This window comes from Pseudomonas sp. UM16, from assembly GCF_050312595.1.
Classification (GTDB): domain Bacteria; phylum Pseudomonadota; class Gammaproteobacteria; order Pseudomonadales; family Pseudomonadaceae; genus Aquipseudomonas.
Map to the genome: position 1 here is coordinate 114,219 of NZ_JBNPJT010000003.1, position 57,671 is coordinate 171,889.

The 57,671-nt window shown below is 60.3% G+C and carries 44 protein-coding genes and 3 pseudogenes (2 of these 47 cut by a window edge); 12 read left to right on the forward strand and 35 right to left on the reverse strand.

Annotated features, from left to right (window positions below):
* The 5 genes from ACQRAX_RS04305 to ACQRAX_RS04325 form a co-directional block, all read right to left on the reverse strand.
* On the reverse strand, positions 1-777 hold the 5' portion of the coding sequence (locus tag ACQRAX_RS04305; RefSeq protein WP_412039278.1) for an acyl-CoA dehydrogenase family protein. The gene continues 408 nt to the left of window position 1, outside the view; 777 of the gene's 1,185 nt are visible here — the first part of the coding sequence; its start codon is at positions 775-777; the stop codon falls past the left edge of the window.
* A gap of 27 nt (positions 778-804) precedes the next feature.
* Complete coding sequence (locus ACQRAX_RS04310; protein ID WP_280043476.1) at positions 805-1,374, reverse strand: DUF2889 domain-containing protein; 570 nt, start codon at positions 1,372-1,374, stop codon at positions 805-807.
* Between the two features lie 85 nt (positions 1,375-1,459).
* Positions 1,460-2,290: an SDR family NAD(P)-dependent oxidoreductase gene (locus ACQRAX_RS04315; RefSeq protein ID WP_412039277.1), complete on the reverse strand. Its 831-nt coding sequence runs from the start codon at positions 2,288-2,290 to the stop codon at positions 1,460-1,462.
* Positions 2,291-2,322: 32 nt separating this feature from the next.
* Positions 2,323-3,510, reverse strand: a complete 1,188-nt coding sequence (locus ACQRAX_RS04320) for a lipid-transfer protein (protein ID WP_412039276.1) — start codon at positions 3,508-3,510, stop codon at positions 2,323-2,325.
* A gap of 37 nt (positions 3,511-3,547) precedes the next feature.
* Positions 3,548-4,621, reverse strand: a complete 1,074-nt coding sequence (locus ACQRAX_RS04325) for an acyl-CoA dehydrogenase family protein (protein WP_412039275.1) — start codon at positions 4,619-4,621, stop codon at positions 3,548-3,550.
* 306 nt (positions 4,622-4,927) lie between these two features.
* On the opposite strand from ACQRAX_RS04325, the gene ACQRAX_RS04330 reads away from it, so the two are divergent.
* The gene (locus tag ACQRAX_RS04330; protein ID WP_412039274.1) at positions 4,928-7,606 is read left to right on the forward strand and encodes a LuxR C-terminal-related transcriptional regulator; all 2,679 of its coding nucleotides are present in this window, start codon (positions 4,928-4,930) and stop codon (positions 7,604-7,606) included.
* 116 nt (positions 7,607-7,722) lie between these two features.
* On the opposite strand, the gene ACQRAX_RS04335 is transcribed toward ACQRAX_RS04330, so the two are convergent.
* The 7 genes from ACQRAX_RS04335 to ACQRAX_RS04365 form a co-directional block, all read right to left on the reverse strand.
* Complete coding sequence (locus tag ACQRAX_RS04335; protein WP_412039273.1) at positions 7,723-9,051, reverse strand: MFS transporter; 1,329 nt, start codon at positions 9,049-9,051, stop codon at positions 7,723-7,725.
* A gap of 60 nt (positions 9,052-9,111) precedes the next feature.
* Positions 9,112-10,071 carry an electron transfer flavoprotein subunit alpha/FixB family protein gene (locus tag ACQRAX_RS04340; RefSeq protein ID WP_412039272.1) on the reverse strand — a complete coding sequence of 320 codons (960 nt, stop codon included), beginning with the start codon at positions 10,069-10,071 and terminating at the stop codon, positions 9,112-9,114.
* Positions 10,071-10,820, reverse strand: coding sequence for an electron transfer flavoprotein subunit beta/FixA family protein (locus tag ACQRAX_RS04345; protein ID WP_412039271.1), 750 nt, complete (start codon positions 10,818-10,820; stop codon positions 10,071-10,073). Before ACQRAX_RS04345 ends, ACQRAX_RS04340 begins: the two co-directional genes overlap by 1 nt.
* A gap of 27 nt (positions 10,821-10,847) precedes the next feature.
* Positions 10,848-11,990, reverse strand: coding sequence for an acyl-CoA dehydrogenase family protein (locus tag ACQRAX_RS04350; RefSeq protein ID WP_412039270.1), 1,143 nt, complete (start codon positions 11,988-11,990; stop codon positions 10,848-10,850).
* Between the two features lie 10 nt (positions 11,991-12,000).
* Positions 12,001-13,197: an acyl-CoA dehydrogenase family protein gene (locus tag ACQRAX_RS04355; RefSeq protein ID WP_412039269.1), complete on the reverse strand. Its 1,197-nt coding sequence runs from the start codon at positions 13,195-13,197 to the stop codon at positions 12,001-12,003.
* A 98-nt stretch (positions 13,198-13,295) separates the two neighbouring features.
* Positions 13,296-14,381, reverse strand: coding sequence for a Zn-dependent alcohol dehydrogenase (locus ACQRAX_RS04360; protein ID WP_412039268.1), 1,086 nt, complete (start codon positions 14,379-14,381; stop codon positions 13,296-13,298).
* Positions 14,382-14,427: 46 nt separating this feature from the next.
* A complete protein-coding gene (locus ACQRAX_RS04365) occupies positions 14,428-15,840 on the reverse strand; it encodes a coniferyl aldehyde dehydrogenase (protein WP_412039267.1) in 1,413 nt (470 codons plus the stop codon).
* A gap of 231 nt (positions 15,841-16,071) precedes the next feature.
* Between ACQRAX_RS04365 and ACQRAX_RS04370 the strand changes: the two genes are divergently transcribed.
* Positions 16,072-18,672 (forward strand): LuxR C-terminal-related transcriptional regulator, encoded by a 2,601-nt coding sequence (locus tag ACQRAX_RS04370; RefSeq protein ID WP_412039266.1) that lies wholly within the window; start codon positions 16,072-16,074, stop codon positions 18,670-18,672.
* Between the two features lie 8 nt (positions 18,673-18,680).
* Here the strand turns inward: ACQRAX_RS04370 and ACQRAX_RS04375 are convergent, their stop codons facing one another.
* Both ACQRAX_RS04375 and ACQRAX_RS04380 read right to left on the reverse strand, forming a co-directional pair.
* A complete protein-coding gene (locus ACQRAX_RS04375; RefSeq protein ID WP_412039265.1) occupies positions 18,681-19,319 on the reverse strand; it encodes a TetR/AcrR family transcriptional regulator in 639 nt (212 codons plus the stop codon).
* Between the two features lie 11 nt (positions 19,320-19,330).
* Positions 19,331-20,116 carry an enoyl-CoA hydratase/isomerase family protein gene (locus tag ACQRAX_RS04380; protein ID WP_412039264.1) on the reverse strand — a complete coding sequence of 262 codons (786 nt, stop codon included), beginning with the start codon at positions 20,114-20,116 and terminating at the stop codon, positions 19,331-19,333.
* A gap of 141 nt (positions 20,117-20,257) precedes the next feature.
* Here ACQRAX_RS04380 and ACQRAX_RS04385 point away from each other — a divergent pair, with 141 nt between their 5' ends.
* The 5 genes from ACQRAX_RS04385 to ACQRAX_RS04405 all read left to right on the forward strand — a co-directional run bounded on the left by ACQRAX_RS04385 (position 20,258) and on the right by ACQRAX_RS04405 (position 24,719).
* Positions 20,258-21,400, forward strand: a complete 1,143-nt coding sequence (locus tag ACQRAX_RS04385) for an acyl-CoA dehydrogenase family protein (protein WP_412039263.1) — start codon at positions 20,258-20,260, stop codon at positions 21,398-21,400.
* 8 nt (positions 21,401-21,408) lie between these two features.
* Positions 21,409-22,563 carry an acyl-CoA dehydrogenase family protein gene (locus ACQRAX_RS04390; protein ID WP_412039262.1) on the forward strand — a complete coding sequence of 385 codons (1,155 nt, stop codon included), beginning with the start codon at positions 21,409-21,411 and terminating at the stop codon, positions 22,561-22,563.
* Positions 22,550-23,482: an NAD(P)H-dependent flavin oxidoreductase gene (locus tag ACQRAX_RS04395; RefSeq protein WP_412039261.1), complete on the forward strand. Its 933-nt coding sequence runs from the start codon at positions 22,550-22,552 to the stop codon at positions 23,480-23,482. Before ACQRAX_RS04390 ends, ACQRAX_RS04395 begins: the two co-directional genes overlap by 14 nt.
* 68 nt (positions 23,483-23,550) lie before the next feature.
* Entirely contained in the window at positions 23,551-24,342 is a 792-nt protein-coding gene (locus ACQRAX_RS04400) for an alpha/beta fold hydrolase (RefSeq protein WP_412039260.1), read from the forward strand.
* A gap of 152 nt (positions 24,343-24,494) precedes the next feature.
* Positions 24,495-24,719: a DUF4287 domain-containing protein gene (locus tag ACQRAX_RS04405; protein WP_412039259.1), complete on the forward strand. Its 225-nt coding sequence runs from the start codon at positions 24,495-24,497 to the stop codon at positions 24,717-24,719.
* A gap of 164 nt (positions 24,720-24,883) precedes the next feature.
* Here the strand turns inward: ACQRAX_RS04405 and ACQRAX_RS04410 are convergent, their stop codons facing one another.
* Positions 24,884-25,309 (reverse strand): DUF2628 domain-containing protein, encoded by a 426-nt coding sequence (locus tag ACQRAX_RS04410; protein ID WP_412039258.1) that lies wholly within the window; start codon positions 25,307-25,309, stop codon positions 24,884-24,886.
* 242 nt (positions 25,310-25,551) lie between these two features.
* On the opposite strand from ACQRAX_RS04410, the pseudogene ACQRAX_RS04415 reads away from it, so the two are divergent.
* Positions 25,552-25,770, forward strand: a pseudogene (locus tag ACQRAX_RS04415) (VOC family protein); the annotation flags it as partial.
* On the opposite strand, the gene ACQRAX_RS04420 reads toward ACQRAX_RS04415, so the two are convergent.
* From ACQRAX_RS04420 to ACQRAX_RS04435, 4 genes are all read right to left on the reverse strand, one after another.
* The gene (locus ACQRAX_RS04420; RefSeq protein ID WP_412039257.1) at positions 25,767-26,831 is read right to left on the reverse strand and encodes a lipocalin-like domain-containing protein; all 1,065 of its coding nucleotides are present in this window, start codon (positions 26,829-26,831) and stop codon (positions 25,767-25,769) included. The pseudogene ACQRAX_RS04415 and the gene ACQRAX_RS04420 overlap by 4 nt on opposite strands.
* Complete coding sequence (locus ACQRAX_RS04425; RefSeq protein ID WP_412039256.1) at positions 26,821-29,283, reverse strand: ABC transporter permease; 2,463 nt, start codon at positions 29,281-29,283, stop codon at positions 26,821-26,823. The genes ACQRAX_RS04420 and ACQRAX_RS04425 overlap by 11 nt, the downstream gene beginning before the upstream one ends.
* Positions 29,283-29,948, reverse strand: coding sequence for an ABC transporter ATP-binding protein (locus tag ACQRAX_RS04430; protein WP_412039255.1), 666 nt, complete (start codon positions 29,946-29,948; stop codon positions 29,283-29,285). The genes ACQRAX_RS04425 and ACQRAX_RS04430 overlap by 1 nt, the downstream gene beginning before the upstream one ends.
* Positions 29,949-30,101: 153 nt before the next feature.
* Positions 30,102-30,410 carry a metallothionein gene (locus ACQRAX_RS04435; RefSeq protein ID WP_427867726.1) on the reverse strand — a complete coding sequence of 103 codons (309 nt, stop codon included), beginning with the start codon at positions 30,408-30,410 and terminating at the stop codon, positions 30,102-30,104.
* A 35-nt stretch (positions 30,411-30,445) separates the two neighbouring features.
* Here ACQRAX_RS04435 and ACQRAX_RS04440 point away from each other — a divergent pair, with 35 nt between their 5' ends.
* On the forward strand, positions 30,446-31,060 hold the full coding sequence (locus ACQRAX_RS04440; RefSeq protein ID WP_412039253.1) for a Yip1 family protein: 615 nt from the start codon (positions 30,446-30,448) through the stop codon (positions 31,058-31,060).
* Positions 31,061-31,131: 71 nt separating this feature from the next.
* Here the strand turns inward: ACQRAX_RS04440 and ACQRAX_RS04445 are convergent, their stop codons facing one another.
* Positions 31,132-31,839 (reverse strand): TraX family protein, encoded by a 708-nt coding sequence (locus ACQRAX_RS04445; RefSeq protein ID WP_412039252.1) that lies wholly within the window; start codon positions 31,837-31,839, stop codon positions 31,132-31,134.
* A gap of 172 nt (positions 31,840-32,011) precedes the next feature.
* On the opposite strand from ACQRAX_RS04445, the gene ACQRAX_RS04450 reads away from it, so the two are divergent.
* The gene (locus ACQRAX_RS04450) at positions 32,012-33,910 is read left to right on the forward strand and encodes a diguanylate cyclase domain-containing protein (RefSeq protein WP_412039251.1); all 1,899 of its coding nucleotides are present in this window, start codon (positions 32,012-32,014) and stop codon (positions 33,908-33,910) included.
* Positions 33,911-33,922: 12 nt separating this feature from the next.
* Here the strand turns inward: ACQRAX_RS04450 and ACQRAX_RS04455 are convergent, their stop codons facing one another.
* The 12 genes and pseudogenes from ACQRAX_RS04455 to ACQRAX_RS04510 form a co-directional block, all read right to left on the reverse strand.
* Entirely contained in the window at positions 33,923-36,382 is a 2,460-nt protein-coding gene (locus tag ACQRAX_RS04455) for a fused MFS/spermidine synthase (RefSeq protein ID WP_412039379.1), read from the reverse strand.
* A gap of 160 nt (positions 36,383-36,542) precedes the next feature.
* Positions 36,543-38,108, reverse strand: a complete 1,566-nt coding sequence (locus tag ACQRAX_RS04460) for an arylsulfatase (protein ID WP_412039250.1) — start codon at positions 38,106-38,108, stop codon at positions 36,543-36,545.
* A 99-nt stretch (positions 38,109-38,207) separates the two neighbouring features.
* A complete protein-coding gene (locus ACQRAX_RS04465; protein ID WP_412039249.1) occupies positions 38,208-39,209 on the reverse strand; it encodes an HAD family hydrolase in 1,002 nt (333 codons plus the stop codon).
* 29 nt (positions 39,210-39,238) lie between these two features.
* Positions 39,239-40,555: a hypothetical protein gene (locus ACQRAX_RS04470; protein ID WP_412039248.1), complete on the reverse strand. Its 1,317-nt coding sequence runs from the start codon at positions 40,553-40,555 to the stop codon at positions 39,239-39,241.
* Positions 40,556-40,756: 201 nt separating this feature from the next.
* Positions 40,757-40,855: pseudogene (locus ACQRAX_RS04475) on the reverse strand (hypothetical protein); the annotation flags it as partial.
* 743 nt (positions 40,856-41,598) lie between these two features.
* Positions 41,599-42,147, reverse strand: a pseudogene (locus ACQRAX_RS04480) (VWA domain-containing protein); the annotation flags it as partial.
* Positions 42,148-42,150: 3 nt separating this feature from the next.
* Positions 42,151-43,152, reverse strand: a complete 1,002-nt coding sequence (locus tag ACQRAX_RS04485) for a vWA domain-containing protein (RefSeq protein WP_412039247.1) — start codon at positions 43,150-43,152, stop codon at positions 42,151-42,153.
* On the reverse strand, positions 43,139-43,645 hold the full coding sequence (locus ACQRAX_RS04490) for a DUF4381 domain-containing protein (RefSeq protein ID WP_412039246.1): 507 nt from the start codon (positions 43,643-43,645) through the stop codon (positions 43,139-43,141). The genes ACQRAX_RS04485 and ACQRAX_RS04490 overlap by 14 nt, the downstream gene beginning before the upstream one ends.
* Positions 43,642-44,601 carry a DUF58 domain-containing protein gene (locus tag ACQRAX_RS04495; protein ID WP_412039245.1) on the reverse strand — a complete coding sequence of 320 codons (960 nt, stop codon included), beginning with the start codon at positions 44,599-44,601 and terminating at the stop codon, positions 43,642-43,644. The genes ACQRAX_RS04490 and ACQRAX_RS04495 overlap by 4 nt, the downstream gene beginning before the upstream one ends.
* Before the next feature lie 4 nt (positions 44,602-44,605).
* Positions 44,606-45,580, reverse strand: coding sequence for an AAA family ATPase (locus ACQRAX_RS04500; RefSeq protein WP_412039244.1), 975 nt, complete (start codon positions 45,578-45,580; stop codon positions 44,606-44,608).
* A 90-nt stretch (positions 45,581-45,670) separates the two neighbouring features.
* Positions 45,671-47,956, reverse strand: a complete 2,286-nt coding sequence (locus ACQRAX_RS04505) for a tetratricopeptide repeat protein (protein WP_412039243.1) — start codon at positions 47,954-47,956, stop codon at positions 45,671-45,673.
* Between the two features lie 238 nt (positions 47,957-48,194).
* Positions 48,195-48,884, reverse strand: coding sequence for an autoinducer binding domain-containing protein (locus tag ACQRAX_RS04510; protein ID WP_412039242.1), 690 nt, complete (start codon positions 48,882-48,884; stop codon positions 48,195-48,197).
* Positions 48,885-49,323: 439 nt separating this feature from the next.
* Between ACQRAX_RS04510 and ACQRAX_RS04515 the strand changes: the two genes are divergently transcribed.
* Positions 49,324-49,632 carry a hypothetical protein gene (locus tag ACQRAX_RS04515; RefSeq protein ID WP_412039241.1) on the forward strand — a complete coding sequence of 103 codons (309 nt, stop codon included), beginning with the start codon at positions 49,324-49,326 and terminating at the stop codon, positions 49,630-49,632.
* A 79-nt stretch (positions 49,633-49,711) separates the two neighbouring features.
* On the opposite strand, the gene ACQRAX_RS04520 is transcribed toward ACQRAX_RS04515, so the two are convergent.
* The 3 genes from ACQRAX_RS04520 to ACQRAX_RS04530 form a co-directional block, all read right to left on the reverse strand.
* The gene (locus tag ACQRAX_RS04520; RefSeq protein ID WP_412039240.1) at positions 49,712-51,685 is read right to left on the reverse strand and encodes a BCCT family transporter; all 1,974 of its coding nucleotides are present in this window, start codon (positions 51,683-51,685) and stop codon (positions 49,712-49,714) included.
* Between the two features lie 132 nt (positions 51,686-51,817).
* Positions 51,818-53,500, reverse strand: coding sequence for an aspartate-alanine antiporter (gene aspT, locus ACQRAX_RS04525; RefSeq protein ID WP_412039239.1), 1,683 nt, complete (start codon positions 53,498-53,500; stop codon positions 51,818-51,820).
* Positions 53,497-55,125, reverse strand: coding sequence for a mechanosensitive ion channel family protein (locus tag ACQRAX_RS04530; RefSeq protein WP_412039238.1), 1,629 nt, complete (start codon positions 55,123-55,125; stop codon positions 53,497-53,499). The genes aspT and ACQRAX_RS04530 overlap by 4 nt, the downstream gene beginning before the upstream one ends.
* 324 nt (positions 55,126-55,449) lie before the next feature.
* Between ACQRAX_RS04530 and ACQRAX_RS04535 the strand changes: the two genes are divergently transcribed.
* A protein-coding gene (locus ACQRAX_RS04535; protein WP_412039237.1) for a VCBS domain-containing protein crosses the window boundary here: on the forward strand, positions 55,450-57,671 show its beginning. 9,280 nt of this gene lie beyond the right edge of the window; the window shows 2,222 of its 11,502 coding nt (coding positions 1-2,222); it begins with the start codon at positions 55,450-55,452; the stop codon falls past the right edge of the window.

Genomic DNA, 57,671 nt, shown 5'->3' on the forward strand with positions numbered 1-57,671 from the left:
TTCACCGGCCACCAGGATACGTTCGGCATTCATGCCATGCAGAATGTATTTGAAACCCTTACCCTCTTCACCAATCCGGTCGGCCACCGGTACCCGCAAGCCATCGATGAACACCTGGTTGGTGTCGATGGCCTTGCGACCCATTTTGTCGATTTCATGCACCTGGATGCAACTGCGGTCGAAATCGGTATAAAACAGGCTCAACCCTTCACTCTTGTTCTTCACCGCTTCCAGCGGCGTGGTGCGCGCCAGAATCAGCATCTTCTCGGCCACACTGGCGGTGGAGATGAAAGTCTTGACCCCGTGCAGCACATAATGGTCGCCGTCGCGCACGGCGCGGGTCGTGAGCTGGGTGGTATTGAGACCGGTGTTAGGCTCGGTAACCATAAAGCACGTGCGGTGCTCGCCAGCAATCAACGGTGGCAGCATGCGCAGTTTTTGCTCCTCGGAGCCGAACTCGACCACCGGGTTCAAACCGAAGATGTTCATGTGCACCGCCGAAGCTCCGCTCATGCCTGCGCCTGATTCGGCGATCGCTTGCATCATCACCGTCGCCTCACTGATACCCAGGCCAGAGCCACCGTAGGCTTCGGGAATACAGATGCCCAGCCAACCATCCCTGGCCAGGGCCTGGTGAAAGTCGTGGGGAAAGCCGCCGTGTTTGTCTTTTTCCAGCCAATAATCAGCGTCGAACCGTTCGCAGATCTTCAGGATCGCCTGGCGGATTTCTTGGTGCTCGGGCGACAGGCTTGCAGCAGTGGATTGCAATGGCAGCATAAATAGAGGCTCCACTAAGTAATAGGATCAGGCCTTCGGCAGCCCTTGGGGCCACAACAGCCGAACCGCGTCGCCGTCTTCGCGGTAGGCGTGGCAGGTGCCGATAACCCAGGGTCGCACCGCCACTTGCCGCTGCTGACCATTGGCCGCGCGCTGGCTGGCGTGCGCCCGATAGGTGGAAAATAGGGTTTGCATGGCGGTGGTGGCCATGCGTTCAAGCAATTCAGTCAGGTGCGTACAGCCCTGCGCGCCGCCGACAATGTCCTTCATTTTGCGTTTGAAACCCGCAGCGATCTTTACCCCTTGCAGACGCGAATAGGCGCTACTGATCTCGGCACAAAACGGACTGGCGCCCACGGCTGTGGTAGCGACGATGTGCTGAATAACCATGTCGGCATCAATGGTCATGACCAGGCGCATGTCGTGAATGGTGCCGCCCTCGCCCACCGAGTGGAACGGCAGGTCGGTGGGCGCGTTGGTCAGGTCTTGCAGCCGCCCTTCGATATCAAAGAGGCCGTCGCTACGCTGGTAGCCCTGGCAGAAAATCTCACGGGTATGCAGCAAGGTACGGGTGAGTACTGGCGTGGTAGTCGTCATGGGACTGCTTCTCTATATAGCCGGTTCGCACGATGGGCAAGCAGGCCGGGAACCCAAAGCGTTCCCGGCACAACAGCGCGTGGGCTTAGAAGCCGCCGCGGCCGCCGCCACAGATGATGGTCTGGCCAGTGACATAGTCCGATTCAGGAATGCAGAACATGTACACCGAACCGGCCGCCTCTTCGGCAGTTCCTGGTCGGCCGAGCGCGATTTCACGGCTGGCGGCGGCGATGCGGTCCGGGTGTACACCGACCTTGATGTCGCGGCCTTCGACCTGCACGGTCTTTTCTTCAGTGGTCGATTGGGTCAGGCGTGTTTCGATAAAGCCGAACGCCACGCAGTTGACGTTGACCTTCATTCGCCCCCACTCCTTGGCCAGGGTCTTGGTCATGCCCATGATCCCGGCTTTGGCCGAGGAATAGTTGACCTGGCCCGCATTACCTTGGGTGCCCGACACCGAGGAGATGTTGACCACTTTGCGGAACACTTCCTGGCCCGCTTCAGCTTCGGCCTTGCTGGCTTCGCGAAAGTACGGGTAGGCCGCACGCAGGATGCGGAACGGCGCCTTGAGGTGGCAGTCGAGAATCGCATCCCATTGTTCATCGCCCATCTTCTGGATGACGTTGTCCCAGGTGAAGCCGGCATTGTTGACGATAATGTCGATACGACCGAACGCCTGCAGCGCGGTCTGCACGATGCGCTCGCCAAAGTCCGGTGCCGATACGTTGCCGATACAGGCGACAGCGTCGCTGCCCTGTGCGCGGATTTCGGCGATCACTTCTTCAGCGGGCGCCTGGTCCAGGTCATTGATGATCACCCGGGCGCCCTTTTCGGCGAACTTCAGTGCTACACAGCGGCCGATACCTCGGCCAGAGCCGGTGACGATGGCAACTTTTCCTGCAAGTGTCTTGTCCATGGGGTCGTTCTCTTGTTGTTGTTCAAAGGCCGTTACTGCTTGCCGTAGAGGGTCACCACGCAGGCGCCACCCAGGCCGAGGTTGTGTTGCAAGCCGTGCTTCAGGCCTTCGACCTGGCGGGCACCGGCGCTGCCGCGCAGTTGATGGGTCAGTTCATAGCACTGGGCCAGGCCCGTGGCACCCAGGGGGTGGCCTTTGCACAACAGCCCGCCCGAGGGGTTGGTGACCACGCGGCCACCGTAGGTGTTGTCGCCGTCGAGAATGAACTGTTCAGCGCCACCCTGCGGGCACAGGCCCAGGGCCTCGTAGGTCAGCAGTTCGTTGTGAGCGAAGCAGTCGTGCAACTCGACCGCGCGGATATCCTGCGGACCAACACCGGCCTGCTCATACACCGCACCTGCGGCACGCTCGGTCATGTAGGCACCGACAAAGCCGGTCATGGTCTTGGGCTCGAACGATTCCACCGGGTCGGTCACAAGCGACTGCCCGAGGATCGCCACGTCGCGGCGCAGGCCATGTTTGCGTGCAAAGGCCGGTGAACAAATGATCGCTGCCGCCGCACCGCAGGTCGGTGGGCAGGCCATCATGCGGGTCATCACCCCTTCCCACATCACTTGGTCGTTCATCACCTCTTCGGTGGTCACCACCTTCTTGAACAGCGCCAGCGGGTTGTTGGCGGCATGGCGGCTGGCTTTGGCGCGGATTGCAGCGAAGGTGCTCATCTGCGTGCCGTACTTGCGCATGTGCTCGCGCCCGGCACCGCCGAAGGTAATCAGGTTGCGCGGAATTTCACCGGCATCGCTGCACAGTTCATCCTGGATCGGCAGGTACTCGCCGCGCGGCAGCGGACGGTCGTCGAAATTTGAGCGGGTCGGCCCTGGACGCATCTGCTCAAAACCTACCGCCAGGGCGCACTCGACCTGCCCGCTCTGCACCGCAGCGCGGGCCAAATACAGGGCGCTGGAGCCAGTGGCGCAAGCGTTGTTGACGTTGAACACCGGAATCGCGGTGCGCCCTACTCGGTACAGCACCGCTTGCCCGCAGGTGGTATCGCCATAGACATAACCGGCGAAGGCCATCTGCACCTGGTGGTAATCAAGGCCGGCATCGGCTAACGCCAGGCGCACGGCCTCTGCCCCCATGTCGATGTAGCTGGGACTGTTGCCAGGTTTGCTGAAAGGGATCATGCCGACCCCGGCTACGAGTACATGTTCACTCATGGTGATGTCCTGAATGGTGGGTCAATCGAGGGGGGTGTCACATCGCGTCAGCGATGAATTCATGCAAGGGCCATTGCGCAGGGCCTGGCATCAGGCCTGCTGCGAATGGCTTGTCGTCAGTCTGTGGACGCAAGTGCCCCACGCAACAGTTCAAGGTTTGGCGGGCAAACACCGCGGCAATAGCCACCTGTCCAGGTGTCAGCGCTCGACCCAGCTGTGCGCCAAGGTAATAGTCGACCATCAGGCGCAAGGCCACCGCGCGTGCTTTGATGTCAGCCAGTTGATAACGGGTGTTCTGACGGTCCCAAGACCGTTGGCCTTGATCGTCGACCCGCTTGGCCTGGTCAAGGCTCAGGTCCACTAAGCGTTCCAGATAAGCGGCGGAAAAAATCGCCGACAGCAAGTGCTCCTGACTCAAGGCTGCATCCAGGTAGGCTTGGCCGCCACCGACATCGCCAAGCAGATGGCTAAACGGCACGCGCACGTCGGCCAGGCTCAATACCACACCCTCGGCGTCGCCGTAGGCCGGGGCACCAGGCGTACGGTGCACACCGGCACAGGTACGCTCAACCATGATCAGGCTCAAGCCCGTGCTACCGTCGACATTGACGGTCTGGCAGGCCAGCAGCAGAAGGTCGAAGTCGCCGCCATTACCCACCGCGCAGGTACTGCCGTTGATCAGCCAGTCATTACCGTCGCGCACCGCCAGCGGCGGCCATGCCCCCCCGCCATGAGCACCGGAAACGGCCAAGGCAAGAAGGGTCTGGCCGCTGCAAATCCCGGGAAGCCAGCGTTGCTGCTGTTGTTCATCGGCCAAGCTGGCAATGCACGGGGCGATGGTCTGCGAATGCAGGGCCATCACTCGCTCATGGATACCGGCACGGGCAAACTCCTCGCAGATGATCGCGGCGTGGCCGAAGTCGCCACCTCCCCCGAACTGTGCAGGCAAGGTCACACACAGCAAACCTTCACGCCCAGCCTTCAGCCACAGCTGACGCTCAAGGGGTGCATGCGCCTCCTGGCGCGGCAAATAATCGCGTTCCAGAAAGCGCCGCACTGCCGTGCGGAACAACTCATGATCTTCGCGGTAAAACGTGCGTTGAACGTCCATCCAGGAACCTTTTGCGCCGCAGCCCGATGTTCAGGCGACAACGGGCCAACCCCGTTGCATCGTGTCCTGATCATCGTTGCATGGGCAGCCACCGCACGAGAGCCACCCCCACCGGGTGGGCCTGTTTCAATGCAGGGCGGTTGTGCCCAATAATCGGACACCGCCACCGGGATGCCTGTCATTCCATTGTCGGGTGCAGTCCCCGCTGATCGACGGCGCATGGCAAAATGCGCTGATCGCAGAATAATAATTCGATCCCCTGCGCCAGCCGCATCGGCCGCAGGGGACGCCAGTGGAGTGTTTACAATGCCAGAAGCACATGACGGGGTTCCCACCGCCAGAACCTCCACCAAATATGCCTGCCCGAAATCCGCCGACAGTCACCTGCAGCGTTCGCGTCTGCTGCAGCAGATGGCCCAGGGTGACACCACCCGGCTGATCCTGATTCGCGCGGCAGCAGGGTTCGGCAAGACCACCCTGTTGCAGCAATACCGTGACCACTGCCTGACGACCGGTAAACAGGTGCTATGGATCAACCTTGAGCCCGCCGACAATGACCTGCCGCGTTTCTTGCGCCTGTTGGCCCATGGGCTGCAGCCTTATCTGCCGGTGACCGTGGAACCCGGTTCGTCACCACGGGTAGAGGACCTGCTGGAGTTGATCGCCGCCAGCCCTCGGCCCTTTGCCATCCTCTTGGATGAAGTCGAAGTGATTCACAACACCGAGGTGCTGGAATTACTCCAGCAACTGGTCGAGCTGTTGCCCGCCGGGTGCGTCCTGGCCATGGCCTCCCGGGCTTCGCCAGCCATCGGCCTGGGCCGTATCCGCGCCCGTGGCCAGCTATTGGAGATCAGGCCGGGCGACTTGCGCTTCACCCCTGAAGAATCGATGGCCTTTATCCGCGACAAACGCCAGATACCCTTGCGCGACAATGAGCTGGCAACGCTCTACCGCTGCACGGAAGGCTGGATCGCCGGGCTTTATCTGGCCAGCCTCTCGCTCAAAGACCGCGATGACCACGCGGCCTTTATTGCCTCATTCTCAGGCTCAAACCTGGAGTTGGCCGAGTACCTGACTGAGGATATCCTCATGCGTCAGAGCGAAGCGTGCCGCCTGTTCCTGATGCAAACCAGCATCCTCGAGCAGTTCTGCGTGCCGCTGTGCCAGGCCGTTACGGGCCGCAGCGACAGCGCGACAATGCTTGAGCACCTTGACCGTACCAACCTGTTCCTGGTGCCGGTGGACAGTCAGCAACAGTGGTTCCGATACCACCATTTGTTCGCCAGCTTCTTGCGCCACGCACTGGAGCGTGTACACCCGGATATGGCCAAGAACCTGCACGAAACGGCGGCCAACTGGTTCTTCAACGCCGCGCAACCGATCCCGGCAATCGAGCACCTGTTCAGCGCCGGCCTGCACGACGAAGCCGCCCGACGTATTAACCAGCACCTGGACACCCTGATCGACAGCGGCCGTACCCGGCTATTGCTGCGCTGGCTGGATCGCATCGCCCAGGAAACCCGCGACGCCTACCCTTACCTGTGCAAGTCCTACGCTTGGCTACTGGCCACTACCACGCGAATGAAGGACGCCTTGCAGGTCGCCCAGCGCCTGGAGCAGGTCAACGGTCCCGAGTACGCCTACGTCGGTCAGGTATTGCACTGCCTGCAACTGGGCGCCATCGACCAGGCCGAGGAATGTTGCAGCCTGGGCCTGGCATTGCTCGCCAGCATGCCCGCCGATGAAGTGCACCTGTACATGGTGCTGGCCAGCTCGGTGGCGATGAATCTGGTCGCCAACGGCCGCTACGATGAAGCCCGCAGCCTGCTGTCGACGGCGCTGCAGCGTAATCCGCGGATCAACGTCAGCTTTTTGCGCCACACCTTTAGCGTCAACGAAAGCATCCTTGACCTGATCCAGGGGCGCCTGAGCAATGCGCTGGTCCGAATGCAGAGCGCTGTGGAAACCCCGCACGGCAGCGGTCAGCTCAAACCCCATGAGGCAAAGCTGTCGCTGGATATTTTTCATGGTTTGCTGATGTATGAAAGCGCCGCCTTCGATGAGGCGCACACGTGCCTGTCGCGCTGCCTGTACTTTGCCAAACAGGTCATCTCACCGGAAAATCAGATCGTCACCCATGTGCTCACCGCCCGCATCGCCTACAACAAGGGCGACCGCACCACCTGGATGCGCTGCCTGGTCGAGTTGGAGCAGATCGGCCAGCAAGTCGGCTCACGCCGCCTGCAATGCTCGGCCTGGCTGGAACGAATGCGCGTGGCGATTCTCGAACAGCGCCTGGATGTGGCCAGCCAGGCGCTGCATTCGGCTGAATTGAACGGCGACTGGGACCGGCCGGACTTCATCCGCTTTGCCAACGAGGTCGACACCCCGAGCATCGCCCGCCAGCGCTTGCGCATTGCCCAGGGTGAAGGCGTGCTCGCAGCCAAGTCCCTGCGCCAGGCCATCGAACAAGCCCGGCACTGGCAGCATGTGCGTCGCGAGTTGAAGCTGCACATACTCCTGGCCATGGCCCTAGACAGCCAGCAGCAATCCCAGGAGGCATTCCAGGCCCTCAATGACGCCTTGCGCCTGGCCAGCCATGAGGGTTTTCTCGGCACCTTCATCGAAGAAGGCGAACGCCTGGCAGGCCTGGTGCAGCGCTGGGCCGTGGTGGGCAAGCCGCGTTGCAAGGAACTGGGCATCGAGCCTGGTTTCGTTGATGACCTGCTGCAACATCTGGGGCGGCATGCAGACGTCAATCCGGGCGAACAGGACGATAACGGCGCCCAGCAGGTACTGACCGGGCGCGAGTATCAGATCCTTCAGCTATTGGCAGTGGGCCTGAAGAACCGCGATATTGCCGAGAAGGTGTTTCTCTCCGAATTTACCGTCAAGTCGCACCTGCAGAAGATCTACGCCAAACTCGACACCAACGGTCGCACTGAAACACTGGCCATCGCCCGCGCGCGCGGCTGGATTGCTTGAGCAGGTATCGATCAGGACTGCGGTAGCCCTTCTTTTTGGGCGCTAGTCATGCCTGCGATGCAGGCACCGCGCCGATGCCATCGCCCGCAAGACTGGCTCCCACAGTACCTGCGCGCTCAGCTGGGTGACCGTTCCTTTAATTGCTTCGCTGGGATCGCTATCAATAAAAGCACTGCCCCCACCACCAACACCACGGCGATGACGTCAAAGGCCAGATATAAACTACCGGTCGCCGTCTTGATCGCACCGACCACCACCTGGCTGATGACCCCGGCCATGCCGCCAATGCAGCTGATCACAGCAATCCCCACCGCCGCTGCCGAGGGGCTCAGCAGCGCTGGCGGGATGGTCCAGAACAACGACAAGGATGCCAGCGCCGCTGCAGCCCCCACGGTCATCAGCATGACTGAAAACACCAGGTGTTCTTGCGCGGGCCCTAACAATGCAAAACACCCTGCACTGACCAGGACGGTCAGCGCCACATGCCAACGCCGTTCCAGGCGCTTGTCCGAACTGCGTGCCAGCAGGTACATGCCAACCAGCGCCACCAGGTACGGTAGGCTGGCCAACAGACCAATGGTTTTGAGGTCCTGCACGCCGAACCCGCGGATCAACGTCGGCATCCAGTACGACACCGTGTTCGAACCGCTGTACAGGCAAAAGAACACCAGACCTGCGATATACACCTGCCGATTGCGCAACACTTCACTCAGGCTGGCTTTGGTGGTGTCTGCGCCCTTCCCCTGTGCCAGTGCACGAGCTAACAGTTGCTTCTGGCGGGCCGTCAACCAGTGGACATCGTCCGGCTTATCCACCAGCCAGAACCAGCCGAACACCCCCAGCACCATCGCCGGAATGCCTTCAACCACGAACAGCACCTGCCAGTCGCGCAGGCCCATCCAGCCATGCAGGTGCGTCATGATCCAACCGGCCAACGGCCCACTGACAATGCCGGCAATCATCGCCGCCATCAAAAACACCGCGGTGATCCGCGCGCGCAATGCCGGCGGGAACCAGTACGTCAGGTACAGAATCACCCCCGGAAAAAATCCAGCCTCGGCCACACCGAGAAAGAACCGCGCCACGATCAGTTGGTTGGCGCTGGTGACAAAGGCCGTCGCCACGGTGACGATGCCCCACAGCACCATGATCCGCGTCAACGTCGCCCGCGCGCCGATCCGTTGCAGGTACAGGTTGCTCGGCACCTCAAAAAGGATGTAGCCCAGGTAGAAAATACCCGCACCGATACCATACGCAGCATCGGTCAAGGCAATGTCTTCGGCCATGCGCAGCTTGGCAAAAGACACGTTGAGGCGATCGATGGTGTTCAAGGCATAGGCCAGGAACAGATAGGGCAACAAGCGCAGGATCACCTTGCGAAACACCTCGCGGGTTTCCAGGCTCTCTGCATCGGTTACGGCGGGCAGTGCAACGGCGTCGTTCATGGAGCTCTCCTTGGCACGCGTTGGGCCCGCCAAGCGGGCACAACGCTGCGCGGTAGCGAATCAGAGTGCCGCTTGCAGTTCAGGCACCGCCTCGAACAGGTCGGCGACCAGGCCGTAATCGGCGACCTGGAAAATCGGTGCCTCGTCGTCCTTGTTGATCGCAACGATGACCTTGGAGTCTTTCATCCCGGCCAAGTGCTGGATCGCACCGGAGATGCCCACCGCAATGTACAACTGCGGGGCAACGATCTTGCCGGTCTGGCCGACCTGCATGTCGTTGGCGACAAAACCGGCATCGACCGCCGCCCGAGAGGCGCCGACCCCAGCGCCGAGCTTGTCGGCCAGACTGTACAGGTGCTTGAAGTTGTCGCCGTTCTGCATGCCACGCCCACCGGAGACGACGATCTTGGCGGCGGTCAGTTCGGGACGGTCGGATCTGGCCAGTTGCTCGTCGATAAAACGCGAAACACCGGCGTCATGGCTAACGCCTAGTTGCTCAATCGCCGCACAGTGAGCGCCCGCATTGCCGGTGATCGACTGCGCAGCAGGCGCAAACCCGGTTGCCCGAACCGTAATAACTTTCACCGCCGCACTCGATTGCACCGTGGCAATGGCGTTACCGGCATAGATTGGCCGTTTGAAGGTGTCGGACGACTCCACCGCGATGATCTCGGAGATCTGGTCAACATCCAGTGCCGCAGCCACCCGTGGCAGGATGTTCTTGCCGTTGGCGGTGGCTGGCGCCAGCACGTGGGTGTAGATCACCGTTTGTTCGATCACCAGGCCCGTTACCAGCGGTGCGATGTTTTCCGGCAGTTGATGGGCATAGGCAATATCGTCGGCCACCAGTACCTTGGTCACCCCGGCGATGGCGGCGGCCGCTTCAGCCACGGCACCCACTGCCTGGCCCGCCACCAGTACATGAATGTCGCCCCCCATCTGCGTCGCTGCGGTCACAGTGTTCAGGGTTGCCGAGACGACGGCGCCGTCTTGGTGTTCTGCAATAACTAGGATTGCCATCAGATTACCTTCGCCTCGTTCTTGAGTTTTTCAACCAGTTCAGCCACCGACTTGACCTTGATGCCGGCGCTGCGTGCAGCGGGTGCTTCGACCTTCAGGACCTTGTTGCTGGAGGCCGTGGAAACCCCCAATGCTTCTGGCGTGACGACATCCAGCGGCTTTTTCTTGGCCTTCATGATGTTCGGTAGCGACGCATAACGCGGCTCGTTCAAACGCAGGTCGGTGGTAACAATGGCGGGCAGGTTCAGGGCAACCGTCTGCAGACCGCCGTCGATTTCACGAATGACCTTGACCTGCGCACCGGCGATTTCGACGTTAGAAGCAAAGGTGCCTTGAGCAAAGCCGCTCAGCGCCGCAAGCATCTGCCCGGTCTGGTTGTTGTCACTGTCGATCGCTTGCTTACCGAGGATCACCAGCTGCGGCTGCTCTTTGTCGACCACGGCTTTGAGCAGCTTGGCCACCGCCAGGGCGTTGAGCTCATCGAGGGTTTCTACCAGCACGGCGCGATCTGCGCCCAGGGCCAGAGCGGTTCGCAACTGTTCCTGGGCGGCGCCAGGGCCGACACTGACCACAACCACTTCACTGGCGATGCCTTGCTCTTTGAGGCGCACCGCCTCTTCCACGGCAATTTCGCAGAACGGATTCATGGCCATTTTCACGTTGGCCAGATCAACGCCACTGTGGTCCGTCTTGACGCGCACCTTGACGTTGAAATCGACCACGCGTTTGACTGCTACGAGGACTTTCATCAGCTAACTCCACTCTTCGGGGACGGTTTACACAACGGCCATCAGTTCGCTGTACACCTGCAGGTGATAGTCGTCATCGCCTAACTGCCGGGCGACCATCAACAGGTGCTTGGCGTGGTGCGACAGCACGTATTCCCAAGTCAGGCCAATACCGCCGTGTAGTTGAATCCCCTGGTCGGCGATGTAGCGCGCGGCCCGGCAGACGATGAATTTCGCTGCGCACAGGGTGCGGGTGCGTTCATCACTGTCGGGCTGATCTGCGACGCAGGCGGCGAGCATCGCCATGGATGTGGCCTGGTCCAGTTCGATGTGCATATCGACCATGCGGTGCTGCAGCACTTGAAACTTGCCGATCGGCTGGCCGAACTGCTTGCGCGTCTTCAGGTAGTCCAGGGTCAGCTCGCAGGTGGCATTCATGCTGCCCACTGCTTCCGCACACTGCGCGGCAATGGCGCGGCCTTGCTGGTAGCGCAGTGCCGGCAGCGCCGCGCCGGGCGCGCCAAGCATGGCACCGGCGCTGACCGATACCTGATCCAGAAGCACATCGCAGGCCATTCGGCCATCCAGGCTCGGATACGCGCGCAGGCTTACACCCGGGCTTTTCGGATCGACCAGAAACAGGCTGATACCGGCCTGATCACGGCTATCGCCGCTGTTGCGCGCCGACACCAGCAACACGTCGGCGCAGTGACCAGCGACCACCACCGACTTGCGTCCACTCAGACGCCAGCCACCCTGCACCGCCTCCGCGCGCGTCTGCACGTCATGCAGTTGATAGTGGCTTTGTGGCTCCTGCAAGGCCACGGCCAGTTGCAGCGTAGCGCCGACTACCTGCGGCAACAGCTCGCTTTTCTGCTCCTGGCTGCCCAACTGCTCGATCAGACCGCCAGCGAAAATGACTGAATGCAGGAACGGCTCCAGGCACAGGCCACGGCCCAGCTCCTGAGCAACCAACATCACGTCAACGCCGTTGCCGCCAAAGCCGCCATAGGCCGGGTCGAACGGCACCGAGGTCAGGCCCAGTTCGCCCAGTTGCTGCCAGAACGCATAGCTGAAGCCGCGCGGGCTTTGCCGGTGTTCTTCGCGCTGTTCAAAGCTATAGGTGTCGCGCACCAGGCGTGCAGCGGTGTCTTGCAGCATGTGCTGCTCTTGGGTCAATTTGAAGTCCATGGCCTGCCCCTTAGAGTTCGAGAATCATCTTGGCGATGATGTTCTTCTGGATTTCGTTGGAACCGCCGTAGACCGAAGCCTTGCGCATTTCCAGGTACTGGCAGGTGGCGGTGGCACTGAAGTCGTTGTGCAACTGTTCCTCGCCGTGCCCGTAGCCCAGTTCGCTTTCCAGGTACGGCAGCGCATAGTTGCCCACCACTTTGGACTGCAGGTAGGTAATGGCCTGACGGATCTCGGTGCCTTTGATCTTCAGGATCGAGCTTTCCGCACCGGGCACGCCGCCATCGCGGGCGGCGGCGAGGATGCGCAAGTTACTCATGTCGATGGCCATCAGTTGCATCTCGACCTCGGCAACCTGAGCGCGGAAATGCGCGTCCTCGATCATCGGCTTGCCGTTGCGCAGCTCGATCTGCGCCGCCTGTTTCAGGCGTTGGAGCATGGCCTTGGCCATACCGATGCCAGCAATGGTGGTGCGCTCATGGGTCAGCAGGTACTTGGCACAGGTCCAGCCTTCATGCTCGCGGCCGACCAGGTTACGCACCGGCACCCGCACGTTGTCGAGGAACACTTCGTTGACGTGGTGACCGCCATCAAGGGTGATGATCGGACGCACGCTGACCCCGGGGCTCTTCATGTCGATCAGCAGGAACGAGATACCGCGCTGAGCCTGGGCCTGGGCGTCGGTACGCACCAGACAGAACATCCAGTCGGCCAGATGCGCTGTGGAGGTCCAGGTTTTCTGGCCGTTGACCACATAAAATTCATCCTCGCGCACCGCGCGAGTATTGAGGCTGGCCAGGTCAGAACCGGCGCACGGCTCGGAATAGCCCTGGCACCACCAGTCTTCGCAGGCCAGGATGCGCGGCAAGAAGTGGGCTTGTTGCTCGGGCGTACCAAACTTGCAGATCACTGGCCCGACCATGTTGATGCCGAACGGGATGATCCGCGGCGCCCCGGCCCGGCTGTATTCTTCATCGAAAATATGCTTCTGCACGGCTGTCCAGCCGGTGCCGCCGTGCTCTACTGGCCAACTGGCCGCCAGCCACCCCTTGTTATTGAGGGTGCGCATCCACGCAACGTTGTCGGCCTTGGAGATGCTTTTGCCGTGGCGAACCCGCTCGGCCAGTGTCTTGGACAGGTTTTGCTCAAGAAACTCGCGCACTTCGTCGCGAAACGCGAGCTCATCGCGAGTGAAATGGATATCCATCTGAAACCTCGATAGGGGGATTTACCCGCCAGCTACCTGTGTCGATACCGGCAAGGCTTGGCCGCCGCAGGCCTGGGCACTGCGACGGCCAGGGACGGTTACTGGTCGAAGACGATGACTGAGCGTGCCAGTTCGCCGCGACGCAGCTCATCGAAGGCGTCGTTGATCTGCTCGAGCTTGATTCGCTGGGAGATCATTTCGTCGAGCTTCAGTCGACCCTGCATATAGAAATCGGTCAGCCGTGGCAGGTCGACCGGAAAGCGGTTCGAGCCCATGAACGAGCCCTGGATTCGGCGTTCGTGCAGGAGCATCAGCGGATCAATATCCAGCTTCAAGCCCGGCTTGATCATGCCGATGATGGTTGCACAGCCGCCACGGGCGAGCATGGTGAAGGCCTGCTCGGCGGTTTGCTTGAGGCCGATGCACTCGAAGGAATGATGCACACCGCCTCGGGTCAGTTCCTGCACCTGCTGCACCGGGTCGCCATTTTTGGGGTTGATCACGTCGGTGGCGCCGAATTGCCGGGCCAGTTCCAACTTGGAATCCTGCATGTCGATGGCAATGATCCGCCCTGCCCCCGCCAGTGCCGCACCGTTGATGGTGGCCAGGCCGATACCGCCACAGCCGATCACCGCCACGGTCTCACCAGGACGCACCTTGGCAGTGTTGAATACCGCCCCCGTGCCGGTGGTTACCGCGCAACCGAGCAAGGCCGCACGGTCCAGCGGCATGTCGCGGCGGATCGCAACCAGGGCATGCTCGTGCACCAGCATCTGTTCGGCGTAAGCCGACAGGTTGATGAACTGGGTCATCGGCTTTTGCACGTAGGTCAGGCGCGGTTCTTCGCCCTTGCCACGTTTGGTGTCTGGCGATACGCACAGCGACAGGTGGCCGGTCACGCAGTGTTCGCAATGGCCACAGTAGGCCGACAGGCAAGTGACGACATGGTCACCCGGCTTTACCGTGCGCACCAGTTCGCCGACTTGCTCGACAATCCCCGAGGCTTCATGGCCGAGCACCACCGGTGCCGGGTGTGGATAGTGGCCGTCGACAAAGTGCAGATCCGAATGGCAAACACCTACGGCGACAGTGCGCACCAGCACTTCGTGCGGGCCGGGTTTGCTGATCCCCACCTCTTCGATGGTCAAGGGTGAGCCAGGGGTATGGAATACGGCAGCTTTCATAGTCTTGTTCTCTTTATTAGCGAAGCTGGACAGTGGCAAAGGCGGTTCAGCGCTTGATCAGCGACCCCACCAGTTGTCGCACTTGATCGGTATAGGGTGGGCGCATCAGGTCCGGGCCATCGGCCGCGCGCAACACCGCCTTGGCATGACTGAACGTGCGGAAACCATCGAAGCCGTGGTAAGCGCCCATCCCGCTGGCCCCAACGCCACCAAACGGCAATGTTTCAACGCCGGCATGGCGCAGTACATCGTTGACGCAAACGCCGCCGGAAGTGGTGCGGTTGAGCACGAAGGCTTCTTCAGCGTCATGGTTGCCGAAGTAGTACAGGCCCAGAGGTCGCGGGTGACTGTTGATGTAGGCAACCACTTCCTGGATGTCGCTGTAAGGCTTGATTGGCAGTAACGGTCCGAAGATTTCGTCCTGCATGACCTTGAGGCTGTCATCGGGGTTGATCAGCAAGGTCGGGACGATCTTGTGGTGCGGCTGGTCGGCAAAGTTTTCTTGCGCCGGATTCAATTCCACGACCTGTACACCCGCAGCCCGCGCCTCGCCGAGATAACCTTGCAGGCGCTGGAAATGCCGGGCATTGATCACTGAGGTGTAATCGGGGTTGCTTTTCAGCGTCGGGTACAGCTTGGCCACTTCGGCTTTGGCCAAGCTGACAAACTCCGCGACTTTCTCCTCGGCAACAAACACATAGTCTGGGGCCAGGCAGATCTGTCCGGCGTTGTGCAGTTTGCCGGTGATGACTTTCTTCACCGCGGCTGCCAGGTCGGCCGAGCGCGAGATGATCGTTGGCGACTTACCGCCCAGCTCCAGGGTCACCGGCACCAGGTTCTCGGCCGCTGCGCGCATCACCTGCTTGCCAATACTGCTGGAGCCGGTAAACAGCAGGTGGTCGAACGCCAGGGCACAGAAGGCCTGACCAACCTCGGCACCGCCGGTAACGATGGCCACTTCATCCTCGGCGTACACCGTCGGGAAGATCCGCGCGATCAGTGCGCTGGTGTTCGGATTGAATTCCGACAGCTTGATCATCACCCGGTTGCCCGCTGCCAGAGCGCCAGCCAGGCCATTGAAGATCATGTTGCCCGGGAAGTTCCAGGCAGTAAGGATGCCCACCACGCCCAGCGGCTGGTAGCGTACCCAGGCTTCACCACGATCAGTCTGGCGCGGCTCATCGCGCATCCACTCGGCGACCTTGCTTTTGGTGTACTTCATCGACGCCAGCGGGCTGAGCACGTCGAACAAACGTGAGAAGTCATCACTGCGATGACCGAAGTCGGCCGCCAGGGCGGCGACGATATCCTCTTGATAATCAACCAGCAGGCCGATGGCCCGGTCGATCAGTTCGCAGCGCTGTTCAGCCGTCCAGGGCTCATTGGCCAGGCACGCGGCGCGTTGCTTTTCAAGCACGACACTGACCTCGGCACCACGCAGGTTTTCATTGGCACTCATGCGATTGGGTCTTCCTTAAAAAGGGATCGGTTCGGGAGCTGTCAATCACGCATCGGACCGTTACACTCACGGCTCGAACCGCGATTCGGGTAGAGCTCTAAGTGCCTGATAGTAGGAAGGCCGAGACCGTCCCGACGACAACCAAAGGTAGGATGCATGGAAGGTTTTCAACGTAGTTCAAACGAACCAGTGCAGGGAGTAGTGCTGCCAATTCGTGCGGGCAAATACCTTGTGCCATCGCTTCTGCCGGGGCAACTGCAGCGCCCGGCGTTGCTACCTGACCCTCAGCAGCCGGGTCTGCGCCTGCTGTTGATCAGTGCCTGCGCCGGTGCAGGCAAGACCACCCTGCTTGCCCAGTACCAGGCACGCTGCCAGGCGGTAGGCAAACCGACCTTGTGGTGCAACCTCGACGCGGCAGACAACAATCTGCAGCGCTTGCTGGCGACCTTGCACAGTGGTCTGAGTGAGCTGGGACTGATTGCTGGCAGCTCGCTGCCGGCCGATCCACTCCAGGCGCAACAGGCCCTGATCGAACAGGTTGCCTGCTGCCAGGACGCCTTTGCGTTGCTACTCGATGAGTTCGAGGTGATCAATAACCCCGAGGTGCTCGACTTCATCCAGCAGTTGCTCAAACTGCTGCCGGCCGATGTCACCTTGGGATTGGCCACGCGCATCACCCCGGCACTCAATCTCGGGCGTTTACGCGCGCAGGGGCAATTGCTAGAAATCGACAGCCAGGCACTGCAACTGAACCTTGAGCAAACCGGCCAGTACCTGCGCGAGCTGCGGCAACTGTCGTTGAGTCAGGATGAGATATCCCGGCTGTACCAGCGAACCGGCGGTTGGTTCACTGGTTTGTATCTGGCTTCGCTGGCCTTGCCGCGCCACGACGATGTGCCTGCGTTCATCAGTTCCTTCGGCGGCGCGACGCCGGCGTTAGCCGAGTACCTGGCCGAAGATGTCCTGGCCAGGCTGGACGAACCCTGTCGCCAGTTTCTGTTGCAGACCTGCGTACTCCAGCAGTTCTCCCCGGCGTTGTGCGATGCGGTTGCTGCGCGCAACGACAGCCGGACGATGATCCAGGCCCTGGAGCAGGCCAACCTGTTCATCAGCGCCATCGACGAACCGCGCCAGATGTTTGAGTACCACGGCCTGTTTGCCGAGTTTCTGCGTCAGACCCTGGCACTACAGCACCCGGACTGGTACGGGCAGGCACACCACGCGGCGGCGCGCTGGTATTTCGCCAGCGACCGCTGGGTGGAGGCGCTGGAGCATTTGTTCACCGCCGAAGATATCGACGAAGCTGCCTGCCAGCTGGCGCGACACGTCGACAAGCTGGTGGAGAACGGCCATGCAAGCTTGATGATGCGCTGGTTGTCGCGTATTCCCGAGGCTATTCGCGAGCAACATCCGGGCCTGGGTATTGCGTACGCCTGGGCGCTGATTCATGCGCGCCGCTACAAAGAAGCGCTGCAGATCATGCAAAACCCGACTCTGGCCGACCAACACCACCATATCCATTGCCTGTTGCTGTTGATCAACGACCGCGTTGACGAAGCCTTGCACAGTAGTCGCGAACTGCTGCAACGGCTACCGCCGCAGTCCAAGTCGCCCTTTCGAATCGCCGCCTATGTCCAGGCCTGCAGCCTGCTCTACAGTGGTCACTACGACCAAGCCCGGCAGTTACTCGGCAGCGATGAACTGCTTGAAGCACAAAGCGAGTCGTCGTACTTGCGCGACGTCACCGATAGCCTGGAGGCGATGCTGGACATCACCCAAGGGCAGCTGGACAGCGGTTTGAGCCGTTTGCTGGCCGCCAACCGGCGTAGCCGGGAGTCCTGGGCTGGCACCTCACCAGTGGGTTTCCCCGTGCTGCAAACCACACTATGTCTAGTGATGTACGAAACCGACGCACTGGAGCAGGCGCAGCACAAACTCGCCGAGCTGCTGCCCTATGCTCGCGACCACGCGGCCCCGGACTCACTGATCACCACCCATGTGCTGTTGGCGCGTATCGCCTATCTGCACGACGACCGTCCCGGATGGATGCGCTACCTGGCCGACCTTGACCAACTGGGCCGGATCGCCGGTTCCACGCGCATTCTGTGTTCCACCTGGCTTGAGCGCGCGCGGGTCGCCACCCTGGAAAAACGCCTGGATACCGCTGACCATGCCATGCGCTCGGCCGAGCAGCTCAGTGAGTGGGATCAGCCCGGGATACTGCTCACTGCCAACGATGTCGATACCCCTTTCATCGGCCGTCAGCGCCTTAACATCGCTCAGGGCATCGGTAATCCGGACGATGTACAGCAGGCCATGACACAGGCGCTGCAACGCAACCAGCTGCGTCGCGCACTAAAGCTGCGCTTATTGTTGGTACTGGCGTTCGAGGCCCGTAAGCAACCAGCAGAGGCATTGGAACAGTTGACCATCGCCTTGCGCGCTGCCAGCCCGGTAGGTTTTATTCGCACCTTCCTCGACGAAGGCGCCCCCCTGGCGGCGGTATTGGAACGCTGGTCGGTGACCTTCCACGGCCAGGAAAGCACCCTGGGCATTGAAGCCCGCTTTGTTGCCCATTTGCTGCAACGCAGCCAGGACGAACCTACGCCGCAAACCAAGCGTGAAGAAAATGCCCCCAATAGCTTGTCGGTGCGTGAATTGCAGGTGTTGCGATTGCTGGCACTGGGGTATCGCAACCGCGAAATCGCCGAAAAAATGTTCCTGTCGGAACTGACGGTCAAGTCACACCTGCGCAAGATCAACAGCAAACTCGGCGCCGGCGGTCGTACCGAAGCGGTGTCGATCGCCAGGACTCGCGGCTGGCTCGACTGAGCCTGGGCTCAGACAGCCATGGCGGTATCCAGGAAATCGAGCAATTGCTTGTGCAGCAACGCCAGCTCGATACCCTCAGGATCGAGTAGAAACTGCAGCATCGACCCACGTAATGTGCCGAGGATCAGCACCGCACCGGCCAGCGGCTCGATCCCGACGCGAATTTCACCCGCGGCGATTCCGTCGCTGATGCAGCCAGCCAGGTGGTGTTGCACCGTGCGGTTGTACTGCGCGAGGATCTGCGCTGTTTCCGAATCCTGGGTCACCGCTTCAGCCATCAATGACAACAGCGCACGGCTATTAACCCAATCACTGTCACTGCGTCCCAGGTAGACGCTGACAAACCCTTTGAGCGCGTCCAGGCCAGGACGCCATTTCGGCGCTTCGACCTGCACCAGGCTCATGAAATTATCATTGACGAATCCCGCCAGCGCCCGGAGTAGGCCGGCCTTGCTGCCAAAATGGTGAGTCGCCAGGCCACGGCTGTAGCCCGCCTCCTCGCCCACTTCAGACAAGGTCATGCCGACCCAGCCCTTGCGTGCCACAATCTGCCGTGCCGCCTGCAACAGGCGTTGCTCGGCTTCACCACGGCGTTCGGCTTGGGTACGGCGGGATCCGTGGGCGGCGGTTTTATCAGCGGGTTCCATCAAGTAATTCCTTACTTACCGGTAAAAACGGGTTGGCGCCGCTCGGCCATGGCACGGGTGCCTTCAGCGAAGTCGGCGCTGACAATCTGCCATTCCTGCTCGCTGGCCTCACGATCAATGATCCGGTCAACGGCATCGGCCAGGCCCATTCGCAGGGTCTCGCGGCTGGACACCACCGCGCCGGGCGCACTGGCGGCAATTTCTGCGGCCAGCTCGCGCGCAGCCTGACGCTCCTGGCCAGGTTCGGCCAGTACATCGGCAAGGCCAATGCCCACCGCCTCACGACCGTCAATGCGACGGCCGGTGGCAATCAGCAATGAAGCCATCTGTACACCGACCAGGCGCGGCATGGTAACCGAAATGCCGAAACCTTGATGAATGCCCAAACGGTTGAAGTTGGCCGAGAAGCGTGCTTTCTCGCTGGTCACACGAAAGTCGGCCACCAGAGCCAGACCCAATCCGCCGCCCACCGCTGCGCCTTCGACCACACAGATCAATGGCTTGCGGGTACGAAACAGGCGCACAGCCGATTTGTAAACCCGCCGCGGATACTGCGGGTCACACTGATCAGCGCCGGAAAAATCGGCACCGGCGCAGAACACTTTGCCCTCTGCGACCAGCACCGTCACCCGGCACGCGGGCAGCTGGTCCAGGTAATCCAAGGTGTTGGCCAGGTCCTGAATCAACTCGGCATCAAAAAAATTCAACGGCGGGCGACTGAAGCTCAAGGTTGCGATATGGCCATTGAGTTGCAGCGCAAGGCCGCGGCCAGGGACAAAAGCGGTATCAGTAGACATGCAGACTCCGGATTGAACACAAGGTAAGTGATCGACAGCTACTTGCTTCGCTGCAAAGGTTGCTGTTAGGTTATTTACTTGTTGGGCGTTCAGCAAGTTTAAGTTGAGCACCTGCTCCTTCAATCACACGAGCACAAAGCCATGCAGGCACTCGATATCCGGCCCTGTCATCTAGACGCCAAGGCAGACGCCTTGCGCACCGAGGTCCGCGAATTTCTCGCTGACGCGTTGAAAGACTATCCCGCTGAGCAACGGGCCAGGAACTGGAACGGTGCCGACCCCGACTTCAGCCGCAAACTGGGCGAGCGCGGCTGGCTGGGGATGACCTGGCCCAAGCGTTATGGCGGCCACGAACGCAGCGCCCTTGAACGCTACGTTGTCCTGGAAGAATTGCTGGCTGCCGGCGCGCCCGTGAATGCGCATTGGATTGCCGAGCGCCAATCCGGCCCGTTGCTGATGAAATTCTCCCCCGAGGTGCTGGCCCCACGCCTGTTGCCGGCCATTGCCCGCGGCGAATTGCTGTTCTGTATTGGCATGAGTGAACCCGACGTCGGCTCGGATCTGGCCTCGGTACGCACCCGTGCACAGAAAACCGACGGCGGCTGGCTGGTGAACGGTAGCAAGGTCTGGACCACCGGTGCCCAGCGCTGCCACTACATGGTCACCTTACTGCGCACCGGTCCCAAAGAGGCCGACAACCGCCACGCCGGTCTCTCGCAACTGCTGATCGACATGCAGGCGCCGGGCGTCACGGTACGGCCGATCTACAACATGCTCGGTGAGCATGACTTCAACGAAGTGTTCTTGGAGAACGTCTTCGTTCCCGACGATTTCCTGATTGGCCAACCGGGTGATGGTTGGAAACAGGTGGGCGCCGAACTTGCCCTGGAGCGCAGTGGCCCGGAGCGCTACCTCAGTTGCACCCAGTTGTACCTGGAAATGCTCGACGCCGCCGATGCCAACGACAGCCGCCAGCGCATCAGCCTTGGCCGCGTCGCGGCACGCTATGCGGCATTGCGGCAGATGTCCCTTGGCGTCGCCGGCATGCTCGCCCGCGGTGAGAACCCGGCGACCCCCGCAGCATTGGTCAAAGACCAGGGCGCACTGCTCGAACAGTCGTTGCCCGACCTTGCCCATGACCTGTTTGGTGGCAGCCGCCAGCCCGGCAGCTCACTCGACCAAGTGATGCGTTACCTGACCCAGACCGCCCCGTCATTTTCCCTGCGTGGCGGCACCCGCGAAATTCTTCGTGGAATCATTGCCCGAGGATTAGGCCTGCGATGAACCAGCCCATGACTATTGAAAGCTTCGATACCAGCACCCCGTCGCCCCTGCAATCGCTGATCGCCGACAGCGTTGAGCGCCTGTTCACCGATCAGGTCAGCGCGCAGCTGCTGGCGCATTTCGATGCCGGTGAGCCGGCCAGCGCGCTATGGCAGCAGGTTACTGAGCTTGGCCTGCCCTTGGCGCTGGTGGCTGAAGAAGCCGGTGGCAGCGGTGCCAGCTGGCTGGAAGTCAGCCCGGTGTTGCGTGGCCTGGGCTACTGGAATGTGCCGTTGCCGTTGAGCGAGACCATGCTGGCCGCTCTGCTGTTGTCTCGTGTCGGCCTGGCGGTGCCCGATGGGCCGATCAGCCTGATCCAGATCGGGCGCCTCGGCGACCTGCACTTGGACAAAGACGGTCTGCTCCATGGCCGCTGCGTCAATGTACCCTGGGCGCGCAGTTGTCAGTGGGCAGTGGTCGCTGATCCCCAGGGTTGGCTGGCGCTGGTCGACCTGCGCCAGGCCCAGGTCAGCCTTGAGGCCGGGAGCAATTTTGCCGGTGAAGAGCGCGACACCCTGCAGTTTGCCGCCGCCCCCGTGCACGCCAGTGCACCATTACAGCTGGCCGATATCAGTGAACCTGTGTGGTTGCTCGGCGCTTTGCTGAGAGCGTGCATGCTGGTCGGTGCGCTGGAGGCGAGCCTCCACCAGGCCGTAGCCTATGCCAATGAGCGTGTGCAGTTTGGCAAGGCCATTGGCAAGTTTCAGGCGATCCAACAGCAATTGGCGCACATGGCTGGGGCGATCGGCGCGGCGCGTACCGCTACGCAAGTAGCCTTGCACAGCGCCAGCCAGCTGCTGCAGGCCGGACCTGGCGAACGCAGCACGCTGGCCTTCGATGTTGCCGTGGCCAAGGTGTGCGCCGGTGAGGCGGCGTCGCTGGCCGCAGCTGTCAGCCACCAGGTGCATGGTGCCATTGGCTTTACCCACGAGCACAGTTTGCACTACAGCAGCCGTCGCCTGTGGTCGTGGCGCGATGAATTCGGCAGCGACGCACAGTGGGCTGATGTGCTTGGCCAAGCGGCTATCGCGGCCGGCAGCCTAGGCTTCTGGGCAAGCCTGACTGCCGGTGATCTAGGCCTGCACGCGCCCGTCACCGAGAAGACTGCCCATGGCCCTGCCTGAGCTGTTGAGCAAACGACTGCGCCTGCCCATGCTGGGGGCGCCACTGTTCCTGGCGTCGACCCCGCCGCTGGTCGCCGCCCAATGCCGGGCAGGCATTGTTGGTGCGATGCCAGCGCTCAATGCGCGCAGCCCCCAGCAACTAGATGACTGGTTGGCGCAACTCACCGAGCAATTGACGACGGTGCCCGCGCCGTTCGCCATCAACCAGATTGTGCGGCGCAGCAATACCCGCCAAGATCAGGACCTGGCGTTGCTGGTCAAACACAAGGTGCCGATTGTCATTACCAGCGTGGGCGCGCCGGGTGAAGTCGTCGACGCTGTGCATGGCTACGGCGGCCTGGTGTTTCATGACGTGACCAGCGTGCGCCATGCGCACAAGGCAGCCGAAGCGGGCGTCGATGGCCTGGTCGCCGTTTGCGCCGGAGCCGGCGGCCACGGTGGCACCCTCAACCCCTTGGCGTTCGTCAATGAGATACGGCGTTTCTTCAACGGCACCGTACTGCTTGCCGGTGGCATCAGCTCTGGCAAGGACCTGTTGGCCGCACGCATCATGGGCGCGGACCTGGGCTATGTCGGCACACGGTTTCTCGCCACTCAGGAGTGCGAAGTCGATCCTGGCTACAAACAGATGCTACTCGCCGCCGACGCCGACCAGATCATCAACACCGCCCTGTTCAGCGGCCTGCGCGCCAACTACCTGCGCCACAGCATTGAGCGCAGCGGTCTGGACCCGGACAATCTTCCCCCGCTACCTGAGCAAGGTGGAACCGGCGGCCACAATGGCCATAAATTGTGGAAAGACATCTGGGCCGCGGGTCATGGCGTTGGCAGCATCGACGATGTACCGAGCGTAGCCGAGCTGATCCAGCGCTTCGAGCGCGAGTACCAGCACGCAGCTACCGTAATCCCGCAAGGGTGATGGCAGTTGCAGGCCGGTGCCATTCTTCAGGTAGGATTGACTGCGTTCAAGGCAAAGGAATTGGCCCCATGCAACCTATTTCAATCGAACAACACTGGATCGATACCCCGCACGGACAACTGTTCGCTCAATCCTGGAGCCCGCACGTTCAACACGGTGCGCCGATTGTGTTGTTGCACGATTCGCTGGGTTGCGTGGCCTTGTGGCGTGAGTTTCCGGAACAATTGGCCCAGGCGTGTGGACGCCGGGTGATAGCCTATGATCGCTTGGGTTTCGGGCGCTCTGCGCCCTTCCCCGGCACCCTGTCCGCCGATTTTGTCGAAAACGAAGCGCTAGGAGGGTTTCAAGCCCTGCGCGAGCAACTCGACTTCAACCCGTTCGTGGTGTTCGGCCACAGCGTGGGGGGTGGAATGGCGGTGGGCTGCGCCGTAGCCTACCCACAGGCCTGCCAGCAGGTGATCACCGAATCGGCGCAGGCGTTCGTCGAAGACCGCACGTTGGCCGGCATTCGCGATGCCGAGCGGCAGTTTGCTGAACCTGGGCAAATGGCCCGGCTGCAGAAGTATCACGGTGAAAAAGCCCATTGGGTACTGCGGGCCTGGGTCGACAGCTGGCTGTCTGAAACCTTCAGTCAATGGCGCCTGGATGCGCAACTGTCGCGGGTACGCTGCCCTACCCTGGCGGTGCATGGTGATCGCGACGAGTTCGGCTCTGCGCTTCACCCTCAACGTATCGCTGCGCTGACCGCCGGCGCGGCGAGCCTGCACATACTGCTTGATTGCGGGCATGTCCCGCACCGGGAGTACCCGGATACCATATTGGCTGCAGTCAGCGCCTTTCTTGCCCAGCCAAACGTTTGAAACAACCTGCCACTGCCCTGTAAGCGCGGGCTGATGCGTCACGTTATCTATACTGGTTGCGCCTACGAAACGCCGAGTGCTTTATTGTCATCCCTGACGCGCTTTGTGGGCGATGCCCTACCATTGCCGTCACGAGAAAAGGAGTTTGCATCATGAGCGAAGACGCAAAAGTACAAGGCCCGGCCTCCTACTTCCCGTCCATTGAAAAAAAGTACGGTCAGCCCATCACCTACTGGCTAAATTTGCTTCAGACAGTAAACGGCAAAAAGCATATGGAAATGGTCAACTTGCTGAAAGCCGAACATGGATTGGGCCATGGCCATGCAAACGCGCTAGTGGCGTATTATTTAGACACCGCGAAAATAGTGCCGAACTGACATTGTTCATCTGGCGTGTTCGGGAAGCGCCCGGAACCACCGGCGGTTCAAGAGCCCTCGATAGCACAAGTCATTGCAGATTTACGCGGGGCGTTTCTATAGAGATGCGCCTTCCTCGAAGGCGCATTGGTTCAGGACTGCTCACCTGAGCCTTTGGGTGATGCTTACCAGCGCATGCCTTTAAACGGGTTCCACCCTTGCTCACCCTTTTGTTCCTTCAGGTAATAAGCGTAGTTAGTGGTCATCGCGTATAAGAGATTGATCGCAAAACCCACGCCAAAGTCGAGATGCTTGGCAAAGCTGATATTGACATACGAATACAAAATTTCCAGGGCAACGTTGATCGCAACAATAATCGCTATCAGCGTCAGGTTTTTCTTCCACAGCCCCAGCACAAACAGATAGATCGGCCCAAAGAAGAATGCAATGAAGTTTAGGTTGATGGTTGCTTTCTGTTTGAACGCCAGCGACTTAAGTGCAGCTCTGTAACCCGGTTCGCTGGGGGCACCGTAAGCGTCAAAAAATGCAAAACGCTTCTGCCATTTTTCGCTGTACTTGCTCGGTTCTTGCACCTGATCTGTAGTGCTCATTCAATTAGTCCTTATGATCCATGAACGGTGTGTTGCTTCCTGATGTCCTTGATGTTTCGCGGAATCTTGCAAGCTGTCAGGCATGTCACCTGGCCAGCAAAGCAGGCTATGGAAAGCAGTTTTTCAAGAAAGTTCCCGCCTTGAGAAAAATTTTCAGAGACTCAGTCCAGCCGCCCCCAACTGCCCGCAACCTACGCCTGACGAAGCCTCGGTATTGTGGCCAATGTAATTACGTAGTATCTGGGCGTGGGATGAATCTTTCAATTCGCTGTTCTGACGCCACGGCGCTTGCAAGCGCTATTGAAAGAGCTGGCTACGAATTACGCCGGCCGGTTGAGGAATGCTGGTACCGCGACCATGACTGCTTTCACGGCGAGCGCAATTTTTTGCTGCTTGATCCCGACGGCTATTTGTTACGGTTCACCCAGAGTTTAGGTTTGAAAACAGTAGAGCCCAGTTAATATCCGGTCATTTCCAGGTAGCCGATGCCCGCTGTACTGCCCTGCAAACGCACCGGCCCTTCCCAATAAGCAAAGCGGGTGTTCATCCAGGCGTTGGGCTCCAGCGCTTCAACCTGCACATCCACGCCATATGCCGGCACCTGTACCCGCCATCGCGTCGGCACCTTGGGGCCCGGTGGCTGGCGGGTCCAGGCCAGTGGCTCAAGCTGGATCTGTTCACTCTGCAATGCCTGGGCCTGGCCCGTGGCACTGATCCAGGTGCCCGCCCGATAAGGCAACCCTTGGGTCTCGCGCACCTGAAACAACATCAGCTTGGCGCCACTGTCCAGGTGCAGGGAAAACCAGTCCCAACCCGACTGGCCAGCCGCCAACGGCTGGCTGCTCCATTCGCGGTCCAGCCAGGCCTGGCCGGTTACCGCAATGCATTGACCGTTGCGTTCAACCTCACCGCTGACGCGATAAAATGGTTGGCTGTAGTAGTAAGACGCTTGGCCTTTGCCGGATTTTTCGCTGTAACCCTGAATGCCATGCAGCACCACTGGCCGATCACTGACCAGATTCAAGTCATAGCGAAAGCCCGGATCGCTGGCGCGCATACGCAATTGGCCGATGCTATCGCTGCCCTGCAGCGACCAGGCGTTGATCCAGGCCCGGAACGGCTGAGCTTCAACGCCCGCCTGGCCGATGCCCCCGCGTGCCAGGGTCTCGCTGGATTGATGACCGCCTGGGCCAGTCAGCGCGGCGTGACCCAGCCACAGGTTCGGGCTACGCCAGTCAGCCGTTTCCGTACCGGGTCGCAGCGCTGAGCGGAACAACGTCCACTGCACACCCCAGTCGCGCCCTTGGCTGTCCTTGAGATTGGCGGTGACGTACCACCACTCGATGCGAAAGCCATCATGGGCACCGTGGTCGCGGGGAAACACCAGCACCCGGTTGCGCGTCACCTGTTTGAAAGCAGCGCCATCCTGCCCCAGCCCGGCAAAGCTTGTCGCCGCCGGTTCAGGTTGATCACACCCGCACAACAGCAGGATCAGCATCAACGCACAGGCTTCAGGCTTCATCGGCAAATTGCCTCAACAGTTCGCTTGGCTGGCGCCGCGCCAATTGCCACAACGGCCAGGCACTGGCCAGCAGGCTGGTGAGCACACCCAGCACCGCCAGTTGCAGCAGTTGCAGAGGAAACAGGTGCGGCGGCAATCGCCAGCCAAATGCCTGCACGTTGACCACGGCGACCAGGCACCAAGCGAGCCCGATGCCCAGGGGAATCGCCAGCACTACGGTAAGACTGCTCAGCATTAAGGTCTGGCCAAGCGCTAGCCACACCAGTTGCGTGCGCCCAACACCCAGGGCCCAGAGTGGCGCCAGTTGTCCCAACCGACTCTGCGCCAGTGTCAGTAGGCTGATGAACAAAGCGACACCCGCAACCCCCAAGGTCAGGCTATTGAGGGCAGCGGTGGCGGCAAAGGTTCGACTGAAGACCTCGGTTGACCACTGCTTCAAGCTCGACTGCTCGACAACTCGGCTGTCATCAAGGGCAAAGCGTTGCAGCAGTTGGGCTTTCAGCGCCGTAGTTGCTTCGGGCGCCAGGCTGATGCTCAGCCCCGTGAGGTTCGCCTGCGGCCAATGCCGGCGCAGCCAATCGGCATTGGCCAGCAGATGCCCCTTGGGGTTGCCATAGTCAGCATAGATGCCCACCACGGTCATCGCGGTTAGCGACACATTAGGCAATTGCAGGCTATCGCCGAGCTTGAGATGCAAGCGTCGGGCAAGCTGTTCACTGAGCATGATTGCGCGGCCGCTGGCCACTTGTTCCCAGGCGTCTGCACGGCGCTCCAGTAACGGCCAATGGCTACGGTAAGCCGGATGATCGATGATGCCCTGGATCTGTACCGGCCAATCGTTCAAGCGTGTCTCAATGCGCCAGTTGGGTAAAACCGCAGTGACGGGCGCGTGCCGGGCAAGCCAATCGCGTACCTGCAAGCCTTGCCGAGTATCCCGCGGGCTGACATACAGGTCGGCTGACAGGCGCTGGTCGAGCCAGCCGGTAAAAGTCTTGCGAAAGCCTTCGGTCATACTGCCCACGCCGACACTGGCCGCCAGCGCGAGCAGCAAGGCCATCAGTGCCAAGCTCAGTGCCGGTAACTGTTGGCGGCTGTCGGCGATGAACCATTGCGTCAGTGGTCGATGGCAGTAGCGTGTCAAGATCAGCAGAGCGCCATCGAGCAAGGCAGGCAACAGCAACGCTGCCGCCAGCAGCAAGGCGGCGAGCAACAGCAAGACGCTGGTCAGGCTGTTGCCCAACTGCCAATAGCTGATCGCCACCAGCAGTAAAACTCCTGCCACCATTGCCTGACGCTTCAACCACGGCCCTTGAGCGATTCTCCACGCCTGCGGTTGTGCCAGTGCCAGCAGCGGTAAACGCGCCGCACGCAGCACACTGCCGACACCTGCCAACACAGCACCCAACACGCTCATCGCGCCGCCCGCCAACCACCACCAGGCCGGTAGACTCAGTTGCCCGGCGACCTGCGCACCGTACAGGCCTCGTAGGCTGGCAGCGACATCGGGCAGAAGCAGCACAGCCAAGGCATAACCACTGGCAACCCCGGCCAAACCGCCCACTAGCGCAAACACGCCCAGCTCCAGCGCAAGGCTGACCAACACCGTACTCAAGCTGATGCCACAGGCCCGCAAGGTTCGAATCAGGCCGCGGCGCTGCTCGAGGGCCAGGCCGATGGCAGCATGAACGATAAACAGCCCGACAACGAACGCCAACAGCCCGAGGGCCGTCAGGTTGAGGTGAAAGCTGTCGGTAAGGCGCTGCAAGCCGCCATCATCACTGGGCGGTTGCACTTTAAGCCGGTTCGCAAATTCGGCAGGCAAGGGCCCCGGTGTCGCTGTCAGCAATAATCGCGACAGCTGCCCCGGCGCCTGCAACAGCGCTTGGGCATAGCCGATATCCACGACAATGACCCCCGGTGCCAACTGCGGTTTGAGCACGAACGGCGGTAGCACCTGGCCATCGCTGCTGACCGCTTGTTCACCCACGTTCTTGCCCAATCGCTGCAGTGTGTCCGGGCCAATCCAGGCTTGTCCCGGCACGCCGATGAACGCCTGCAGATCGAAGCTTTGCACCTGGGTACCGGCAACAACCATGGCTGTTGGCAGGCTTAGCGGCTCAATGCCGATCAGGCGTACCGTCAGTGGCTGCTCTGCAGCAAAACGCAGGCGTCCCTCCAAGATTGGGGTGACGGGCCAGCCACGCTGACGCAGCTGCACGTACAGCGACTGCTCGAAGCGCTCTGCCTCAGCACCAACCAGTTGCGCCTGTGCCGCCCCCGCCAACACTGCGCTGGCACGGGCGTAGTCACTGCGCGCCTGGCTATTTAGCGCCTGCACGCCCGTCCATAGCGCCGTGGCCAACCACAAACCGGTGACAATGCTGAAAAACTGCAAGCGATGCCGTTGCCAATGACTGAGCAACGCCTGCAAAGCGATCAGCAAGGGGCTCATCAACCCTTCTCGCCCTGCACGCGCCCGGCATGCAGGAAACACCGATGTTGCAGTTGGGCTGCCAAACGCGAGCTATGGGTCACCAGCAGCACACTGCTACCAGCCTCCCTGACCAATTGCAGCATCAGCGCCAGCACCTGGTCGCCACTGGCCTCGTCGAGGCTGCCGGTAGGTTCGTCGGCCAACACCAGCGGCGGTCGCCCAGCCAGCGCCCGGCCAATGGCAACCCGCTGCTGTTGGCCACCGGACAGTTGCTCGGGATAGCGCTGCAACACTGGCGTCAGCCCCAGGCGTTCGGTCAAGTACTCCTGCCACTGCGGATCATGCCGGCCGGCCAGCCTGGCCTGAAACCCCAGGTTGGCGGCAACATCCAGGCTGCTGATCAGGTTGTACTGTTGAAACACCAGACCAACGCCTTCCCGGCGCCAGCGCGCCAAGGCCGCCTCCGAGCGGCCATCGAGGGGTGCATCGTCGATGAGGATGTGTCCACTGTCAGCTCGATCAAGCCCGGCGACCAAATGCAGCAAGGTGCTTTTACCGCTGCCCGACTCCCCCATCAGGGCCAGGCTGCTGCCTCGTGCCAGGTGCAAGTCAACGCCCTGCAACACCGGCAAAGTGCCTTGGGCAGTGGTGAACGATTTGCACAGCTGTTCGATGACCAGCATTAACGGCTATTCCTTCGGTACCTGTTCAGCACTAGGAATAGCAGCGTTCGCAGACTTTGGCCTGGCAGCCTGACCGCGACCCTTGGCGGGTATGTTGAATCAACCGCAAAGGGCTAAGGCCGGCGGCCTTTCAACAGGGCGCTGCCCAATGGCTTAACCTTTGGCCGAAGAGCCTCTGTTAGCACAGCCGCAGCCACTGGCCGTACAGGGTTTGCCATTGGGATGGTGGTCGGCGCAGGCCTGGCAGCAGTAGCTTTTGCCGTCTCGCACAACCGGATTGGCGCCCACTTTGCAATTGCAATCCGGGCAGGCACAGGTTTGTTCGTTCATGCCGGTAACTCCTTTTAGTGAAGTAGGGAACACTCCTTTGTGAGCCAATCCAGCGTCGGATGGTTCAAAGCAGTTTCTGGCCGTTGGGAAGAAAGATGAAACCCTGGCACCACCCTGGCCTCCATAGATCATCAAGGGCGCATTACGCCCATGATCCGGAGGCTGATATGACAAGTCACCTGATGAAACTCTTTACCCAGCCGAACAATGCCTGGCTGGATATTCGCCACGACGAAGAACAACACCCTCGGCATTACTTCATCCATTTGCTGCTGATGGGGCTGATCCCGCCGGTGTGTCTATTTATTGGCATGACGGCGGTTGGATGGAGTTTGGCCGAGAACGAAACGGTGCGTCTGAGCAGTGCCAGCGCCTTGGAGTTGAGCGTATTGCTGTATCTGACCATCATCATCGGTGTGTGGATAATGGGCGGCTTCATTCGCTGGATGTCGCGGACCTTCGACGCGCGTCCAGGTTTGAACCAGTGCGTCGGCTTTGCCGCCTATAGCGCTACGCCCTATTTCGTTGCCGGTATCGCCGGGCTGTATCCGGACCGCTGGCTGGCGATCATCGTGCTACTGGCCGCCTCGGCCTATGCCACCTTCCTATTGTTCGCCGGTCTGCCAACCTTCCTGCGCTTGCGCAAGGAACAGGGCATGCTGTACTCGGCCAGCGTCTGGGGTGTCGGTTTGCTGGTGCTGGTGACCATCCTGGTGTCGATGATCCTGATCTGGTCGAACCTGTTGGCGCCTGAATACCTGCGCCCTGCCGGCATTGGCTGACTGACTGGCATTGTGGGGCAACGACCTTGCCCTGATTGTGTAGGCGCTGGCCTTGCCGGCAAGGCCAGCGCCTACAGGCTCAACAGTTTGATCAGCAACAGGTGCAGCGGATAAAACAGATAACCCCAGCGCCCTACCCGCCAGACACGCCACGCGTAATGCCCCCGCAACACCCCCATCCCCAGCGGCGCTGCAACCACGGCCGCTGCCGCGGTCATTAGGGTAATCGGCTCAAAGACATTGGTCCGCAACCAATGGTTGGTCAAATTGGCCAGCGCCGCCACAAAGCCTGGCACCAGCCACGTGCCCCTACCGCCGTGAAGTGCCAGCAAAAATGCCGAAGGTAGCAACACCCCGGGCCAGCCATACATCAGTACATCCGACGCCAACAGCGCTACCAGCAGCGTGCCCAAGGCAACCCAGCGCATCGCACGAAGGTGATGGTGAACACCCCACGCGACCAATAGCCCCAGGGTCAGGGTGGGTAAGATGTTCAAGGTCCCGGTGCCGACATCCAGCACGTGATAAGGCCACTCAGACAACACTGAGAAGGCCAGCATCCAGCCCAGGTAACGACCATTGGCCGCAGTAAACATCTGCCCTGGCGCTGAGCGCGCCACATTGGCAGCAATTGCCAGGCAGAACAGTGGAAACGCCAGACGACCGATGATGAACAGCCACTCAGCCGTCGGCCAGATAAAGCGCAGGTGATCAGCAACCATGGTGGCCATCGCCAGCCACTTAAGAAGATCCAGACCTGCAGAGCGCGCTGGACTCATGAATATCCTTTCAATACAGAGGTAGTCAGCCCACAGCGTAAACGAAAAGGCCGACAACCACCTGGGCTCGGCTGTACGCATCGACGGACCTGACACCTTCCCTTGCGCCCCTCTGGTTGACTAGACTCCTGGGCTGAAGGCTCCGGCTGTCGACTTCACGGAAACTGCGCGCATGACCCTCCGCAAAAAACTGCTTTGGCTATTCGTACCGCCCCTTACCCTGACGTTGGGCCTGGTCTATGTGCTGTCGCAAACGATGATGCTTGAGCGCCTTGATCGAGAGGACGAACTATTGCTGGTCAATGAAGCCAAACGCTTGCGGGCGTTGATGAGCAACAGTATCGGTTTCGACCTGGACCGTTTGCAGCGCCTCGCTCAGCAAATGAGCCCCGAACATCCAACCCAGGCCGTAGAACCGGCGACACTCGAACAACTGAACTTCGACTTTTTACTGCAGCTCGATGCCACTGGCACCCTACAGCTGGACCAGTGGCGGCCTATCGACCTGGCCTCTCGACCGCTGCTGCTAACCAGCGAGCGCGTCGATCTGACCCATTTGCGCAGCAGCATCCACCAACGAGCAGCACAATTAAGTAAAAACAACGCGGCGCAAACCTCTCAGGTTGAACTGGTGGTGCTTGAGGGTGTACCGCTGATTCTGGCAAGCGTCACCTCAGCACAGCACCCTGCTCAGCCCAGCCGCACCCTGGTTGCAGGCCACTTGCTCGACGCCAGCCGCCTTAACGCCTTGCAAACCGAACTCAAAGGTAACCTGCGTGTGGTCCCGGCCAGCCAGTACAGCGCCAGTGAAACTGCCCTCAATCGCCCTCGTGCCGAGGATCAAGAGCAGATTTCCCTCAGTAGCCGGCACTTGCCGGATGAGCGCCATCAGCAAATTGCCTTGTTATTCAGTCACAGTCCCGATGAGCAGCAACTGGTGCTGGAGCTTACTCGCGAGCGGCGCCTCTATAACGAAGGCCGCAAGGCAATCAACCTGTTCCTGGTGGTCTCGACAGCCGTGGTACTGCTGGCATGGCTGCTGATTTACCTTGGCCTGGAGTTCCTGTTGTTGCGCCGAGTCTCGCGCATGCACGATGAGTTCGCCAGGATCGGCCCGGATGTCAGCTCGCGATTGAGCGACAGCGGCGCGGATGAACTGGGCTACCTCGCCCAGGAAGCCAACCAGACCCTTGAGCGTCTCGAACAGAGTGAAGCACGGGACCGGGCGATCCTTGAGGCGATTGAAGAAGGCTATTTCGAGCTGAATATCAAGGGCGAGATTGTCTCGGTGAATCGCGCCTTTTGTCAGCTGCTGGGCTATGAATCGCAATCGCCTGTAGGTATTCGCGTGCAGACGTTGCTCGATGAAGACGCCAATCAGCGCTTCCTGACCCTGATCAACAGCATCGACGGCAACAGTTCCCAGGTGATGTCGGGGCGCTTGCGCCGCGTCGATGGCAGCCTCTGCCACTATGAAACACGCTTGTCGACCATCCTTGATGCCCAGGGCAGGATCCGTGGATACCGCGGCATCCTCCATGATGTCAGCCGCCATGTGGAGTACCAGAGCCAACTGCTGGATATCGCCTACCGCGATGCCCTGACCGGCCTGGGTAACCGCAAGGCCTTCTACGAGCATCTGCAACAGCGGATCAACGAAGCGCCCGCCGCGTTGGCACTGCTGTTCATTGACCTGGATCGTTTCAAGCAGGTCAACGACAGTTTTGGCCATGATGTCGGTGATGCCTTGCTGGTACAGATGGCGCAACGGCTACGCAGCGCTGTGCGCAAACCCGATCAGGCCTATCGCCTGGGCGGTGACGAATTCACCTTGATTCTCAGCGCCGACGCCGCCGGCGCCCAAGGGCTGGCGCAACGCCTGCTGGCCAAGCTGGGGCAACCGGTAACGCTGGATTCGCTGCAGATCGACTTCGTAACCCCGAGTATCGGCATTGCCGTGTACCCGCAACACGCCCAGGATATTGACAGCCTGATCAAAGCGGCTGACCAAGCCATGTACCAGGCCAAGCGTGGAAGAAACGAAGCGGTATTGTTCAGCGCTGCATACTGAGCCGCGTGCGGCTCATTGGCCGCCACCGATGAACCAGCGAAAGTAAGGGTTGCCGGCCTCGGTACGCATCAATTGGCGGACCTCTCTTATCCATGCTTGGCGATCGCCGTTATAGGCAAGGAGGGTCAGCGCATAAAAACGCTCGAGCACTTGCCATTGATCTTCAACCGCGCCCTGTAACACCGCGTCGGCGTTGATCAGCGGCGGTGCCGTGCGCAGCGCAAGCAGTTGCGGCAATACCCGGGTTATCTCTCCAGAACGCACCCAGGGCGCGTACTCGATGCGCGGGTGGTCATCGGTGACCGCCTCGGCATTGGCGGCAAAACGCTCAAGGCCTTGACGGTCGGTCACCCAGGTGGCGAGCAAAGCACTGACCGAATCGACTCCGACTTCAGCCAACGCTTGGCGCACCTGAGGTTGCGCAAAGCGCTGGCTGATACGTGCTGCATCCAGCTCCAGCGGGGCCTGCGAGCCAATCAGGAGCATTTCGTGAAACTCGGTGGTCCACAACGAGGCGTGGGGAAAGGCGTTGAGGAAGCTGCGCACCAGCGCGCGACTGTCGTCAACATTCTGGGTCGGCAACGGCAACCATTGGGCGACAATGCCATCCTCCTCCAACCGCGACGCCGCCAATTGGTAAAAGTCCTGCGAGTACAGGTTGACCACCCCGGCAGCTGAAGGCGGAGGCGGTTCCAAGGTGATCAAGTCATAGCGCTCGGCACTGCGCAGCAGTTCTCGACGGCCGTCACGAAGACGAATATCCAGGCGCGGATCATTGATGGCATTGAAGTTACCACTGAACAGCGGTGCTGCCTCCAGGACCTCAGGCAGCAGTTCGGCGACTACCGGACGCTCCAATCCCTGATAGCGCAACATGGCGCCTGCGGTAATCCCGGTGCCAAAGCCGATGACCATGGCCGAGCGCGGTTCCTGGCGGTGAATCAACAGCGGTAGCAGCGCCTGCAGGCGCATGTAGCGCAGCGACGGCATGGCATCACCGGTGTTGGACACGCCTTGAATATAGAGGCGGTTGAAGGTGCGGTTCTGACGCTGCTGGGCGACCACGGCAACGGTGCCGCCGCGACCCTCTTCATAGAAGGTGAGTTGTCCGTTGCGAGCGCCTGGCAACAGTTCGGCCAAGCGCTGCGGCGGTGTCAGCACGCCAATCACCACGCTGCTCAAGGTTACCCCGAGAATCACCAGGCGCATCCCTCGCGCCACTCCCTTGCCACGCCAGGCGGCTACGCAACCCACGGCGGCCGCCAGCAGCGCCAGCGCCATCAAGGTTCGTACCAGGCCAACACCGGGCACCAGCACAAAACCGGTGAGCATCACTCCAATAATGCCGCCCACGGTATTGAGTGCAACCACTGCACCGACATCACGGCCCACTTGCTGGCTGTCGACACTCAGGCGCAGTGCCAACGGGAACGCCGCACCCAGCACCGTGGTCGGCAGGAACACCACCGCCAGCGCCGCCGTGGCAAAGCGTGCGCACATGCCGGCCAGCTCATTCCCGGTCAGCTGCAGCACCAGCGCCTCGACTTGAGTCTGAGCAATGATCAGCCAGCGACCGAGCCCGGCAATCTGTACCAGTGCCAGCAACCCCGCCAGCGCGATCAGTAAGCCAAACAACCCCCAAGGGTCGCGAATCCGGTCAGCACGACGGGCATACAGCGCACTGCCTAGCACCAGGCCAGCCAGGTACGTGGCCAGCACCACGGAAAAGGCGAAGGTACGGGTGCTCATGAACTGGACAATTGACTGCGTCCACACCACTTCATAACCCAACGCGACACCACCGGCCACGCAGTACAAAGCAATGGCCAGTCGCGCCGCCGGTGAACGCGGCCCGGTTGCAACGTGAAGGTTTACCGGCGTGTGCTCATCGCGGCGGCGGGCAATCCAGGCGCCAGCGGCGGCCAGCAAATTGAGCGACGCCGCCACCAGTGCACTACCGCTGACGCCCACTTGCGGCAGCAGCACAAAGGCCGCCAGCAGCGTGCCGACGATGGCCCCGGCCGTGTTAGCGGCATAGAGACGACCTCCCGCCTCGGCCAATTGGCCTTGTGCGGGAGTCAGGACACGGACCAGCACTGGCAGGGTACCGCCCATGAGGAACGCCGGTGTACCCACCAGAAACATAGGTAGCAACCAGGCAAGCAAGCCGACATGACTTTCCAGGCGCGCGAATAGCCCGGCGCAATTGGCCAGCGCCAGAGTACTCGATACCCCGAGTATCGCTACGGCCAGTTCCAGGCTGGCATACAGCCTGACCGGACGGCGTAAACGATCTGCCCAGCGGCCAAATACCAGGCCGCCCAAAGCCAAACCGGCAAAAAAAGCACTGATACCGGCGGTGATGGCATACACCTCCACCCCCACTACCAGAGAAAGTTGTTTGACCCACAGCACCTGATACACCAGCGCCGCTGCACCAGACACACACAACAGCAAGGCCGGAACCCGCATATGCAGGGGCAGCGGTTGACCGGCCAGATCCGCAACCGAAGGTTGGACGTCAGAGGGGCTGATAGCTGAAGGCATCAATTGACCTTATCGGCGCCAGCATCGCGGCCGAAAAACAAAGTAAAAAAGAAAGCGCCCGTCAGTGACGGGCGCTGGCATTGCCTTACTTCTTCATCTTCTCTTCAATCTTCTTGTCTACGTCAGCCCGGATCTGGTCAATGCTAAAGCTGGCCGGACGCTGGCTTGGCGGATACTCAACAAAGGTCTGCAAGAACTTAGCGGCCTTTCGGGTGCCCTGGAAAATCAGGTAGTCGTTCTTGGTCAACCAGTCGTAGTACTGGTCTGATACCACGTCAGCCCGCTCATAAGGGTCCATGCGCAGGTTAAACATTTTTGGTACCCGCAAGCAGGTGAACGGTTCGCTCCACACTTGCAGACCACCGGGCGCACGCTGCTCACAGAACACCAACTTCCAGTTACCGAAACGCATGGAGACAAGCTCGCCATCGTCGTTGAAGTAGTAGAATTCTTCACGTGCACTCTTGTCGGATTTACCGGTCAAGTAATCCAGCTGATTGAACCCATCCAGGTGCACCTTGAAGTTCTTGCCGCCCACATCGGCACCCTTGAGCAAACGCTCTTTGATGTCCGTATCGCCGACTGCGGCCAGTAGCGTCGGAAACCAGTCGAGCCCCGAGAACATCTGGGTAGAGATGGTGTCTGGCTTCACCTTGCCTGGCCAGCGGATCATCGCCGGTACCCGATATGCGCCCTCCCAGTTGGAGTTCTTCTCGTTACGGAACGGCGTAGTTGCCGCGTCCGGCCATGACCACTGGTTCGGTCCATTGTCAGTGGTGTAGACCACGATGGTATTGTCGGTAATCTTCATATCATCAAGCGATTTGAGCAGTTTGCCGACGTCACCGTCATGCTCAAGCATGCCGTCGGCATAGTCGTTGCCCAGCATACCGCTCTGGCCCTTCATCGACTCACGCACGTGAGTGAAGGCGTGCATACGCGTGGTATTCATCCAGACAAAGAACGGTTGATTGGCTTTGACCTGCTTCTCCATGAAGTTGATTGCAGCCTGCGTGGTCTCGTCGTCGATGGTTTCCATACGTTTTTTGGTCAGTGCACCGGTGTCTTCGATTTTGCCGTCAGCACTGGATTTGATCACACCACGGGGTGATGCCGCCTTGAGAAACTCAGGGTCATCTTTAGGCCAGAACGGACGTTCAGGCTCTTCTTCCGCGTTGAGGTGATACAGGTTGCCGAAGAACTCATCAAAGCCATGATTTGTCGGCAGGTACTCATCACGGTCACCCAAGTGGTTTTTACCGAACTGACCGGTGGCATAGCCTTCGGCTTTAAGTGCCTGAGCGATGGTAATGTCACGGTCCTGCAAGCCAACCGGAACACCCGGCATGCCGACCTTGGACAAGCCGGTACGCAAGGGTGTCTGACCCGTGATGAAGGAAGAGCGACCCGCGGTGCAGCTGTTCTCGGCATAGTAGTCGGTGAACATCATGCCTTCTTTGGCAATCCGGTCGATGTTGGGAGTTTGGTAGCCCACTACGCCCTTGCCATAGGCGCTGATATTGGTCTGGCCGATGTCATCGCCGAAAATCACCAGGATGTTGGGTTTCTCCGCCGCCTGCGCGGCACTCATCACCGCCGCCACGCTCGCGGCAAGGGTCATTGTTGTTATCCATCGTCTATTGAGTTTCATAGTGCCACTTTCTCCGTCTCACGTTTACTGGCATCGGCCACGACTACGTGCACCAGAGGTACCTTGTTGAAGGTTCCTTGTGCGCCTGCGGTATCTCGTTTACTCGTCCTCAATACTGTCGAAGGGATAGACCCGGCGCCACTCGCGGGCCATGTCAACCACGGTCCAGCCGTCTTTGTTGGCAGCTGTCAGCGCTTTGTTCAGGCGACCGACTTTGCTGTCGCGGTCATAGGCCCATTCGCGTCTGACATCGGTGTGATGCACCAGCCCCGCAAAACGCTTGCCGCTGCCGGCCATGGTCCATTGCAGCATTTGCAGGTCGCCGTCGGAGTTACCGAACGCCAGGATCGGTCGACGACCAATGACAGCGTCGATGCTGACCGGCTTGCCCGGGCCATCATCGTTGTGGAGTACCTTGGGCAGGCGCTGGATGGTCAGCGTGCCCTTGCTGTCGTCAAAGCGCGTCTCCAGGGTCGTGCCGATCACCTGCTCTGGGGGAATGCCATAGACTTCTTCAGCGAACGCCCGCATGAAAGCCACTTCGCCGCCCGAGACGATGTAAGTCTTAAAGCCATTGGCGCGCAGGTACTCGAGCAGCTCCAGCATCGGCTGGAAGACCATCTCGGTGTAAGGCTTCTTGGTTTTTGGGTGAACCGCCGTGGCGAGCCAGCTTCGGGTCTGGGCGATAAACGCCTCGGTGCTGACACCGGAGTGGGTCGCGGCGACAATTTTCAGCAGGCCATCCATGCCGCTTGCAGCCAAGGCCTTGTGGTCACCTTCAAGGACCGCCTTGAACGGTTGCTGGGTTTTCCATTGTGGGTGTTGCGGAGCCAGGCGCTTGACTTCATCCAGGGCAAACTGCACCTCGAAGTACATCGGCTGCTCGCTCCACAAGGTGCCGTCATTGTCGAACACCGCAATGCGTTCTGCCACCGGCACATAATCCTTGCTGCCTTCTGTGCTGACGGCGCTGACAAACTGCTCGATGGCTTGGCGCGAAGTCCCGTTGTACCAGGAGGGCAAAGGGTCCGCTGCGTGCACCAGAAGCGGTACCAGCACCAGCAGACTGAGCAACCAACGTACCTGAAGTCGTTGAGGCATAGAACGTCCTTGAGCAGATTCCTCGTACCTTACTCATGCGAGTCAGGGTTCAATGGCCTCAATCCATACTGCGGATAGGCGACCTTACGCTTGCGTAACTGCCGCCGTGATAACGCCAGCGATTGCACCAGGTTGGTGGGTGCAGCCTCGGCCGAATCGGTAGGGGCATAACGAATCTTGAGCAAGTCTAGTGAACGATTGACTGCTGTGTCGGACAATTCTTCAGAAAATTCCGACAGCGTGCGCTTGCCACTACTGCGGCGCACCCACAGGTAGAGTCCACCCAATTGCAACGGGCGCTCGCTCAACTGCTGGCGCAGCAGCTGCCAGGCGTAGTCTGCGGACGCCAGCCAGTTACGCCGCCGGTTTTCCCGTCGTTGCCGCAGCCAAACTACCGCAGCATGCGCCCATGGGCCCCCGAAGTAGATCAGGCACGCTGCCACCAGCGCCAAGGTCGCCAGCAACAACCAGTGCCCGGCGATGCGCACATGGGCCTGGCGGCCAAGGGCACGCAAGTCCTCATTGATATCAAACGGTGTGCTGTAACTGCCTTTGCCTGCGGTAAAGCTCACGGCCTCGACCGACGCCGTGCGCGCCTCGCCGCTGCTGGTGTCCCACCACTGCACAGCAATGGCCGGCAGGCTATGCGCGCCCTGCTGTTCGATCACATAGGTCACGCTGTCTACACGCTTACCGCCGGAGACACCTCCTCGACCGTCACTCAAGGCCGCTACTGTGGGGGGCTGCAGGTAACGCTTCAGGCCCACTACCTGAGCAAAGGAGGGTGGCGGAATCAGCATCGCCTGTGCGCCTTGCGCCTCAAGGGTCAACTGCCGGGTGATGCTGTCACCCACTCGTAAAGGCTCATGGGAGCGCAGCAGGGTCTGGGTGACCGCCAGCTGATTTGCCACCAGGCGCTGCTGATTACCGGTACCTGCCAACGCGTTGGCAACGAAGGTCAGCGGCTGACTGTTGAGCGTCACCTGCCCACTGCCCTGCCCCGGCTGCACCTGGAACGCCAGCGCCGGGATGCTGAATGTCTGCGCCACCTGCGGTGTGATCTGGTAGGTGTAACGCAAGCCAAAAAAGGCCTTGCCATCGAGCTGCTCATTGAGGTGCTGCGCCTCTCCCCCGGGCGGGGTCACCACGGCACCGGGCAACTCCAGCTTGGGCAAGATCGGCGCGGCGGTAAACCAGGTGTCCACCAGCAGGTCAACCTGCAGGCTGACAGTGGCGCCGACCACGACACCGGATTGCGGAACCAGTCGGCTTTGCACGCGGACCTCGGGGGCGGCGCTTGCCAATAGTGGCGCGCATAGCAGCAACAGCAGCCCTAGGAGTTTCATGGCGTCTCCCCAGGCGCTTGACGCTCGGCGTTCTGCAGGGTGAACTTGCGTTTGAGAAACTGTGCCGGCGATGTCGTCAGGTTGTTCAGCCACAACTCATCCGAGGCTGCTTGCGCGGTGCTGACCTGCTTTTGCTGCGCGCCCTGACTGGGCGTTTGGTCCTCGACTACTTTGTCGGCCTTCTCATCCGGGGTGCCGGCCTGTTGCTGATCCTCGTAGTCCTTGAGCAAGGCCTGGGCCAGGGCCAGATTGGCTTTGGCCTGGGGAAAATCCGCCTGTTTGTGCAGGGCTTGCTGGTAAGCGCTGATGGCCTGAGGAAACTTGAACAGGCGCACGTAGATATTGCCCAGATAGAAGTACGCTGAGGCATTGTCCAGGTGGGCAAAACTGGCCAGCGCTACGGGATAGTCCGCCGCGTTGTAGGCCGCCACGCCTTTCCAGTACGGGTCGCTGAAGTGCGCGGCAGCCTGGGGGAAATGGCCGTGTTCAAACGCCCAGCGCCCTTGCTGATCAGGCGTGAAGAACGCATCGGCCATTACACCGGCGCGCGCCGACTCGAGCGGGGCGCCGAGCATTACCAGCAGCAGCAGACCCAGCCAGTTCACCCGCCAGCCGCGGCGCACACAAAACAGTGCAATCAACGCCAATGGCCAGCACAACCAATAACCAGCATCCTTCCAATGCACCTGTTGCTCATCACCTTGAACCGCTTGAAAGTGCTGCTGAGCATGCAGGGTTATCCAGTCCAGGTCGTCATCATTGAGTGTCAGGCTGCCCAATGGCGCGTGCGCCGCTTGCGCCAGTTGTTTCAACGCCTGGGTATCGAAGGTCGCCTGCAAGGGTTGGCCATCATCGGCTATCCGCGGGCGGCCCTGGGCATCCCGCAACACGCCAGCGTCCTTCGTGCCGACTGCCAACACCAGTACTTGCAGGTCACTGCCGCTCAAGCGTTTGGGAATGTCGGCAAACTGCTCGGACGCGGCACCATCAGTGACCAGCAGCAAGGTGCCAGGCATTTTTTCGGCATCGAGCAGCTTTTTTGCCTGATCGATCACGCCAACAACGTCCTTGCCAGATTGCTCAAGCAGATCGGTCGACAACGCTTGCAGGAAGGTGTCGAGCAGTACCGGGTCTTCAGTGGCCGGCAACACCAGGTGGGCGCTGCCGGCGTAGGCGATCAGCGCTGTACGTGCCCCGGCACGCCGCTGAATCAGGTCATGGAGCTTGTGTTTAGCCGCGAGCAGCCGCGAAGGCGGTACGTCATCAGCATCCATGGACGGCGACAGGTCGATTGCCAGGATCAATGGCGCGCGGTTGTCGAGAAAGTCCGGCGTGTCCTGGGTCCAGGTCGGCCCGGCTGCGGCCACGGCGCCCAGGCCAAGCAGCACCGCGAGCAGGTGAACCGGACGCACACGCTGCTGATCGTCCGGAGTGATCAGCAGCGGCTCCATCAAATGCGCAGCAATCAGCCCTTTGAGCTGACGCTTGAGGTCATGACGGCGCGCCCAGATCCAGGGCAGCAGGATTGCCGGGACAATCAACAACAGCCACCAAGGGCGCAGAAAGTGAAAAGCGCTGAAGTCGATGTCCATGCCTCAACCTGCCGATTGTACGCGTGGCTGAGCAACGGCTGAAACGCGGCTCAGCAGTGCTGCCAGCGTTTGGCAGAGCAGCGACAACAATAGCGCTGCACCCAAAGGCAACCAGAACAAGTCCCGCTTGGGTTGGTGGCGCAAGGTTTTGACGTTGTGCGGGGTGATCTGGTCCAGCGTCGTATAGACATCACGCAGCGCCTGACGATCGCCGGCACGGAAGAAGCGCCCGCCAGTGATCCGGGAGATATTCTGCAGCGCTGCCAGATCAACCTTGGCATCGCCAGTGGCCTGCGGGTCACCGATGCCTATGGTATGCACCACGATCCCCCGCTGTTTGGCCAGCCGCGCGGCGTGTTCGGGGGTGATGGCGCTGCCGGTGTCATTGCCGTCGGTCAACAGGATCAGCACTTTCTCCTGCTCCTTGGCCTGTTCGAACAGTTTGATGCTCAGCCCGATGGCATCCCCCAGCGCGGTATTTGGGCCGGCCATGCCAATCCCGACCTCATCGAGCAGCACACCCAGGCTGGCATGATCCAGCGTGAACGGCGCCTGGGGATAGGCGCCCGTGCCGAACACGATCAAGCCAATGCGATCATCCTTGCGCTGAGCGATGAAGTCACGCACCACGCCTTTCACCGCCGTCAGGCGATCACTGTTGTGGCCGTTGGTATCGGTGTAATCCTGGGTCTGCATCGATTGGGATATGTCGATGGCCAGCATCATGTCGCGAATCGGCTGCTGGTGTTCGATGGCCTGCTCGACCCACACCGGCCGTGCACATGCGGCCAACAGCAGCGCCCAGACCAGCAGGTTGAGCGCCAACTGCCATCGCCCAGCGCCGGCGCGGGCACTGCCAGGTTGCTGACCAATGGCACGGCTCATGGCGGCGAAGAGCGGCACCCGCAGCGCACTGTGGGCTTCACGATAAGCACTGAGGAAACGGTAAGCCAACCAGGGTAGTGGCAACAGCAACAGCGCCCAGGGATAGTCAAACTGCCACATGATGGGCCTCGATCCATTGCCGGCTGGTCGCAAACAGCGCATTGATCTCGGTTTGGGGGATACCCAGCACCAGGTGGTCAGGCGCGTAGGCCAGGGTGTACAGGTGCGCAGCAAAATCCTGCGCAAGCGGCGCTGGTGCATGCTGAGCCAGAAACCCTTGCCACTGTCCTGCGCTGAGTGACGCTGCTGGGGCAGCAGCATTCATCGATAGCGCTACGCGCTTGAGCAGCACCGGTAGTTCCCGCAACGCCTGCAAGCGCTGCGACGTATCGGTGAGGTTGTGCTCCAGGCCATCCAGGTAAACCAATGCTTCGCGCCGGTAGCGATTGCGTTGCCAGCGTCGCCAGTAGCTTATCCCCCAACAACTGAGGAGGACGACCACCACCAGCAACAGCAACAACCAGCCCCAGGTTTGCGGTGCATAGCTAAATGGCGGCGTTGGCAACGCCAGTTCCTGGAGCTGGTCGATATTCGGTGGCGCTTGCGCTGTCATCGGGCCACCCCCGACAACCGGCCCAGTTCACGACGCAGTTGCAGCAGTGGCTCCTCCCCTGTACTGATCATCATCAACGGCACCTGGCTGCGACGCAGCAACTCGGCAACACTGCGCAAGCGCCCAGACAGAAACTGCGCCAATGGCCGATTGACCTGGCGTCGGCCAACCTCCAGCTCCACCTGTAATTGCCCTTGGGTCACGGTCAAGCGCCCCTCCTGGGGCAGGTCCAGCGCAATCGGGTCATACACTTGCATGGCGATTACATCGTTGTGCGCACTGAGCTGGCGCAGCAGCTGAAGGGTCTGCGTTGAAACGCCGGAAAAGTCGCTGATGATGCACACCAGGCTATCGTGACTGGCCTCAGCGATGCAGTTACGCAGGACCACATCAAGCTGGTTGGCCGTTTCGGCGTCCGCTGCTGTGGCCGAGAGTTTTTGATTGCTGCGTATCACCGCAGCGCAGAGCGCTTCAACCCGCGCCCGACTGCGTAACGGCCGTATGTGCTGAACCCCTTGATCGTCGAACACCAGGCCGCCCACGCGGTCACCGGCATGTAACGCGATCCATGCCGACAATGCCGCCAACTCCGCGGCGACAACTGATTTGAAACTGCGTTGGGAGCCGAAGAACATGCTCATGCGCTGGTCGACCAACAGTAGCGTCGGCCGGTCACGCTCTTCGGTGAAGGTGCGAACAAAGGGTTTGCCATAACGTAACGAGGCGCGCCAGTCGAGATGGCGAAGGTCGTCGCCGGGAATGTAGCGACGCAACTCATCGAAGCTCAAGCCGCGACCGCGCAGGCGTGAAGCATGATTGCCGGAGAGAATGCTCGCCAACGGTTGCCGGGCGAGAAAGCTCAAGCCGCGTACGCGATGCTCCAGCGCCATCAGCTGACTGAGCGAGGCGTAGACCAAGCCATCGGCTGGCGGTGTATCTGAATGCAAGGTAGCCATGGGCTCAGGCCGGAATCGCGACATGATCCAGCAGTCGGTCGATCACCTGATCTGCCGTGATGCCGTCGGCTACCGCATCGTAAGAAAGCTGCAAGCGATGGCGCAGCACAGGATGCACCACAGCGCGCACATCATCGGGCGAAACAAAATCATTTCCGCTCAACCAGGCATGTGCCCGCGCTACCCGGTCCAGGCTGATCCCACCGCGCGGGCTGGCGCCAATCTTGATCCAGCGTGCCAGGTCTTCGTTGTAGGCTGCCGGGTTACGCGTGGCGTTGATCAGGTCAATTACATAGTGGTCAATGGCCTCGGCGACGTGAATCGCAGCAACCTCTTTGCGCGCGGCAAACACCACGTCCTGCGGTAGGCGCTGAGGTGCTTGGGCCGCATCACCGCCGTGCTGCTCTTCGCCGCGCACCAGGCGCAACACCAGGGTTTCATCAGCGACCTTGGGGTAGTCCAGTTGCAGCTTCATCAGGAATCGGTCCATTTGCGCTTCCGGTAATGGGTAAGTGCCTTCCTGCTCGATAGGATTCTGGGTGGCCAGGACCATGAACAACCCAGACATTGGGTAACTTTGCCCGGCCACGGTAATCTGCCGCTCTTCCATGGCTTCGAGCAGAGCGGCCTGGACCTTGGCCGGTGCACGGTTGATCTCGTCAGCGAGAATGACATTGCCAAACAGCGGCCCCGGCTGAAACTTGATCTGGTTGCCTTCGGCTCCCTGCTGCAAGATTTCTCCACCGGTAATATCCGATGGCAACAGGTCCGGGGTGAACTGGATCCGCCGCATCTGGGCATCCAGGTGCGTGGCTAAGGCTTTGACCGTACGGGTCTTGGCCAGGCCCGGCAGGCTCTCCAGCAGCACGTGCCCATTGGCCAACAAACCCAGCACTACATGGCGGATGGTTTCGGCCTGCCCCAACACCTGTTGCGCAACGCTCGCTTCCAGTGCAGCAACTTGTTCGCGTATGGACACTGATTCACTCCCTGACTTGGCAGCAATGGCTTAAATCCTAGCAGCAGCTGGTGCATGCGCAAGCCGGCCAGGCGCGGCGTTAACCCTTGGTCAGGGCTTCTGCCAATAAGGCTCGATCGCCTGCAGACGTGGATCATCAGGGGCGACCTTGCGCAAGTGCTGGACATAGCCGAAGGCTTCGCTGCGCTCGCCTGCCAGGGCGTGCAGGTAGATCAACGAGTACAGCAGGTCAGGATCGTCCGGGGCCTGCTGCAAGCCACTGCGCAAAGCACTGATGGCCTCGTCACGACGATTCAGGCGCGACAACAACAGGCCCTGGTTGTAGCGAATACGGGTGTTGTTCGGTAACGCCACGGCGGCCGTTTCCATCCACTCCAGTGCGGGCTCGGGTTTACCCTGCTCGACCAGCAACAACGCCAGCATGTAAGCCAGGTTGCCATGATCGCTAACTGGCATGTTCTCCAGGGCCAAGCCCTCATGCAGAATCTGCTCGGCATCGTCCAGCCGTTGCGCGGCGCCCAGCAGGGTCACCAGGTTGACCCGCGCGGGGACAAAGTACGGGTCGAACTTCAAGGCCTGGCGATATTCGTCCATTGCCTGGTCATTTCGCCCCTGGCGGCTCAGCAGTACTGCCAGGTTCAGGCGCCCACCTGGCAGGTCAGCGTTACCGCGCAAACGACGCTCGTAGTCAGCCAGCAAGGTGTTGAAGGTCTCGCGCGACTCGGCCGGCAACTGTTCAACCGGAACATCGGCCAACACTCGGACGGTTTCATCGCGCACGGCCAGGGTCGGGTCGCTGAGCAGCGGCAGCAACGGTTGCAGGCGTTGCGCCGCAGGTACACTGGAAAAACCTGATACGGCATAGGCGCGTACCAAGGCACTAGGGTCCTTGAGTGCCCAGCCGAGGCTGATGGTTGATTGACGGCCCAGATCGGCCAGTTGTTCTGCGGCGGTAGCACGCACAATTGCCGGTTTGCCCTGATCCGCCAACAACGCACTGAGTTGGCTGAACGCGATGCCCTGGCCACTGCGCACGGCATGGAAGTTTTCGCCATAGTGCGGCGCACGCTGCGGGGTGCCGAACCAGCCGTCAATGGCTTGCGCCGCCCATCGCGGCTTTTTATCTGTATGGCAGGCGGTACAGGCGTCCGGGCTGCCGTCTTTACCGGCCAGATCCGGCCGCGGTATACGCAAGCTGTGGTCACGCCGCGGGTCCACCACCATGTAGGTCTTGGTCGGCATATGGCAGTTGACGCACTGGCTGCCGGGGCTGCCCGCAGGGTGGTGATGGTGCGCTTGGCTGTCGTAGTCCTTGGTCTGCAGGCTAGGAAAACGGGCTACGGGTGGCTGGCTATTGTGGCATTGCAGGCACAAGCCATTGCCTTCGACTTTGACTTTGTTGGTGTGCGGGTTGTGGCAATCGGTGCAGCCCACACCCGCTGCATACATCTTGCTCTGGGTGAACGAACCATATTCGTAGACTTCGCCGTCAATCTGGCCATCCGCGTGGTACAAACCGCTGCGCAACGTCGCTGGTAGGCTCTGGTCCAGTTGTGGATGGCCGGGCATCTGGCCGACACCCAGGGTTTGCCGACGGCTGTGGCAAAAGGCGCATTGTTCGACCAACCCCTGACTGCCCATTGCCTTGTAGTCCACGGCAAGTCCTATAGCGGCGGCCGAGGCGTCGGTGTTGTCCATGGGGTTTGCCGACTTAGCCGCCTTTGCCCAATCAACATGGGCCTGGCCTGGGCCATGGCAACTTTGGCAACCGACGTTCTTTTCCTGCCAGGTAGAGGCAAAACTATCCTCACTGTCGTTGTAGTTTTTCATCAGCCGGGTCGAATGGCAGTCGGCACACATGCCGTTCCAGTTCTGATAGCGTCCGGTCCAGTGCAACGGATCATTGGGGGCAAAGCGTTGGCCTGGATACAACGAAAACCAGCGTTGCCCGCCCGCGCTTTTGGTGCGACTGTCCCAGGCAATGGTCAGTGCCTGCAGCCGCCCGCGTGGCAAGGACACCAGATACTGCTGCAACGGGTAATGGCCGAAGGTGTAGAGAATCTCAAAGTCGGCAGGTTTGCCCGTCTCGCCTTCGGTGTTGACGAAATAACGTTTACCCTTGCGAAAGAACCGGGCCTTGACCCCGGCCTCATCAAAGCGTGCGTCTTTGAAGTTACCCAGCACGTTTTGCGCAGTGGCATCGCGCATGGCCCAGCCGTGATCGGAGTCTTTCCACTGTTGGGCTTGTTCGCTATGGCAGCCCAGACAAGTGGCCGTAGCGACATAGCCTTGACTCGAACTGGCTGACGCGGGTGCGCGAGCGCTGGATTGGCTGTTAGCCCAGGCCGGCAACAGGCCGGACACCAGTATCAGCATAAGCCCCGACAGAAACCCGCGCCGACAACGAGCCAGCAGACTTCCCTTTGCCTTGCAACGCCCCATTCCTTGCTCCACGGTCATTTCATTTCGCCCTGTGCCGGGCGCTATTGGCTTGTACTGTGTTTGCCGCGTGCTTTAGGCTAGTGCATCTTTTGCCAATAGCTGAGGTGAAATTCCAAAAAGACCTAACATCTATTGCGAATTTGTCAGCGTCTGACGGTGCACCCCAGTTCGGCTAACTTTCAGCGATCAGCCCCAGTTTCACTGCCCGCGCCACCGCTGCGACCTTGTTGTGAACACCGAGTTTGGTCATTGCATTGCGCAAATGAAAGTTCACCGTAGAGCAAGACAATCCTAAAATTTTCGCCACGTCCTCAGCGCATTTACCGTGGGAGGTCCACTGTAATACCTCAATTTCACGCGCGCTCAGATGCAGCTCGAGTGTTTGCTGGCGTGCATCTTGTGCCTGGTGGATATGCAGGAATGTGCCCAGCAACTGGATGTCACCGGCTTTCTCATACAACTCATGAGTGCACAGCGTCGGCTCGCCACGTGCAACACTGAATACACTGAACACTCCTGTACTGTGGCTGCCCTGAGACACACCGCACCGCAGACCGTGGGCTTGTGCTTCCTGCCAGAGTTGCGGAGTATCGGCGAACAGCGCGTCAGTCCAGCACACCGGTAGCAGCGAGCGTCGACACGCGCCAACCCGTGGATCGCACTCGGCATAGTTCCGGGCGGTGTAGCGCTCAACCCAAGCCGCAGGGCAAGTGCTTAACAGTACGGGATGAGGGTGAAGGCTGTTCCAGGAGAGAAAACTGCAGAAATCGAATCCCAGGTCCTTCACTCCCTCGCACGCATAGTCAAATGCGTTTGACAGCGTTGCTGCATGACTCAGGTTTTCCCAGGTTTTGTCGCCCATTTCCACCCTACCGTCTCCCTGCTCCATAAGCGTGGCCCAGTCAAACTTGAACCCCTTGGTACTGCTCCTGCCCCTCAACTGTAGGTTGAAGGATGAATAACCGCTACTTCAATAAACATTTTGTTTATTTTTTAATCTCAAATTGCCATACCTGTAAATGCCTTGATGGCTGTATTTATAGCCCCTGACAATGAGCCCGTCAGCCTGCACCTCGTTTTAAAAGTGGACAGATAAAGTTCAACAATTTATGTTCCACGGCAACTATCGGAAAATATACATCTCGACAGTTACGCGCACATTTAAAGTTGCAAGAACACCCTTACAACTTACTCAAAGCGCAAACAAATCAATCAGTGCGCCAACAAGGATGTGCGACGCCTGAGGACGTGCCGGCGGTAAAAGCTGGCACCCCACTCATACGACATAAGGACCATGTGCCATGCCCAAGCATGATTTCCAGTTGACCTATTCCATCCCCGATACACTCGACGGCAGTTCAACCACGGCGCGGGAAAAAATGCGCAATTACGCTGATTGGGCGACCGTCACGGATATCGACACGACCCTGACGGGCCAACTGCCACTTCATGGCCTGCTTATCGAAAAACGCCAGCAAGCGGAACGAGAGGTAAAGAAGGTTATCAAGGAAGTGCTCGAACAAAGTCGCAAGCGCAGCTCGCTGACGCTGCATGCCAGCCTGATGGTATGCGGGCTGGGAGAACACATCCGCTTTGATGTCAACGCATAGCTGATGCATCAGCGTACACGCCCGCCCCTGTAAGGCGGTCGTGTACGCTGATGTCGTGCTGTTCTATAAACAGGCCGGCTCAGCGAACCATATGCAAGTAATGTAAATGCCGCTCGTACTGGTCGAGGATATCGCCGATCACATCTTCACGGCTCCAACCCATGATGTCGTAATCCTGACCGCCTTCGCGTAGATGCACTTCAGCGCGGAAATACTTGCGCGCATCACTGTTGTCATCACTTTCCTGCAGCACAAAGCTAGGCATAACGAACGCCCTGGGCCGTACTTCGTAAAGGAACCGCCCTTCTCCAGCGTGATCCAGCTCCAGGGTGATGCGTCCATCGTCCTGCTCTTGAATCGTCACCTCATACCCCTGTTTGCGCAGCTCCCCGGCGACTTCCTCACAGGCAGGCTTGACCACTTCACCAATGAAGCGGGTAACGTGCGAGCGCTTCGGCATCATCGCGATATTACGCAGGCGTCGCTGCCAGCCGCCGAATGAGTGGGCCACGTTGCGCGGCGACGGTAACGCCTGGTAACGCAGGCCTTGACGTGTGGCATCCAGGTTCAAGGCGCGGAACAGCCCCCAGATCGAGGCCAGAAGAATGATCGAGAACGGTAGCGCACTGGCAATGGTCGCGGTTTGCAGGGCCTTCAAACCGTTGGCCAGCAGCAGCGCTACTGCCACTACGCCAATGCTCACCGACCAGAAGATGCGTTGCCACAACGGTGAGTGGTCATGCCCTGAGGAAGCCAACATATCCACTACCAGCGCGCCTGAGTCAGCGGAGGTGATAAAAAACACTACCACCATCAACACTGCAACCATCGACACCACGCTGGACATCGGAAAGTGTTCGAGGAAGGCGAACAATGCCAATGAGCTGTCCTGCCCCACCACCACGGCCAAATCCTTCACGCCCTCGTTGAGGATCATATGCAACGCCGAGTCGCCAAACACGGTCATCCACAACAGGGTGAACCCGGCTGGCACGAAGAGCACGCCACAGATGAATTCGCGAATGGTCCGCCCGCGCGAAATGCGCGCGATGAACAGGCCAACGAAGGGTGACCAGGACAGCCACCAACCCCAGTACAACAGGGTCCAGCCGCCGATCCAGTCAGTGGGCTCATAGGCGTAGAGGTTGAACGTTTTGTTGACGATCTCAGAAAGATAGGCGCCGGTGTTCTGCACATAGGCCTGGAGCAAGAACACCGTGGGCCCGAGCAACAACACAAACAGCATCAGCACCAGTGCCAATACCAGGTTGAGCTCCGACAGCATCCGCACGCCCCGATCCAGGCCGCTGGCGACCGACAGCGTGGCCAGGCCACAGGTGACGGTAATCAGGATGATCTGCACCGTGGTATTGATCGGCACACCAAACAGCTGGTGAAAACCACTGTTGATCTGCAACACTCCATAGCCCAGCGAGGTGGCCACCCCGAACACCGTACCGATGATCGCGAACACGTCCACCGCGTGCCCGATCGGGCCGTAGATACGCTCACCAATCAATGGATACAGCGCCGAGCGCAATGTCAACGGCAAGCCCTTGCGGAAGCTGAAGTAGGCCAGGATCAGACCGACGATGGCATAGATCGCCCACGCATGCAGCCCCCAGTGGAAGAAGGTGATCTTCATCGCCTCCCGGGCGGCCTGCACGGTGCCGGATTCACCCACCGGCGGGCTGGTGAAGTGCATGACCGGCTCGGCGACCCCAAAGAACATCAAACCGATGCCCATTCCCGCCGAGAACAACATGGCAAACCAACTGCGACTGCGGTATTCCGGCTCGCTGTGGTCAGGGCCGAGCTTGATATCGCCGTAACGGCTGACCGCCAGAAACACCGCGCTGATCAAGATCAACGCCACTGCCAGAATGTAAAACCAGCTGGCGTTGGTGATGATCCACTGCTGGATATGGTTGAACTGAGATTGCGCGTGCTCCTGAAAAGCCACGGCATAGAACACCAGCAACAGAATAAGCACAGCGCTGGTGTAGAACACCGGTGGATTAAGGGTGCTCCTTGGCTTGGTCGGGTTTTCCATCAGGCGGGTCTCTCCGTTGCAACAATAAACATCAGCAAACATCCAGCGATACCGGACGATCACGCGTGTGCACAGCGTAGCTTACCGCGCCTTTAGCAAACTACCGGCCACCGCTGTCTAGAAGCGTCACAATCAACTGGCGACATAGACGATGATCGGGCCGCACACCGCCAGCAGTACATTGGAAATGGCATAGCAGACAGTGAAACCAATCACCGGCGTGTTGCTCCCGGACTGTTCAATGATCTTGTTCATCGACGCGGCTTCCGTCTGGGCGCCTGCCAGCGCACCGAACAACACCATTGGGTGCAAGCGCAGGACATATCGCCCGAAATACAGCGACACCAGCGGTGGCAACAAGGTCACCACCACCCCGGAAATCAGCAAGGCAACGCCTTGGCTCTGCATCGCGGTGATGGCGGCCGGGCCCGCCAGCAGGCCGACCACAGCACCGAAAGCAGTCAGCCCGAACTCTGAAAACGCCCACTGCGCAGCGGCCGGCAAGGCACCTACCTCGGGGTGGCGAGAGTTGTACCAACCGATCAACAGGGCAACCAACAACACCCCGCCGCCCACGCCCAGCTCGATGGGAATCATGCCGATATGCGTCGAGAGCATGCCTACCAGCGCGCCCACGACCATGCCCAGGCTGTGTACGGCGATATCGCTTTTGTAGCTGTGCTCGCGAATCCGTCCCAGTTGGTGCGCCAACGCGATAATGCTTGAGGTGCGCCCGGTGAGCGAGATGACATCCCCTTTGCGCAGCACCGTGTTGGGTAGCATGGGCAATTCCAGGCCCTGGCGGGTAATGGTGGTGACGAAGCAGCCCATGCGCTCCGAGCCCAACAATGCAGCCTTGATTTCATGCACCGTTTTGCCGGCCAAAACGGCGCTGGTCAGCACCACGTCGGCGCTGCGGGTGGGAAAGGACAGCGATTGTTGGTGGTCGATTTCCGGGCCCAGCCATTGCGCCAGTACGCCAACGTCTTCACGCAAGGCATAGACCCCGACGATATCGCCGCTTTGCAGGACTAAACCTGTGTCACGTTCAAGGACCAGGTCGCCGCGTACCACGCGCTCGATGGTGATGTTCGCGTGACGGCGCTCAAACTCGGCGATCGACATGCCATTGGCGCTGTCGGCCACGCGATGGGCGCGCACCACGATGCGGGTATAGGGAATGGTGATGATGTCTTCGTTGCTGGCGATGCCCAACTCCAGTTCCAACTCCCGGGCAGAGGTGCGCAGGTCCACACCCAACAGCTTGGGCGCAATGGTACCGACGAAGACAATCAAACCAATGGTGCCAAACAGGTAGGTAATGGCATAGGCAATTGCCATATGGCTGTAGAGCTGATTCTTCGCCACTTCATCCAGCGGTAGCTGGGCGATGGCGCTGCTGGCGGTCCCCATGATCGCGGTATCGGTCAGGGCTCCGGCGCCTAGTCCTGCGGTGAAGCCTGCATCGAAGTGATACACCGCGTTCATCATCAGGATCGCCCCTAGCGCCGTGGCACACAGCACCACCGAGAACAACACCAGCTTCAGGCTGCTGCGGTTCAGGCAACTGAAGAACTCAGGGCCGCTTTTGAAGCCAACGGCATAGATGAACAGCACAAAAAACACTGACTTGAGCGTTTGCGGCACCTCAAGGCCGATCTGGCCGATGATCAAGCCCATCAGCAAGGCACCGGCTACCGAGCCCAAATGGAAACTGCCCAGCTGGATTCGGCCGATCAACACGCCCGAGGCAATGGCCAGGAACACCGCAATCTCGGGGTTGGAGCGCAACGCATGAAGCACAAAGTCGATCATTGCTCGACGCCTTTTTCGCTTGGAGCCTGCGCGGGTGCAGTAAACCAGCGCTCCTTGGGCACGCGTTTCTCTTGCTCGGGATCGCCCAGGTAATGCGGCGACATGATCTGCACACCGTACTCATTGAAGACGTCTTGAATGTTGGCATGCAGCAAGGTCAGCAGCTCGGCACGTGGCCGTGGTTCGCTGGGCACCGCCTGGGCGACCAGGCGGTACTCCGGATAGAAGTCCGACAGTGCCGTCTGAAACACCTGCGGGCTGGGGCTCTGCAAAATCCCGGCGGTGCGTTGCGCCGCTTCCAGCAGCATCGCCTCGACCTGGCGCCAGGGTGTGTCGTAGCCAATGGTCACTACGGTGTCCACCACATAGCCCGCGCCCTGCACCACCCGCGAGTAGTTCTTGGTTACCGCTCCGGTAATCATCGAATTGGGGATGGTCAAGACCTCTCCCAACCCGGTGCGAATGCTGGTGGTGAACATGCCCAGCTCCGTCACCGTCCCCTCATGCTCGCCAATGCGCACAAATTCCCCAGGGCGCAATGTGCGGGTGTACGTCAGGATCAAGCCGGCAGCGGCCTGCCCTACGACACTGGAAGCGCCGAGCGAGATCATCAGGCCAATCAGCACTGACAGGCCCTTGAACGCCTCGGTGCCAGCGCCAGGCAGGTAGGGATACGCCATTGCCAAGGCAAACAGCCAGATTGCCAGCGAGGTCAGGCGAGTGGTTGGCTGCAAGGTTTCATGGTTGAGCCAGGTGATGGTCCCGGGCTTGGCCAGCCGCTCCAGCACACGTTTGCTGAAAGCGCTGATGCCGCGAGCAATGAAGAAAATCATCAGGGCAATGACCAACCCCGGTATGGCGCTGACGATGGCATCGAGGACGTAACGCAACAGCTCCAGCAGGTAATGATCGAGGCTTTCCCCCCAGGGCCGGGTGTAAGGAAAGCGCTGCAAGACGAAGGTCAGCCATTCATAAGTGAGCAACAGCACAATCGACCAGTACAGCAACGCCAGCAAGCGCCTGATCAGCGGAAACAGGTTGCTGGTGTCCAGCAATGGGGTTTCACCGACTTTAAGCACATCGTGGTGACGCCGTATGCGTTTGGGCAGCCAAGACAGCAGTTTGCGCCGGACAAAGCCTGCCAGGCGCAGCAAACCGATATACAGCAGCGTTGCCACTGCGCTCAGCCCCCCTGCGGTCACCAGAAAACGCACACTGCGCGCTTGTCTGGACTCATTCACGACCTTTTCCAAGTGCTGGCCGGCTTGCGCTGCAGCCTCGGCAACTGAGAGCTCTTGACCTGCATCCTTGGGCGTTACGATGAACGCCCGGCGTTCGCCAAGCAGCACCAGGTAGCTGTCTTGAATGGTATCCAGGCGCACCAGTGGATCTTCAGTACCGTCGAGGGTTTCATTGATCACTGTCTGCGCACGTTGGGCACGTGCGGCGGGGGTTTCGCCGAGTACAGTGGCCTGAAAGGTAATAATGCTGCGATTGGCAATCTTCAGCTCGGCCGGTGGCGCCGTCACCTCCGACGAATCTTGCGCGGCATACACAGGGAAGTGAAAAGCAGCCCACAACAGGAAAAAAACGCGCACATACCAGCGCTTCACCCAACTCTCCATGACTCTTGCTCCAGCCAGATTCCCTTGTCAGGGCACAACCGTCGTCTACGGCACATTCGTGGCCAGTGACTGCATCGCACCTGCCGCTCGCGTTGAGCAGGCAACGTCAGGATAGACCGGGTTCTACGCTTGCACCTGCCGCTTGCAATCGACTATAGAGCCGCTCCTCAGAACCGCCCTACAAGGCTAAAAAAAACGACTAGGCTATTTTTGATACCCAGCAACGCCAGCCCCTTCCCTAATCAGCATCTGAGGGACTGACCGCTGTGTGGCGACGCCCCTGATGGCCTGCCCTCTCCCAGGGCTCAGAGTGATGATGTGGACATGACGACCCAGCCCCGTTCTGCCGTGCCTACTGCGTTCAAACCCCAGCGCCAAGCCATGGCTCTGGAGCCACGCATCTTGTTTGACGGAGCTGCCGCCAGCGCAGCGGCGGACCAACAGCATCAGGACAGCGGCGACAACGCCGATGCCAACAGCGCCCACGCCACCCCCACCGAAGCCCCCACCGAAGCCCGCAGCGAACCCGCTCAGCAACCCTCCGCTGCCCGGCACCTGTTGGTCCTTGATAGCCGCATCGAAGGCCGCGAACAGCTCACCGCCAAACTGCCCGGCAATGTCGACGTACTGGTGGTAGAAGCGAATGAGGATGGCTTGGCGGCGATTTCCACTGCCTTGGCGCAACTGGGCCAGGTCGATTCCATCCAGATACTCTCCCATGGTGCCTCAGGCGAATTCAGCCTGGGCAAGACCACCCTGAACGCTGACAATATCGAACAGTTTTCCCAGCCACTGAGTCAGTGGCGCCAATCCTTGAGCGAAGGCGCAGACATCCAGCTGTATGGCTGCAACGTCGGTGCCGGCAGCGACGGGCGCACCTTGGTCGATGAATTGTCACGCTGGACCGGCGCCGATGTTGGCGCCTCCAACGACAATACTGGCAGCGCCCGCGCTGGCGGTGACTGGAACCTTGAAGTCAGCCGAGGCGCGATCGATAAACCCATTGCCCTGACCGCCACCGCCATGGCTGGCTATGACCGCCTGCTGGCTGCTGGCCCGACTACCGACCTGTCGGGTGGCGCCAACGTCCTGATCGGCGATACCTTCAGCTTTACCGTGACCTTTACCAACAGCACCAGCGACACCGGCTATGCCCCCTTTGTCGACCTGTTCTTGCCAGCCACAGGCAAGGACGGCGCCGGCTCGCAAATCGATGATGGCATCACCTTTGTATCCGCCACCTACCTGGGGCAACCACTGACCGCGCATGTGTTGACCTTCGATGCCAATGGCCGCGCCAACCACCCCTTGGCTGTCGGCACCGACGGCAAGCCACTGGTCATCAATGCCGCCGATTTCGGCATGCGTGCGGGTGATCAGATGGTGGTCCTGGAACTGCCGTTTGCCAGTGTCAGCCAGGGTCAGCCGCCCATCGCCATCCAGGTCACGGCAAGCCTGAGCAATCTGGCCGACACCGACTTTTCCTTTTCCGGCTCAACCCCGGACCTGACCATCCGCGCCCGTAGCGGCTTTCAGTACGGCAACGACTCGCTGAACAACCCCGCCAGCGATCCAAGCATCGTTGAGCCTGCGGCCAACGCCGACAGCTATCTGGTGCACCCGACAGTGATCACCGTCGATCAAGTGGTTACTACCCCGGAAGGTGAAACGGCTACCGGCCCCAACTTCAAGCGCGACCTTGACGTCACCATCACCCCGGCCGATGAACAGACCCTGACCGATGTGGTGATCAAACAACCGGTGCCGGACAATGTCATCGTCACCGCCATCACTCCTGGCGGGGGTGGCACCCTGGCCTCGATCACCCTCTACGATGGCCGCGCCGTCACCAACCCGGCGCTGATCCAGGCAATTCTTGCGCAAAACAACGACGGCAACCTGAGCAACGACCTGTACATTCGTGAGTTCAGCGTCCGTTACCCGACGATCAGTGGCCCGACCAGCACCAACGTGCAATTTTTCGTGCCCGAAGAGGATGCCGACGGCGTACCGGTGATCAGCCCGGTGAGCGGCAACGACGTCACCATTACCTTCGACGGCCCCAGCGCCACCGGCAGCTGGCAACCTCTGGACCCGCGCGATGCAGCCAGCGGCCAGATCGACTTCACTGGCCAGGGTCAGGATGTCAGCTTTATCGCCAAGTCCATCACCCTGGAAAAACAGGTCACCGTCACCGTTGACGGCGGCAGTGCCGGCATCAGTCCGGGTGACACGCTGACCTACGACCTGAAGATCGCCCTGTCCGATTACTTCGCTTATGGCGAGACGTTTCTTGGCGGTGGCAGCTTCGTCATCGCCGATGGTTTGAGCGACGGCCAGAACCTGGTGGCTAACAGCCCTACCCTGACCCTGACGGTCAATGGCGTTACCCAGAGCATTACTCTGGTCCGCAGCAGCGTGGTCAATAGCGACGGCACTACCTCGATGGTCTTTGACATTGGCCAGTCGATGCGCAATGCCTTCGCCACGCGCACCTGGCTCAACGGTGACCTGGCCTTCGATGACTTGCTTCAGGGCGCGACCCT

Bases quoted from the DNA above. Each gene is read 5' to 3' on its own strand.
- ACQRAX_RS04310 (WP_280043476.1), bottom strand. From the start codon at position 1,374: ATGACGACTACCACGCCAGTACTCACCCGTACCTTGCTGCATACCCGT.
- ACQRAX_RS04315 (WP_412039277.1), bottom strand. From the start codon at position 2,290: ATGGACAAGACACTTGCAGGAAAAGTTGCCATCGTCACCGGCTCTGGC.
- ACQRAX_RS04320 (WP_412039276.1), bottom strand. From the start codon at position 3,510: ATGAGTGAACATGTACTCGTAGCCGGGGTCGGCATGATCCCTTTCAGC.
- ACQRAX_RS04325 (WP_412039275.1), bottom strand. From the start codon at position 4,621: ATGGACGTTCAACGCACGTTTTACCGCGAAGATCATGAGTTGTTCCGC.
- ACQRAX_RS04330 (WP_412039274.1), top strand. From the start codon at position 4,928: ATGCCAGAAGCACATGACGGGGTTCCCACCGCCAGAACCTCCACCAAA.
- ACQRAX_RS04335 (WP_412039273.1), bottom strand. From the start codon at position 9,051: ATGAACGACGCCGTTGCACTGCCCGCCGTAACCGATGCAGAGAGCCTG.
- ACQRAX_RS04340 (WP_412039272.1), bottom strand. From the start codon at position 10,071: ATGGCAATCCTAGTTATTGCAGAACACCAAGACGGCGCCGTCGTCTCG.
- ACQRAX_RS04345 (WP_412039271.1), bottom strand. From the start codon at position 10,820: ATGAAAGTCCTCGTAGCAGTCAAACGCGTGGTCGATTTCAACGTCAAG.
- ACQRAX_RS04350 (WP_412039270.1), bottom strand. From the start codon at position 11,990: ATGGACTTCAAATTGACCCAAGAGCAGCACATGCTGCAAGACACCGCT.
- ACQRAX_RS04355 (WP_412039269.1), bottom strand. From the start codon at position 13,197: ATGGATATCCATTTCACTCGCGATGAGCTCGCGTTTCGCGACGAAGTG.
- ACQRAX_RS04360 (WP_412039268.1), bottom strand. From the start codon at position 14,381: ATGAAAGCTGCCGTATTCCATACCCCTGGCTCACCCTTGACCATCGAA.
- ACQRAX_RS04365 (WP_412039267.1), bottom strand. From the start codon at position 15,840: ATGAGTGCCAATGAAAACCTGCGTGGTGCCGAGGTCAGTGTCGTGCTT.
- ACQRAX_RS04375 (WP_412039265.1), bottom strand. From the start codon at position 19,319: ATGGAACCCGCTGATAAAACCGCCGCCCACGGATCCCGCCGTACCCAA.
- ACQRAX_RS04380 (WP_412039264.1), bottom strand. From the start codon at position 20,116: ATGTCTACTGATACCGCTTTTGTCCCTGGCCGCGGCCTTGCGCTGCAA.
- ACQRAX_RS04385 (WP_412039263.1), top strand. From the start codon at position 20,258: ATGCAGGCACTCGATATCCGGCCCTGTCATCTAGACGCCAAGGCAGAC.
- ACQRAX_RS04390 (WP_412039262.1), top strand. From the start codon at position 21,409: ATGACTATTGAAAGCTTCGATACCAGCACCCCGTCGCCCCTGCAATCG.
- ACQRAX_RS04395 (WP_412039261.1), top strand. From the start codon at position 22,550: ATGGCCCTGCCTGAGCTGTTGAGCAAACGACTGCGCCTGCCCATGCTG.
- ACQRAX_RS04400 (WP_412039260.1), top strand. From the start codon at position 23,551: ATGCAACCTATTTCAATCGAACAACACTGGATCGATACCCCGCACGGA.
- ACQRAX_RS04405 (WP_412039259.1), top strand. From the start codon at position 24,495: ATGAGCGAAGACGCAAAAGTACAAGGCCCGGCCTCCTACTTCCCGTCC.
- ACQRAX_RS04410 (WP_412039258.1), bottom strand. From the start codon at position 25,309: ATGAGCACTACAGATCAGGTGCAAGAACCGAGCAAGTACAGCGAAAAA.
- ACQRAX_RS04420 (WP_412039257.1), bottom strand. From the start codon at position 26,831: ATGAAGCCTGAAGCCTGTGCGTTGATGCTGATCCTGCTGTTGTGCGGG.
- ACQRAX_RS04425 (WP_412039256.1), bottom strand. From the start codon at position 29,283: ATGAGCCCCTTGCTGATCGCTTTGCAGGCGTTGCTCAGTCATTGGCAA.
- ACQRAX_RS04430 (WP_412039255.1), bottom strand. From the start codon at position 29,948: ATGCTGGTCATCGAACAGCTGTGCAAATCGTTCACCACTGCCCAAGGC.
- ACQRAX_RS04435 (WP_427867726.1), bottom strand. From the start codon at position 30,410: ATGATCTATGGAGGCCAGGGTGGTGCCAGGGTTTCATCTTTCTTCCCA.
- ACQRAX_RS04440 (WP_412039253.1), top strand. From the start codon at position 30,446: ATGACAAGTCACCTGATGAAACTCTTTACCCAGCCGAACAATGCCTGG.
- ACQRAX_RS04445 (WP_412039252.1), bottom strand. From the start codon at position 31,839: ATGAGTCCAGCGCGCTCTGCAGGTCTGGATCTTCTTAAGTGGCTGGCG.
- ACQRAX_RS04450 (WP_412039251.1), top strand. From the start codon at position 32,012: ATGACCCTCCGCAAAAAACTGCTTTGGCTATTCGTACCGCCCCTTACC.
- ACQRAX_RS04455 (WP_412039379.1), bottom strand. From the start codon at position 36,382: ATGCGGGTTCCGGCCTTGCTGTTGTGTGTGTCTGGTGCAGCGGCGCTG.
- ACQRAX_RS04460 (WP_412039250.1), bottom strand. From the start codon at position 38,108: ATGAAACTCAATAGACGATGGATAACAACAATGACCCTTGCCGCGAGC.
- ACQRAX_RS04465 (WP_412039249.1), bottom strand. From the start codon at position 39,209: ATGCCTCAACGACTTCAGGTACGTTGGTTGCTCAGTCTGCTGGTGCTG.
- ACQRAX_RS04470 (WP_412039248.1), bottom strand. From the start codon at position 40,555: ATGAAACTCCTAGGGCTGCTGTTGCTGCTATGCGCGCCACTATTGGCA.
- ACQRAX_RS04485 (WP_412039247.1), bottom strand. From the start codon at position 43,152: ATGTGGCAGTTTGACTATCCCTGGGCGCTGTTGCTGTTGCCACTACCC.
- ACQRAX_RS04490 (WP_412039246.1), bottom strand. From the start codon at position 43,645: ATGACAGCGCAAGCGCCACCGAATATCGACCAGCTCCAGGAACTGGCG.
- ACQRAX_RS04495 (WP_412039245.1), bottom strand. From the start codon at position 44,601: ATGGCTACCTTGCATTCAGATACACCGCCAGCCGATGGCTTGGTCTAC.
- ACQRAX_RS04505 (WP_412039243.1), bottom strand. From the start codon at position 47,956: ATGCTGATACTGGTGTCCGGCCTGTTGCCGGCCTGGGCTAACAGCCAA.
- ACQRAX_RS04510 (WP_412039242.1), bottom strand. From the start codon at position 48,884: ATGGGCGACAAAACCTGGGAAAACCTGAGTCATGCAGCAACGCTGTCA.
- ACQRAX_RS04515 (WP_412039241.1), top strand. From the start codon at position 49,324: ATGCCCAAGCATGATTTCCAGTTGACCTATTCCATCCCCGATACACTC.
- ACQRAX_RS04520 (WP_412039240.1), bottom strand. From the start codon at position 51,685: ATGGAAAACCCGACCAAGCCAAGGAGCACCCTTAATCCACCGGTGTTC.
- aspT (WP_412039239.1), bottom strand. From the start codon at position 53,500: ATGATCGACTTTGTGCTTCATGCGTTGCGCTCCAACCCCGAGATTGCG.
- ACQRAX_RS04530 (WP_412039238.1), bottom strand. From the start codon at position 55,125: ATGGAGAGTTGGGTGAAGCGCTGGTATGTGCGCGTTTTTTTCCTGTTG.